Annotated in this window: 47 protein-coding genes (1 of these 47 running past the window's edge); 28 read left to right on the plus strand and 19 right to left on the minus strand. The window is 68.2% G+C overall.

What is annotated here, in order from left to right; translation table 11 throughout:
- Positions 1–627: the 5' portion of a phenylalanine 4-monooxygenase gene (gene phhA / locus ACSYHF_RS00235; RefSeq protein WP_262221926.1), read on the minus strand. Its footprint begins 267 nt before the window's first position; the window shows 627 of its 894 coding nt (coding positions 1–627); its start codon is at positions 625–627; its stop codon lies off the left edge, out of view.
- Between the two features lie 125 nt (positions 628–752).
- On the opposite strand from phhA, the gene ACSYHF_RS00240 reads away from it, so the two are divergent.
- Entirely contained in the window at positions 753–1238 is a 486-nt protein-coding gene (locus ACSYHF_RS00240; RefSeq protein ID WP_005411782.1) for an Lrp/AsnC family transcriptional regulator, read from the plus strand.
- Between the two features lie 39 nt (positions 1239–1277).
- Here ACSYHF_RS00240 and ACSYHF_RS00245 read toward each other — a convergent pair whose 3' ends face one another.
- Both ACSYHF_RS00245 and ACSYHF_RS00250 read right to left on the minus strand, forming a co-directional pair.
- The gene (locus tag ACSYHF_RS00245) at positions 1278–2270 is read right to left on the minus strand and encodes a patatin-like phospholipase family protein (RefSeq protein WP_032954732.1); all 993 of its coding nucleotides are present in this window, start codon (positions 2268–2270) and stop codon (positions 1278–1280) included.
- Between the two features lie 184 nt (positions 2271–2454).
- A complete protein-coding gene (locus ACSYHF_RS00250; protein ID WP_005421115.1) occupies positions 2455–3471 on the minus strand; it encodes a TIGR00266 family protein in 1017 nt (338 codons plus the stop codon).
- 160 nt (positions 3472–3631) lie between these two features.
- Between ACSYHF_RS00250 and ACSYHF_RS00255 the strand changes: the two genes are divergently transcribed.
- Entirely contained in the window at positions 3632–5902 is a 2271-nt protein-coding gene (locus tag ACSYHF_RS00255; RefSeq protein WP_134956138.1) for a TonB-dependent receptor, read from the plus strand.
- Between the two features lie 112 nt (positions 5903–6014).
- Here the strand turns inward: ACSYHF_RS00255 and ACSYHF_RS00260 are convergent, their stop codons facing one another.
- The gene (locus tag ACSYHF_RS00260) at positions 6015–6854 is read right to left on the minus strand and encodes an acid phosphatase (protein ID WP_005421113.1); all 840 of its coding nucleotides are present in this window, start codon (positions 6852–6854) and stop codon (positions 6015–6017) included.
- 261 nt (positions 6855–7115) lie between these two features.
- Here ACSYHF_RS00260 and ACSYHF_RS00265 point away from each other — a divergent pair, with 261 nt between their 5' ends.
- Together ACSYHF_RS00265 and ACSYHF_RS00270 are read left to right on the plus strand one after the other, a co-directional pair.
- Positions 7116–7994 (plus strand): hypothetical protein, encoded by an 879-nt coding sequence (locus ACSYHF_RS00265; RefSeq protein WP_134956137.1) that lies wholly within the window; start codon positions 7116–7118, stop codon positions 7992–7994.
- A gap of 11 nt (positions 7995–8005) precedes the next feature.
- Positions 8006–9208, plus strand: coding sequence for a DUF4785 domain-containing protein (locus ACSYHF_RS00270; RefSeq protein ID WP_032954734.1), 1203 nt, complete (start codon positions 8006–8008; stop codon positions 9206–9208).
- Between the two features lie 124 nt (positions 9209–9332).
- Here ACSYHF_RS00270 and ACSYHF_RS00275 read toward each other — a convergent pair whose 3' ends face one another.
- The gene (locus tag ACSYHF_RS00275) at positions 9333–10154 is read right to left on the minus strand and encodes an ABC transporter ATP-binding protein (RefSeq protein WP_053496707.1); all 822 of its coding nucleotides are present in this window, start codon (positions 10152–10154) and stop codon (positions 9333–9335) included.
- A gap of 151 nt (positions 10155–10305) precedes the next feature.
- Here ACSYHF_RS00275 and ACSYHF_RS00280 point away from each other — a divergent pair, with 151 nt between their 5' ends.
- The 4 genes from ACSYHF_RS00280 to ACSYHF_RS00295 all read left to right on the plus strand — a co-directional run bounded on the left by ACSYHF_RS00280 (position 10306) and on the right by ACSYHF_RS00295 (position 14378).
- Positions 10306–11508, plus strand: coding sequence for a DesA family fatty acid desaturase (locus tag ACSYHF_RS00280; protein WP_188248845.1), 1203 nt, complete (start codon positions 10306–10308; stop codon positions 11506–11508).
- Complete coding sequence (locus ACSYHF_RS00285) at positions 11505–11837, plus strand: hypothetical protein (protein ID WP_061480454.1); 333 nt, start codon at positions 11505–11507, stop codon at positions 11835–11837. The genes ACSYHF_RS00280 and ACSYHF_RS00285 overlap by 4 nt, the downstream gene beginning before the upstream one ends.
- 19 nt (positions 11838–11856) lie before the next feature.
- Complete coding sequence (gene mutM, locus ACSYHF_RS00290) at positions 11857–12669, plus strand: bifunctional DNA-formamidopyrimidine glycosylase/DNA-(apurinic or apyrimidinic site) lyase (protein WP_329916070.1); 813 nt, start codon at positions 11857–11859, stop codon at positions 12667–12669.
- 104 nt (positions 12670–12773) lie between these two features.
- Positions 12774–14378, plus strand: a complete 1605-nt coding sequence (locus tag ACSYHF_RS00295; protein WP_032954730.1) for a glucan biosynthesis protein — start codon at positions 12774–12776, stop codon at positions 14376–14378.
- Positions 14379–14891: 513 nt separating this feature from the next.
- Here ACSYHF_RS00295 and ACSYHF_RS00300 read toward each other — a convergent pair.
- Both ACSYHF_RS00300 and ACSYHF_RS00305 read right to left on the minus strand, forming a co-directional pair.
- Positions 14892–15512 carry a thymidine kinase gene (locus ACSYHF_RS00300; RefSeq protein WP_447575981.1) on the minus strand — a complete coding sequence of 207 codons (621 nt, stop codon included), beginning with the start codon at positions 15510–15512 and terminating at the stop codon, positions 14892–14894.
- Between the two features lie 124 nt (positions 15513–15636).
- Positions 15637–16308 carry a hypothetical protein gene (locus ACSYHF_RS00305; protein WP_447575982.1) on the minus strand — a complete coding sequence of 224 codons (672 nt, stop codon included), beginning with the start codon at positions 16306–16308 and terminating at the stop codon, positions 15637–15639.
- Positions 16309–16407: 99 nt separating this feature from the next.
- Here ACSYHF_RS00305 and ACSYHF_RS00310 point away from each other — a divergent pair, with 99 nt between their 5' ends.
- From ACSYHF_RS00310 to ACSYHF_RS00330, 5 genes are all read left to right on the plus strand, one after another.
- Positions 16408–18384: a UvrD-helicase domain-containing protein gene (locus ACSYHF_RS00310; protein ID WP_329845484.1), complete on the plus strand. Its 1977-nt coding sequence runs from the start codon at positions 16408–16410 to the stop codon at positions 18382–18384.
- A 107-nt stretch (positions 18385–18491) separates the two neighbouring features.
- Complete coding sequence (locus ACSYHF_RS00315; protein ID WP_005421096.1) at positions 18492–19232, plus strand: DUF3592 domain-containing protein; 741 nt, start codon at positions 18492–18494, stop codon at positions 19230–19232.
- Between the two features lie 20 nt (positions 19233–19252).
- Positions 19253–19738: a DUF3592 domain-containing protein gene (locus ACSYHF_RS00320; protein WP_095378490.1), complete on the plus strand. Its 486-nt coding sequence runs from the start codon at positions 19253–19255 to the stop codon at positions 19736–19738.
- A gap of 91 nt (positions 19739–19829) precedes the next feature.
- On the plus strand, positions 19830–20366 hold the full coding sequence (locus tag ACSYHF_RS00325) for a GNAT family N-acetyltransferase (protein WP_005421092.1): 537 nt from the start codon (positions 19830–19832) through the stop codon (positions 20364–20366).
- Positions 20367–20412: 46 nt separating this feature from the next.
- Positions 20413–21420 carry a DUF4272 domain-containing protein gene (locus tag ACSYHF_RS00330; protein ID WP_111127242.1) on the plus strand — a complete coding sequence of 336 codons (1008 nt, stop codon included), beginning with the start codon at positions 20413–20415 and terminating at the stop codon, positions 21418–21420.
- A 54-nt stretch (positions 21421–21474) separates the two neighbouring features.
- On the opposite strand, the gene ACSYHF_RS00335 is transcribed toward ACSYHF_RS00330, so the two are convergent.
- Positions 21475–22128, minus strand: coding sequence for a YceH family protein (locus ACSYHF_RS00335; protein ID WP_111127240.1), 654 nt, complete (start codon positions 22126–22128; stop codon positions 21475–21477).
- 101 nt (positions 22129–22229) lie between these two features.
- On the opposite strand from ACSYHF_RS00335, the gene ACSYHF_RS00340 reads away from it, so the two are divergent.
- The 5 genes from ACSYHF_RS00340 to plsB all read left to right on the plus strand — a co-directional run bounded on the left by ACSYHF_RS00340 (position 22230) and on the right by plsB (position 28824).
- Complete coding sequence (locus ACSYHF_RS00340; protein WP_111127238.1) at positions 22230–23153, plus strand: 5'-nucleotidase, lipoprotein e(P4) family; 924 nt, start codon at positions 22230–22232, stop codon at positions 23151–23153.
- Positions 23150–23875, plus strand: a complete 726-nt coding sequence (gene pyrF, locus ACSYHF_RS00345; RefSeq protein ID WP_005421084.1) for an orotidine-5'-phosphate decarboxylase — start codon at positions 23150–23152, stop codon at positions 23873–23875. The genes ACSYHF_RS00340 and pyrF overlap by 4 nt, the downstream gene beginning before the upstream one ends.
- 218 nt (positions 23876–24093) lie before the next feature.
- Positions 24094–24915 (plus strand): S1 family peptidase, encoded by an 822-nt coding sequence (locus ACSYHF_RS00350; RefSeq protein ID WP_111127236.1) that lies wholly within the window; start codon positions 24094–24096, stop codon positions 24913–24915.
- A gap of 319 nt (positions 24916–25234) precedes the next feature.
- The gene (locus tag ACSYHF_RS00355; protein ID WP_447575983.1) at positions 25235–26188 is read left to right on the plus strand and encodes a hypothetical protein; all 954 of its coding nucleotides are present in this window, start codon (positions 25235–25237) and stop codon (positions 26186–26188) included.
- Positions 26188–28824 carry a glycerol-3-phosphate 1-O-acyltransferase PlsB gene (gene plsB, locus ACSYHF_RS00360; RefSeq protein WP_061479924.1) on the plus strand — a complete coding sequence of 879 codons (2637 nt, stop codon included), beginning with the start codon at positions 26188–26190 and terminating at the stop codon, positions 28822–28824. The genes ACSYHF_RS00355 and plsB overlap by 1 nt, the downstream gene beginning before the upstream one ends.
- 122 nt (positions 28825–28946) lie before the next feature.
- Here plsB and ACSYHF_RS00365 read toward each other — a convergent pair whose 3' ends face one another.
- A complete protein-coding gene (locus ACSYHF_RS00365) occupies positions 28947–29150 on the minus strand; it encodes a YdcH family protein (protein WP_005421068.1) in 204 nt (67 codons plus the stop codon).
- 91 nt (positions 29151–29241) lie between these two features.
- Between ACSYHF_RS00365 and ttcA the strand changes: the two genes are divergently transcribed.
- Genes ttcA through ACSYHF_RS00380 form a run of 3 tightly spaced genes read left to right on the plus strand, consistent with a single transcriptional unit; the run spans position 29242 to position 31943 of the window.
- Positions 29242–30162 carry a tRNA 2-thiocytidine(32) synthetase TtcA gene (gene ttcA, locus ACSYHF_RS00370; RefSeq protein WP_447575984.1) on the plus strand — a complete coding sequence of 307 codons (921 nt, stop codon included), beginning with the start codon at positions 29242–29244 and terminating at the stop codon, positions 30160–30162.
- A 36-nt stretch (positions 30163–30198) separates the two neighbouring features.
- Positions 30199–31104, plus strand: a complete 906-nt coding sequence (locus ACSYHF_RS00375; RefSeq protein ID WP_005421064.1) for a recombination-associated protein RdgC — start codon at positions 30199–30201, stop codon at positions 31102–31104.
- 59 nt (positions 31105–31163) lie between these two features.
- Complete coding sequence (locus ACSYHF_RS00380; RefSeq protein ID WP_061479922.1) at positions 31164–31943, plus strand: M48 family metallopeptidase; 780 nt, start codon at positions 31164–31166, stop codon at positions 31941–31943.
- Positions 31944–32267: 324 nt separating this feature from the next.
- On the opposite strand, the gene ACSYHF_RS00385 is transcribed toward ACSYHF_RS00380, so the two are convergent.
- A complete protein-coding gene (locus tag ACSYHF_RS00385) occupies positions 32268–33134 on the minus strand; it encodes a methylglyoxal synthase (protein WP_447575985.1) in 867 nt (288 codons plus the stop codon).
- Positions 33135–33301: 167 nt separating this feature from the next.
- Here ACSYHF_RS00385 and ACSYHF_RS00390 point away from each other — a divergent pair, with 167 nt between their 5' ends.
- Positions 33302–35710, plus strand: coding sequence for an ATP-binding protein (locus ACSYHF_RS00390; protein ID WP_447576447.1), 2409 nt, complete (start codon positions 33302–33304; stop codon positions 35708–35710).
- Here the strand turns inward: ACSYHF_RS00390 and ACSYHF_RS00395 are convergent.
- The 3 genes from ACSYHF_RS00395 to ACSYHF_RS00405 form a co-directional block, all read right to left on the minus strand.
- Positions 35696–37141 carry an FAD-dependent oxidoreductase gene (locus ACSYHF_RS00395; protein WP_005421057.1) on the minus strand — a complete coding sequence of 482 codons (1446 nt, stop codon included), beginning with the start codon at positions 37139–37141 and terminating at the stop codon, positions 35696–35698. The two genes, ACSYHF_RS00390 and ACSYHF_RS00395, sit on opposite strands and share 15 nt — an antisense overlap.
- 85 nt (positions 37142–37226) lie before the next feature.
- Positions 37227–41681: a glutamate synthase large subunit gene (gene gltB / locus ACSYHF_RS00400; protein ID WP_447575986.1), complete on the minus strand. Its 4455-nt coding sequence runs from the start codon at positions 41679–41681 to the stop codon at positions 37227–37229.
- Between the two features lie 173 nt (positions 41682–41854).
- Positions 41855–42244, minus strand: coding sequence for an I78 family peptidase inhibitor (locus ACSYHF_RS00405; protein WP_032954733.1), 390 nt, complete (start codon positions 42242–42244; stop codon positions 41855–41857).
- Between the two features lie 111 nt (positions 42245–42355).
- On the opposite strand from ACSYHF_RS00405, the gene ACSYHF_RS00410 reads away from it, so the two are divergent.
- Complete coding sequence (locus ACSYHF_RS00410; RefSeq protein WP_053497997.1) at positions 42356–43414, plus strand: DNA topoisomerase IB; 1059 nt, start codon at positions 42356–42358, stop codon at positions 43412–43414.
- Here ACSYHF_RS00410 and ACSYHF_RS00415 read toward each other — a convergent pair.
- On the minus strand, positions 43402–43710 hold the full coding sequence (locus ACSYHF_RS00415; RefSeq protein ID WP_005421049.1) for a hypothetical protein: 309 nt from the start codon (positions 43708–43710) through the stop codon (positions 43402–43404). The genes ACSYHF_RS00410 and ACSYHF_RS00415 overlap by 13 nt on opposite strands.
- A gap of 196 nt (positions 43711–43906) precedes the next feature.
- Here ACSYHF_RS00415 and ACSYHF_RS00420 point away from each other — a divergent pair, with 196 nt between their 5' ends.
- From ACSYHF_RS00420 to ACSYHF_RS00430, 3 genes are all read left to right on the plus strand, one after another.
- Positions 43907–45013 (plus strand): SDR family oxidoreductase, encoded by a 1107-nt coding sequence (locus ACSYHF_RS00420; protein ID WP_262221935.1) that lies wholly within the window; start codon positions 43907–43909, stop codon positions 45011–45013.
- A gap of 111 nt (positions 45014–45124) precedes the next feature.
- Positions 45125–46540, plus strand: coding sequence for an XVIPCD domain-containing protein (locus tag ACSYHF_RS00425; protein ID WP_111127222.1), 1416 nt, complete (start codon positions 45125–45127; stop codon positions 46538–46540).
- 3 nt (positions 46541–46543) lie between these two features.
- Positions 46544–47356 (plus strand): hypothetical protein, encoded by an 813-nt coding sequence (locus ACSYHF_RS00430; protein WP_134956120.1) that lies wholly within the window; start codon positions 46544–46546, stop codon positions 47354–47356.
- Here the strand turns inward: ACSYHF_RS00430 and ACSYHF_RS00435 are convergent.
- Complete coding sequence (locus tag ACSYHF_RS00435) at positions 47315–48412, minus strand: serine hydrolase domain-containing protein (protein WP_447575987.1); 1098 nt, start codon at positions 48410–48412, stop codon at positions 47315–47317. The genes ACSYHF_RS00430 and ACSYHF_RS00435 overlap by 42 nt on opposite strands.
- A 188-nt stretch (positions 48413–48600) precedes the next feature.
- Here ACSYHF_RS00435 and ACSYHF_RS00440 point away from each other — a divergent pair, with 188 nt between their 5' ends.
- Both ACSYHF_RS00440 and ACSYHF_RS00445 read left to right on the plus strand, forming a co-directional pair.
- Positions 48601–48987, plus strand: a complete 387-nt coding sequence (locus tag ACSYHF_RS00440; RefSeq protein WP_005421039.1) for a BlaI/MecI/CopY family transcriptional regulator — start codon at positions 48601–48603, stop codon at positions 48985–48987.
- A gap of 3 nt (positions 48988–48990) precedes the next feature.
- Positions 48991–50982: a M56 family metallopeptidase gene (locus ACSYHF_RS00445; RefSeq protein ID WP_447575988.1), complete on the plus strand. Its 1992-nt coding sequence runs from the start codon at positions 48991–48993 to the stop codon at positions 50980–50982.
- A gap of 40 nt (positions 50983–51022) precedes the next feature.
- Here the strand turns inward: ACSYHF_RS00445 and ACSYHF_RS00450 are convergent, their stop codons facing one another.
- The 4 genes from ACSYHF_RS00450 to ACSYHF_RS00465 all read right to left on the minus strand — a co-directional run bounded on the left by ACSYHF_RS00450 (position 51023) and on the right by ACSYHF_RS00465 (position 56246).
- Positions 51023–51343 carry an I78 family peptidase inhibitor gene (locus ACSYHF_RS00450; protein WP_065185535.1) on the minus strand — a complete coding sequence of 107 codons (321 nt, stop codon included), beginning with the start codon at positions 51341–51343 and terminating at the stop codon, positions 51023–51025.
- Between the two features lie 80 nt (positions 51344–51423).
- A complete protein-coding gene (locus ACSYHF_RS00455) occupies positions 51424–52452 on the minus strand; it encodes a ribonuclease H-like domain-containing protein (RefSeq protein ID WP_447575989.1) in 1029 nt (342 codons plus the stop codon).
- Positions 52449–54938 carry a DEAD/DEAH box helicase gene (locus tag ACSYHF_RS00460; RefSeq protein WP_005421015.1) on the minus strand — a complete coding sequence of 830 codons (2490 nt, stop codon included), beginning with the start codon at positions 54936–54938 and terminating at the stop codon, positions 52449–52451. Before ACSYHF_RS00460 ends, ACSYHF_RS00455 begins: the two co-directional genes overlap by 4 nt.
- A 93-nt stretch (positions 54939–55031) precedes the next feature.
- Positions 55032–56246 carry a hypothetical protein gene (locus ACSYHF_RS00465; protein WP_238562434.1) on the minus strand — a complete coding sequence of 405 codons (1215 nt, stop codon included), beginning with the start codon at positions 56244–56246 and terminating at the stop codon, positions 55032–55034.
- Positions 56247–56341: the final 95 nt, after the last annotated feature.

The following is a 56341-nucleotide window of genomic DNA, read 5'->3' on the forward strand; positions in this document are numbered from 1 at the left end:
CAGCGACTCGCCCTTCGACGACACAATGCCGGCACCGTAGATGCGCAGGCCCTCGGGCGTATCGATCAGGCCGAACTCCACCGTGTACCAGTACAGGCGGGTCAGGTTCTGCAGCGCATCCGGGCCGATCGCGTGGGCTTTGACGCCGCCACGGCCGTATGCCTCCATGTAGTCGGCGAACACCGGGTTCATCAGCAGCGGTACGTGGCCGAACAGATCGTGGAACAGGTCCGGCTCGGCGATGTAGTCGATCTGGTCCGGGCGACGGATCCACCAGGTCACCGGGAAACGGCGGTTGGCCAGATGGTCGAAGAAATCCAGTTCCGGCAACAAGCCTTCAACGCCGACCAAGGTCCAGCCGGTGGCGGCGCCGAGCACTTCGTTGAGCTGGTCGAAGCGCGGAATCATGTGTGCGCTCATGCCCATCTCGTCCTGCGCATCCAGGAACTCCTGGCAGGCACGGCCGACCAGCAGCTCGCGCTGGCGCTGGTAAAGCGTGCTCCAGGTCGCGTGGTCGTCGGCGCTGTAAGTGTCCCATGGCTGCTCGACGAGCGCGGTGGTATACACCGGCACGTAGCCCTTGTCGGTCTGCTGGTGTTCGACGCGGCGGGGCTGGGCGAGGTCCATGCGGCACTCCTGGATGGGATACCCATGATGCTAGGGCAGGGGACGCGCAACAGGGTTGCAAAAGTTGCGCCGATTGGCCTTGTTGGCGCAATATCCTTGCGTACTCACCATGTTGCGGGGCAACAATGGCCGGAGAAGTCCAGTTCGATCGCACGGATATACGCCTGCTGGCCGAAATCCAGCGGGATGGGCGCGCCACCAACGCCGAACTGGCGGCGCGGGTGAATCTCTCTCCTTCGGCCTGCCTGCGGCGGTTGCAGCGGCTGGAAAGCGAGGGCGTGATCGTCGGCTATGGCGCGCGGCTGGAGCCACGGCAGCTGCGGCTGGGCCTGCAGGCCTTCGTGCGCGTACAGCTGGAAAAGCACGACCAGGCCGCCATCGGCCACTTCGTGGACAGCGTGCAGGCGTGGGACGAGGTGGTGGCCTGCCACGCGCTGACGGGTGACATGGACTACCTGCTGCACGTCTACGTGCGCGACCTGGAGCACTTCTCGCGCTTCCTGCTGGACCGGCTGCTCAATGCCGGTGGCGTGGCCGATGCCAATTCCAGCTTCGTGCTGCGCACGGTGAAGGGCTTCCAGGCGTTGCCGCTGTCGCAGCTGGAATCCTGAGCAACCACCGGGCGGGCCCGGTGGCCTGGCTTCAATGGATCAGCACTTGTCCTTGCGGCCCATCAGCTTGCCCAGGCGCGAGGCTTCCTCGCACTTCGGCGCGGCCACCGGTGCCGGTGCGGCTGCTGCGGCGCGCGCGCGCTGCAGCTGCTGGATCCTGGCGCGGATCTGCGGCATCGCTGCCATCGCAGCCTTTTCGCCTTCCAGGATCGCGGTGCCACGCTGGCTGAAATCGGCGGCACCGATGTCCAGTACCTTCGGGCGGATGACGATGTCGGCGCGCGCCAGTTCCTGCTCGCCCAGGCGCTGGCCCATGATCGAGATGGACTGGTTGACGATGCCCAGCATGTCGGTCGGCGCCTTGCCGCTGGCCTTGCTGGAGATGTCCACGGCGATCACGAAGTCGGCGCCGAGCTGGCGTGCGGCATCCACCGGCACCGGGCTGACCACGCCACCATCGATGTAGTTGCGGCCGCCGATCTTCACCGGCTCGAACACACCGGGAATGCTGCTCGACGCGCGCACTGCCTGGCCGACGTTGCCGCGCACGAAGATTGCGCGCTCGCCGGTTTCGAGCTGGGTGGCGACGGCGGCGAACGGCTTCTTCAGGCGCTCGGCGGGACGGTTGGCGACCTGCTCGTTGACGTAGTCCTGCAGCTTCTGGCCCTGCACCAGGCCACCGGAGAACAGGCGCACATCGCGGATGCTGGCTTCGTCCAGCGCGACGGCCTTGCTCTGCATCTGGAAGGCATCCATGCCGCTGGCATACAGGGCGCCGACCACGCTGCCGGCGCTGGTGCCGGCGACCACGGCTGGCTCGAAGCCGTTGGCCTCCAGCATCTTGATCACGCCGATATGGGCAAAGCCTTTGGCCGCGCCGCCGCCCAGGGCGATGCCGATCTTCACCGGCTTGGCCTGCGGGACCACGGTCGGCGCAGGCGGTGGCGTGGGGCGGACCGGATCGCCACCGCAGCCGGCCAGCAGGCCGATCAGGGCGACGGACAGCATCATGCGGGGGCGGAACAGGCTCATCGGCAGTGCGCGCGCGGCGCCGGATTCAGGAAAGGGCGCCAGCATACCGAAGCCGCGGCGGGGCGGGCAGGGTGGGAAATATCGCCCATTCATAAAGGTAGTGCCGGCCGCTGGCCGGCAACCATAGGGAAACTGGCAACGGTCCACGGGGCTGCCGGCCAGCGGCCGGCACGACCGGAAGCGGTCAGAAGCGGTTATCGCCATCCAGCATCCGGCCCAGGCCGCCCAGCACCGAGCCTTCGCCGCGGCTCTGGCCGCCGCCCTGCGGTGCGGCCATCCACATGCGGCCGGCCAGGCGTGAGAACGGCAGCGACTGCAGCCAGACCTTGCCGGGGCCGGTCAACGTGGCCAGGAACACCCCTTCGCCGCCGAACAGCATGCTCTTGATGCCGGCCACCCGACGCACGTCCATGTCCACCGTCGGGTGGTAGGCCACCACGCAGCCGGTATCCACGTCCAGGCGTTCGCCGGCGGCCAGCTCGCGCTCCACCACGCAGCCGCCGGCGTGGATGAACACCCAGCCGTCGCCCTCCAGTTTCTGCATGATGAAACCCTCGCCCCCGAACAGGCCGGTCATGATCTTGCGCTGGAACTGCACGCCGATCTGCACGCCGCGCGCGCCGGCCAGGAAACTGTCCTTCTGGCAGATCAGGCGGCCGCCGTGCTGGTCCAGTTTCATCGCCAGCACCGTGCCGGGGTAGGGCGCAGCGAAGGCGACCTTGCCCTTGCCATGGCCGCTCTGGGTGTAGACGGTGGCGAACAGGCTTTCGCCGGTCAGTACGCGCTTGCCGGCAGCCATCACCTTGCCCATGAAGCCGCCGCCCTGGTCGCCATTGGCGGCGCCGAACACGGTATCCATCTGCACTGTGGCGTCCTTGAACATCAGCGCGCCGGCCTCGGCAATGGCGCTCTCGCCGGGATCAAGCTCGATTTCCACGAACTGCATTTCATGGCCGACGATGCGGAATTCGATGTCGTCGGCGCGGCCGCTGGCGGCGGCGGGGACCGGGGGTGGGGTGTGGGGCATGCCCGGGGCCGCGGATTGCAGTTCGGGCACTTCGGCAATCGAGGTCCATCCGCTCATGCCCTGGCACCAGGCCAGCGCGCGCGGGTTGGCCTGCGCGTAACGGCGCGCGGCCGGGTCATCGAGCGGTCCGATTCGGTCGGCCTGGGCCGAGGCATGGAAGTACCACTGGGTCATTGCGGCGGCTCCGCGGCGCTGGAAAACCCCGAGTCTAGCGAGCGCCCCGGGGGGCAGGGCGACGGGGCCATGAACGGCCGGCATTTGCGGGGCAGGTGCTGTATTGCAACAATTATCTGGTAGCGCCGTTTTACCACCCCTCCAAACACAGCCTACCGCCATGTCCCCGACCCGCACTTCCCGTGGCCGCCTTCCGGTCGCGCGCCCTCTCGTTGCCGCTCTTTCCGCCCTGCTGCCGCTGGTAGCAGCCGCCCAGGAAACCCCTGCCGCCAAGGATCCGGTTGCCCTCGACACCCTGCAGGTAACCGCGCAGCGCCGTGTCGAGAACGCCAAGGACGTACCGGTCGCAGTCAGCGCGATCCAGGGCGAGAAGCTGGATGTGCTCGGTTCGGCCGGTGATGACATCCGCTTCCTGGCCGCACGCGTGCCCAGCCTCAACATCGAGTCGTCCTACGGTCGTGCCTTCCCGCGCTTCTACATCCGCGGCCTGGGCAACACCGATTTCGATCTCAATGCCTCGCAGCCGGTGTCGCTGGTATACGACGACGTCGTGCAGGAAAGCCCGCTGCTGAAGGGCTTCCCGCTGTTCGACCTGGCCAACGTGGAAGTGCTGCGTGGCCCGCAGGGCACCCTGTTCGGCCGCAACACGCCGGCCGGCGTGGTCAAGTTCGATTCGGCCCGCCCGTCGCAGGATGCCGACGGCTATATCCGCGTCGGCTACGGCAGCTACAACAGCTGGAACGTGCAGGGCGCGTACGGCGGCCCGCTGACCGACCGCTGGTCGGCGCGCGTCTCGGCGATCTACCAGCGTCGTGACGACTGGGTCGACAACACCCGTGTGGGCGCGCCCAACAGCGGCTTCGAAGGCTATGACGAAGCGGCAGGCCGCGTGCAGTTCCTGTACGAAGGCGATGACTTCGAAGCGCTGTTCAACCTCCACAAGCGCAAGCTCAACGGCACCGCCCGCCTGTTCCGCGCCAACATCATCCAGAAGGGTGGCAATTCGCTGGTCGAGAACTTCGACCGCGACAAGGTGGCCAACGACGGCGTCAACTTCTCCGACCTGGAGACCTGGGGGGGCAGCGCGCGCCTGCAGTGGAACCTCGGCTCGGTGACCCTGCACTCGATCACCGGCTACGAGACCGCTGAATCGCTCAACCGCGGTGACATCGACGGTGGCTACGGTGCGGCCTTCCTCGGTGCCGGCAACTACGGCCCGGGCCTGATTCCGTTCTCCTCGGAGTCGGCTGATGGCCTGCCGCACCATCGCCAGTGGACGCAGGAATTCCGCGTCGAGTCCAACGAGTGGGGCCGCTTCGACTGGCAGGCCGGCGTCTTCTACTTCGATGAAGACGTGACCATCAACAACTTCAACTACGACTCGCTGGCCGCGGGCAATCCGCAGACCGGCCACGTGGTGCAGAACCAGCGCAACAAGGCCTGGGCAGTGTTCGCCTCGGGTGACTTCGACGTCACCGACCGCTTCAAGCTGCGTGCCGGCGTGCGCTACACCCAGGACAAGAAGGACTTCAGCGCCAGCGTGCTGCAGGCGGTTCCGTTCGGCACCCCGGTCAGTGGTCCGTACCTGGCCAACACCGACGTCAACGACGTCAGCTGGGACCTGAGCGGCGTCTACAAGCTGACCGACGACATCAACGCCTACGCCCGCGTGGCCAAGGGTTTCCGCGCGCCGTCGATCCAAGGCCGCCTGGCCTTTGCGCCGGGTCTGTCGCAGGCCGATTCGGAGAAGGTCATCTCGTACGAGGCCGGCATCAAGGCCGACCTGTTCGAGCGCCGCGCGCGCCTGGGCCTGAGCGTGTTCCGCTACGACGTCGATGGCCAGCAGCTGATCGCCGTGGGCGGCTCCAACAACACCGCCACCCTGCTCAACGCCGACAAGACCATCGGCCAGGGCGTCGAGCTGGACCTGGAGGCCTACCTGGCCGACAACGTCCTGCTGACCTTTGGCAGCAGCTACAACGACACCGAGATCAAGGACAAGAACCTGGCGGTGGCAATCTGCGGTGGCGGCTGCACCATCACCGACCCGACCACGGTGATCAACGGCCAGACCTACGCGCTGGTGAACGGCAACCCGCTGCCGCAGGCGCCGAAGTGGATCCACAACGCGACCCTGCGCGTGGGCTTCCCGCTCAGCGATGGCAGCGAGCTGTACGCCTACACCGACTGGGCCTACCGCAGCGCGGTGAACTTCTTCATCTACGAGTCGCCGGAATTCCGCGGCCGTAGTTCGCTGGAAGGCGGCCTGCGCCTGGGCTACAACTGGGAGTATGGCCAGTACGACGTGGCGGTGTTCGGCCGCAACCTGACCAACCAGACCCGCGTGGTCGGTGCGATCGACTTCAACAACCTGACCGGCTTCCTCAACGAGCCGCGCACCTGGGGCGTGGAGTTCACCGCGAAGTTCTGATGCGGTCGCTGCGGTAGTGCAATGAAGAAGGGCCGGCGCACTGCCGGCCCTTCTGCTTCGCACCCACCGGTAGTGCCGGCCGCTGGCCGGCAATGACCGATCGCGCAGGCGCCTACAGCGCGCTCTGCGGGCGCACCTTCAGTACCGCGTTCTCGGTGGTGCAGTCGCGGCTGGAGTGCAGGCCGGCCTTGCGCGCGGCAGCGATCTCCTTGCGTGCGGCCAGCAGGTCCTTGTTGAACGCGGCGTTGTCGTGCAGGCGGGCCACGGCGGCGGCACCCATGAAGCGGCCTTCCAGGATGTCGCTCTGCCAGTGCACGTTGCACACCAGGCGGCTCTCGCCGTAGTTGCGGCCGCGGGCCTGGATGGCATCGGCGCGGTCCGGCACGATCTCCGACAGGATCAGTGCCCAGGCCCAGCCGATCGACGTGTGGCCGGATGGATAGGAACCATTCTTGCGCAGGCCATCCTCGTCCTTCGGCGAGCAGGTCGGCTCACCGTTGACCATGAACGGGCGCGGGCGCTGGTAGTGGTTCTTGGCTGCCTTGGTAGCGGCGCTGGCGTCGATCCGGCTGCGCTCCAGCAGTCGATACAGCGCCGGAGTCTTCACCGCATCGACGTCGATGTCGGCGGCGCAGGAGAAGTGGTTTGCACCTTCGGGGAAGCCGAGTTCCGCATCGATGCCGGCCTGGGCGAAGCGCGGGCTGCCTCGCAGCGCGCGGGCTTCACGGCTGACCTGTTCGTCCAGGGCGAGGGCGGCCGAACCGGCCACCGGCGGTGCCGGCACCAGATCGAGGCTGGCCGGAACAGCGCTCTTGTCCAGATAGCCCACGGCCTTGGTGGTGATGTTGGCTTCGACGGCGGTCGGCTTGGTGGCCGTGGCAGCACAGCCGGCCAGGGCCACGGCAACGGCGAGGCCGAGCAGCGGGCGGGCAGGGTGGGAAATCAGCGACATGGACGGGCTCCGGAGGAAAAACATCGCGTCATGATCGCAGCCCGTGCGCGGCACCGCAGTGGCCATCGGTCATACGGCCAGACCCGGCATGGTCATCACAGGAGATGAAGAACGTCATCGAAGGGTGCCAGTCTGCTGAATCCGGGCGCAGCGCACGGACTTTCACGCGGCCGCACCGTGAGCATCGGCACATCGGCAGGCACCAGGGGCCGTCCAGTTCCAGCCGGGTCGGGGGGATCCGAAGACAGAGGGAGAGAAGCGATGCGCAGCACCGCAACAGGAAGTACCGTCCTGGCCCTGCTTCTGGGGCTGGCAGCAGCACCGACGCAGGCCGCCGACGTGATCGGCGTGGCCTTCGTGCATGGCACCGGCGCGCAGACCAATGCCACCCAGGACTACTGGCAGCCGGCGATCATCGACACCGTGCGCCAGGGCCTGCCGAACAGCAGCAACTATGTGGTCATCAACTGTGACTTCACCCAGTACATGTGGAAACCGGAGGCCGCCGGCTGTCTGGCCAACCAGCTGACCGGCTTCATCGACAGCCGTGGCATCACCCAGCTGGTGGTGATCACCCATTCCAACGGCGGCAACGTGATGCGCTGGATCCTGTCCAATCCGACGTACGACAGCCGCTATCCGAAGATCATCCGCACGGTGCGCAAGGTCAACGCACTGGCACCGTCTTCGGCGGGCACGCCACTGGCCGATGCGGTGCTCAACGGCAATACCTTCGAAACGTCACTGGGCTGGCTGCTGGGCTACAAGAACGACGCGGTACGCCAGCAGCAGGTGGCCAGCATGGCCACCTACAACGCGCAGAACCTGTACGGCACGGCCGGTCGCCCGGCGCTGCCCAAGCCGTTCCGCGCGGTGGTCGGCAGTGACGTGGAATCGGCGGTGTGGGACAGCAACAGCTACTGCGGTGGCTATGCCGCCAACGTTGGCCTGGAGTTCACCCAGAACTGGTTGTCGTCCTGCTCCGATGGCTTCCTGGAGTGCAGCAGCCAGAAGGCGGCCGGCACCACCTGGTTCACCGACACAGCGCGCACCCAGGGCGCAGAACCGCTCAGCCACAACCAGAGCCGGCGCGAGTGCTTCGGCCTCGGCACCCTGCTGCGCAACGACCTGACCCAGTGAGAGAGATGACCATGACGACCCATTCCACCCTGCTGGCCAGTGCGGTGCTGGCAGTACTGTCCCTTTCCGCCGCGCAGGCCGCGCAGCCTCTGCAGGCGGCCCGCGCGGGCGATCAGGTGCCTGCCGCATTGGTGGCCGCGCCGCTGCCTGCCGATGAAAGCGAACACGCGCCGTTGTCGTTTGCCTGGGCGCTGGACCCGGCACAGCCGCTGCAGGCGGCCACGCCATATGCCTCGGTCAGCCGCAGTTACTGGCAGCAGGTCGATGGCACGCAGCTGCAGCGCGGCCTGGACCTGCCGCTGACGGCGCCCGATGCGGTGATCCAGCTGAGTCCGGCCGCAGGAGCCCGCGCGCTGCCGGCCAACACCCTGCAGGTGCGCGACCCGGCTGGCCGCAGCAGCGTGGCCCGCAGTGTCGATGCGCGCGCGCTGCAGGATGCCGGCATGCCGGTGAGTGATGGCAGCAGCATGCTGCGCACCGGCGCGACCAGTGCCGCCGGTGCGTACACCCTGCAGAGCACGCAGGCGCAGGGCCGCTATGTGGTGCAGGTGCTGGAGCCTAACAGCCCGCTGCGGTTGGAAGTGCAGGCCAACCAGGCGCAGGTGCTGGCCGGTGGCAACGTGCAGCTGCAGGCACGCCTGCTGGAAGACGGCGCCACCACCGCGCAGCTGGCATCGCGTCGTGGCGGCCTGGGGGGGGAAGCCCTGCTTGTCGCACCGGATGGCCGCAGCTGGCCGCAGCGCCTGCTGCGCACCACCGATGGCAGCCTGCGCGCGCAGGTGCGGATCCCGACCGACATCGGCACCGTGCAGGGGCTGTGGGAGCTGCAGGTGTTCGCCCAGGCCGATGGCGTGCTGCGCGATGGCAAGGTGGCCTTCGCGGTGGCACGGCCGACCGCGCGTTTCAGTGGCCAGGCAGCACCGGACCCGTCCAGCCGCCAGGTGGCGCTGCCGCTGCAGGTGGCTGCGGCAGGCCGCTACGAGGCACGTGGCACGCTGTATGCCACGGCCCGCGATGGCCGGATGAGGCCGGTCGCGCAGGCACATGCAGCCGCGTGGTTCGATGGCCCAGGCGCCGGCCAGCTGGTGCTGCCGTTCGACGAGGCCGCGTTGCCGGCCGGTTTTGGCGCACCGTACGAGCTGCGTGACCTGCAGCTGCAGGACCAGAGCCGGATGGCACCGATCGAGTCGCGCGCGCTGGCGTTGCGGTTCTGAGGTTGCGTGCAGCGGGCCGGGGGCCGGCCCGCTGCTCCTGTGTAGAGGCGAGCCCATGCTCGGCGGCCGTTTGCCGTGATCAGGAGCAGCCGAGCGTGGGCTCGGCTCTACAACGGCATGCCGATCACCCCGCGTATGCGGTCAGCCGGCCTTCCTGCTCGCAGACGGTGATCGCGCCGCCGAACACCGCCGACAGCGGTTCGTTGCGCAGCAGCTCGGCGCGGGTGCCGTCGGCCAGCACGCGGCCATCGCGCAGCAGTACCACGCGCTCGATCTCGGGAATGATCTCTTCGATGTGGTGGGTCACCAGCACCAGGGTGATGCCCTGCTGCGCCAGCACCCGCATGGTCGCCACCAGCTGCTCGCGGGCGACCAGGTCCAGCCCGGTGGAGGGTTCATCCAGCAGCAGTGCCTGCGGCCGGTTGACCAGCGCGCGGGCGATCAGCACGCGGCGGGTCTCGCCAGCGGACAACTCGGCGTAGGCGCGGTCGCGCAGGGACAGGGCGCCGGTCATCGCCAGTGTCTCGCCCACGCGTGCGCGCATATCGGCGGTCACTTCGCGGAAGGCCGGCACCACGTAGCTGGCGAAGAAGCCGGACAGCACTGCCTGTTCCACGGTCAGGCCCGGCATGTCGGCCAGGTTGCTGCTGAGATCGCCGGTGACGATGCCGAGCTGCGATCGCAGCCGGTCCACCTGCCAGCGGTTCTGCCCCAGCACCCTTACCGCCACGGAGCCGTCGACCTGCGCCAGCGGGTACAGCTCGCGGGTGATCAGCTTGATGAAGGTCGACTTGCCGCAGCCGTTGGGGCCGAGCAGGGCGGTGTGCTGGCCCTGCGCGATGCGCAGGCTGAGCCCGTGCAGCACCTTCACCTGGCCGCGCACCACGGTGGCGCGGTCCAGTTCGATCAAGGGGGGCAGCTCCGCAACGGGCGGGGCGGCAGTCATGGTGCTGGCGCGTGGATCAAGGCTCGACAACTCAGGTCCCCAACTGTGAACGGTGCCACGGATGGCGATGCGATACATCGCCGCAGGGATGCAGTTTGCAACGCAAGCGCCCATCATGTCTGCCATCCCCGCGTCGATCCGGAGAGCTGCCATGTCTGATGCCCTGATGTCCCTGTTGACCGGTGGTGTGCTCGGCCTCGGCTGGTGGGCCATGTTGGGCGTGCTGCTGGTCTTCACCCAGATCACCATCTTCTCGGTGACCCTGTACCTGCACCGCAGCCAGGCCCATCGCGGGGTCGATTTCCACCCGGCGCTGGCCCACGTGTTCCGTTTCTGGCTGTGGCTGACCACGTCGATGATCACCCGCGAGTGGGTGGCCATCCATCGCAAGCACCACGCCAAGGTGGAGACCGAGGACGATCCGCACAGCCCGGTCACCCGCGGCATCGGCAAGGTGTTCTGGCATGGCGTGGAGCTGTACCGCGAAGCGCGCGGCATGCGCGCGGACATCGAGCAGTACGGGCGCGGCACGCCGGACGATGCGATCGAGCGCCACCTGTATACCCCGCACGCCACGCTGGGGCCGGTAGTGCTGCTGGCGATCAACAGTGTGCTGTTCGGCCTGCCCGGCGTGGCGCTGTGGGCGATCCAGATGGCGTGGATCCCGTTCTGGGCGGCGGGCGTAGTCAATGGCTTGGGCCACTGGTGGGGGTACCGCAACTACGAGTCGGCCGATACCTCCACCAATCTCACGCCGTGGGGGTTCTGGATCGGTGGCGAGGAGCTGCACAACAACCACCATGCCTTCCCCAGTTCGGCGCGCTTCGCGATGAGGCGCTGGGAGTTCGACATCGGCTGGAGTGCGATCCGCCTGCTGCAGGCGCTGCGACTGGCCAGGGTGCTGCGGGTGGCACCGGCCATGGACGTGCGCCCGAACATCGCCGTGCCCGATGCCGAAACCCTGAAGGCGCTGCTGTCGCATCGCTTCCAGGCGATGACCGATTACCAGCGCAACGTGTTCATGCCGGCCCTGCGCGAGGAGGCCGCGCAGGCCGGGGCCAAGCTGCGCCGCCTGCTGCCACGCCGGTTGCGCCGTGGCCTGGTCAACGATGGCCGCTGGCTGAAGCCGGACAGCCGCGCCCAGCTCAGCGCATGGGTGGCGCAGCGGCCGCGCATCCGCACCCTGGTCGAGTACCGCGGGCGATTGGCTGCGCTGCTGGAAGCCCGTGGCCACGACGCCGCCGAGCGCCTGCATCAGCTGCAGGCGTGGTGCCGCGAGGCCGAGGAAAGCGGCATCGCGGCGTTGCAGGCCTACGCCGCACGGTTGAAGGGCTACAGCCTGGTGGGCGCGTGAGGGCAGGGTACGGGCTTCTGCTGGCGGCGCTGCTGCCGGGTGCGGCGCTGGCCCAGGTCACCGACACCGCCAGCTATCTGCAGCGGATGGACAGCGATGGCGACGGCAAGGTCAGCGAGGCCGAGTACGTGCAGTGGATGCTGTATGCCTTCGACCGCATGGACCGCAATGGTGATGGCGTGCTGAGCGCCGACGAGCTGCCCGGCGGCAAGGGCAGGGCAATCCGCCGCGAGCAGCAGCGGCAGGTGATCGTGCAGCGCTTCCACAAGCAGGATGCCAACGGTGATGGCTTCCTGGATGCCCGCGAGCTGTCCGCGCCGCCGCGTTGAGCGGGCGTAGAATCGCACCATGCCTGAACTGCCCGAAGTCGAAACCACCCGCCGCGGCCTGGCGCCGCACCTGCAGGGCCGGCGCGTGCATGGCGTGATCCTGCGCCGCGCCGACCTGCGCTGGCCGATTCCACCGGAAGTGGCCGAGCTGCTGCCGGGGCAGCGCATCGAGGACATCCGCCGGCGCGCCAAGTACCTCCTGCTGGATACCGCCATCGGCAGCGCCGTGCTGCACCTGGGCATGTCCGGCAGCCTGCGCGTGCTGCCCGGTGATACCCCGCTGCGGGCGCATGACCACGTCGACATCAGCCTGGACAATGGCCGCCTGCTGCGCTTCAACGACCCGCGTCGCTTCGGCAGCCTGCTCTGGCAGCCGGCTGGGGAGATCCACCCGCTGCTGCAGGGGCTGGGCCCGGAGCCACTGGACGACGCGTTCGACGGCGATTACCTGTTCGCCCGCAGCCGGGGCCGCAGCGCGCCGGTGAAGACCTTCCTGATGGACCAGGCGGTGGTGGTGGGCGTGGGCAACATCTACGCCGCCGAGAGCCTGTTCAAGGCCGGCATCAGTCCGTTGCGCGAGGCAGGAAAGATCTCGCGAGAACGCTACCAGCGGCTGGCCGACGCGGTGAAGGAGATCCTGGGCTACGCCATCACCCGCGGCGGCACCACCCTGCGCGATTTCATCAGCCCCGACGGTGCGCCGGGCTACTTCGAGCAGGAGCTGCTGGTGTACGGCCGCGACGGGCTGCCGTGCCCGAACTGCGGGCGCGCGCTGAAGTACGCCACCATCGGCCAGCGCGCCAGCGTCTGGTGCAGCCACTGCCAGCGCTGAGCCGGCGACCAGCGGCAGCTGAACGGGCAGGGCGCGTCTCCGCTGCCCGTTAACGTTTGTCTGCCTATGATGGCCGACCTTCCTCCCTGTGCCTGACGCGCTGCATGCAACGACGCGACTTCATCCGCAATGCCTCCCTCGCCCTGGCTGCATTCGGCCTGCCGTCCCTGCCCGCGTGCGCGGCCAGCAGGAGCGGCCAGATGGGCCTGCGCCGCCTCGGCCAACCGCAGCCGTTCGACTTCGCCACCCTGAAGGGCCAGGCGCGCGCGCTGGCACAGGCGCCCTACAAGAGCCACAAGCGGGTGTTGCCGGGCCGCCTGGAAGGCCTCGACTGGGACCAGTACCAGTCGATTGGCTACCGCCAGGACCATGCGCTGTGGGCCGACCAGCCCGGCAAGTTCCAGGCCAAGTTCTTCCACCTGGGCCTGTACTTCCATTCGCCGGTGCGCATGTTCGACGTGGTCGACGGCAAGGCGCAGGAACTGGCGTATGACGGCGCGGCGTTCAACTACGGCAAGAGCGGCATCAAGGATGGCGAGCTGCCGGCCGACCTCGGCTTCGCCGGCTTCCGCCTGAACACCCGCAAGGACACCGACCGCGACTTCGCCGCCTTCCTGGGCGCCAGCTACTTTCGCGCGGTCGGCAAGGAAGGCCAGTACGGCCAGTCCGCGCGTGGCCTGGCGATCGACACCGGCATGGGCAAGCCGGAGGAATTCCCGGACTTCATCGCTTACTACCTGGAGCAGCCGTCGGCCGATTCGGAGACGATCGTGGTCTATGGCCTGCTGGATTCGCCCAGCGTGGCCGGTGCCTATCGCTTCGCGATCACCAATGGCGACGTGCTGCTGATGGACATCGACAGCGCGCTGTACCCGCGCAAGGCGATCGAGCGGTTGGGCATCGCCCCGTGCACCAGCATGTACCAGGTGGGCGAGAACGACCGCCGGATGGGCTGGGACTGGCGCCCGGAGATCCACGATACCGATGGCCTGTCGCTGTGGACCGGTGCCGGCGAGTGGATCTGGCGGCCGCTGCTGAACCCGCGCAACCTGCGTTTCAACATGTTCGTGGACCGCAACCCGCGCGGCTTCGGCCTGCTGCAGCGCGACCGCAATTTCGACCATTACCAGGACGACGGCGTGTTCTACGAGAAGCGCCCGTGCCTGTGGGTGGAGCCGAAGGGCGAATGGGGCGAGGGCTCGGTGCAGCTGGTGGAGATTCCCACCGTGGACGAGACGTTCGACAACATCGTGGCGTTCTGGAACCCGAAGGAAAAGCCGCAGCCGGGCCAGGAGCTGCTGGTCGGCTACCGCTTGTACTGGGGCGCCGAACCGCCGGCGCGCCCGCCGCTGGCGCACTGCGTGGCCAGCCGCACCGGCCTGGGCGGTGTGGTCGGCAAGAAGCGTGAGTACTTCAGCTGGCGCTTCGCGGTGGACTTCGAAGGTGGCGAACTGGCCAGGCTGATCGACAAGGCCGAGGTCGAAGCGGTGGTGGAAGCCAGCCGTGGCCGGGTCGAGATCGTGTCGGCGCGCCCGCTGCGCGAGATCAACGGCTATCGCGCGATGTTCGACCTGGTGCCGCCGGAAGGCAGTACCGAGCAGATCGACATCCGCCTGTTCCTGCGCAGTGGTGGCAAGACCCTCACCGAGACCTGGCTGTACCAGTACACCCCGCCGCCGGCCGGTGCGCCGGAGCGCACGCTGTACTGAGTGGTTTGGGATTGCAGGGCTTGCAGCCCTGCACCTGCTTCAAGCCAAGGCAACGTCAAATGCGTGCATTCCGTCGGATGGCGGGGTGGGTCCGGTTGAGGGGGGCGGCGTAAATACGTCCATGTAGCCTCGGTCGCGCCATCCATGGCGCTCACGCCCCCTCAACCGGACCCACCCCGCCTTCGACAGATCTCCGCGATCTGTGGGAATTGCTCTTGGGGTCAGATCCGTTTCCCGAAGGAAAACGGATCTGACCCCGGAATTTCATTCGATACCTGACAGATTTCATCCACTCATGGCGTGGATCTACTGGCCGCCGGCCAATTGTCGAAGGCGGGGCACTGTGGGTTTGCGGGGTGTGAGCCGCATGGATGCGGCGACCAAGGCTACATGGACGTACTTGCGCCGTCCCCGCACACCCACAGTGCCCCGCCATCCCACGGAATGCCAGCTTTCGCTGTTGACGTTGCTGTTGCCTCTGCAGGTGCAGGGCGCAGCCCTGCCGAACACCCCTTACAGCGGCAGGGGCGCCTGCGCCGGGTCGATCCGGCCTTCGCCGCGGGTGATCTTCTTGAACTCGGCACGGCTGACCGACACGTAGCGCTCGTTGCCACCGATCTCCACCTGCGGGCCGTCCTGCACGGCGTGGCCATGCTCGTCCACGCGCACGGTCATCGTCGCCTTCTTGCCGCTGTGGCAGATGGTCTTGATTTCCTGCATCTCGTCGGCCCAGGCCAGCAGGTACTGGCTGCCTTCGAACAGCTCGCCGCGGAAGTCGGTACGCAGGCCGTAGCACAGCACCGGAATGCGCAGCTGGTCGACGACCTCGCTGAGCTGCCAGACCTGGGCGCGGGTCAGGAACTGCGCCTCGTCCACCAGCACGCAGCCCATCGGGCCGTTGGCTGCCAGATCCTGCTCCAACCAGCGCTGCAGGTCGGTATCGCGGTCGAAGGCCATGCCGTCAGCGCGCAGGCCGATCCGCGAGGCGACCACGCCGGCGCCGGCACGGTCGTCTAGGCGTGGGGTCAGGATCGCCACCCGCATGCCGCGCTCGCGGTAGTTGTGCGCGCTCTGCAGCAGGGTGGTGGTCTTGCCGGCGTTCATCGCCGAGTAGTAGAAGTAGAGCTTGGCCATCGGCCAATTCTAGTCGCCACCCGGCCCGCCGTCGCGGATCGGCCGTGGCCGGGCGATCACGTGCCGGCTGTCGCGTACCCCGGTGCCAGCAGCGCCGAGGCAACGATGGCCTGGCCGGCGTGGCTCATCGCCCCGATCTGGCCAGCTCCTCGTCCTGCCATTGCCGGTAGGCCACCGGGTCCCAGTAGCGCGCCAACTGGTGCTTTTCCGGTTGCAGCACACGGGCCCCCGCATCGCCACGGCCCTGGCTGCGCATGGCGCCGTTCCAGCCGGCGCGGCTGCCGGTCTGCCACATGCTGCCGGCCCGCAGTTCACGTTCCAGCCGCGGCGTCGCGGCCGGGTCGCCGAACTCGGCATACAGCGCGCGGCCCTCGCGTACCGCGCGCTCGCGCTCGTCGGCGGACAGCGCCTCCCAGAAGCGTTCGCGCTGTACCACCAGCCACTCGGTGCCGCGCTCGGCCGCCAGGTCCATCCATGCATAGCCCAGGGCGCGGTCGGCCGGACCGCCTTGCCCGTTCCAGAGCATGTCGGCCAGCGCTGCCTGTGAGAGCTTGTCGCCGTAGCGCGCGGCATTGCGGAAGTCGTTGCGGGCCTCTTCGTGGCGGCCCCGCTCGCGGGCCTGCATGCCGAGCCCGCGGAAGCGCAGGTCCGGATGGTAGACGAGGAACTCGTGCGACTGCAGCACGATGGTTTCATAGGCGTCGGCAGGCGGTGCCGGGCTGGACCCGGCCGCAGGCACGGCCAGCAGGCCCAGCAGGGTAGCCACCAGCGGGCGGGCGATGATGTTCAAGGACATGGACCACGCTCCTGTGTTCCGGAGTCGACTCAATACCTTAGGGCCAGGCGTCATGCAAGTCAGGTCGGCCCGCCGGCACCCCGCTACAATCCTGTCCCCATGCACGGTCTCAATCCCCCCCAAGCCGCCGCCGTCCTGCACATCGAAGGCCCCTTGCTGGTGCTCGCCGGCGCCGGCAGCGGCAAGACGCGGGTGATCGTGGAGAAGATCGCCCACCTGATCGGCAGTGGCCGCTATCCGGCGCGCCGCATCGCGGCGATCACCTTCACCAACAAATCGGCCAAGGAAATGCGCGAGCGCGTGGCCAAGCGCCTGCGCGAGCAGGATGCCGACGAGGTGACCATCTGCACCTTCCATGCGCTGGGCCTGAAGTTCCTGCAGATCGAACACGCCGCCGTGGGCCTGAAGCGTGGATTCTCGATCTTCGATGCCGACGATGCCGCTGCGCAGATCAAGGACCTGATGTACGGCGCCAAGCCCGATGACATCGAGGACATGAAGAACCTGGTGTCGCGCGCCAAGAACGCCGGCCTGTCGCCCGAACAGGCGATGGCCGCCGCGCGCAGCAACCGCGAGAAGGAAGCGGCCAGTGTCTACGAGCGTTACCAGCTGCGCCTGACGGCGTTCAACGCGGTCGACTTCGATGACCTGATCCGTTTGCCGGTGCAGATCCTGGAGGAAAATCCGGAGATCGCGCTGGCCTGGCGTGAGCGCATCGGCTACCTGCTGGTGGACGAATGCCAGGACACCAACGACGCGCAGTACCGGCTGCTCAAGCAGCTGGCTGGTGAGAAGGGCAATTTCACCTGCGTGGGAGACGATGACCAGTCGATCTACGCCTGGCGTGGCGCCAACCCGGAGAACCTGCAGCAGATGGGGCGTGACTACCCCACGCTGGAAATCATCAAGCTGGAGCAGAACTACCGCTGCTCCAACCGCGTGCTGCGTGCAGCCAATGCGCTGATCGCCAACAACCCGCACGAACACCTGAAGAAGCTGTGGAGCGACCAGGCCGACGGTGAGCGCATCCGCGTGTGGGAGTGCCGCAACAGTGAGCACGAAGCGGAAAAGGTGGCCGCCGAGATCGCCTTCGTGGCGCAGTCGCGCAACGTGCCGTGGAGTGACTTCTGCATCCTGTTCCGCGGCAACTTCCAGTCGCGGCCGCTGGAAAAGGCGATGCAGCTGCTGCGCATCCCCTACCACCTGACCGGCGGCACGATGTTCCTGGAACGCCAGGAAGTGAAGGACACGCTGGCCTGGCTGCGGCTGTTGGTGAACCCGGACGATGACACCGCGTTCATGCGCGCGGTGCAGTCGCCCAAGCGCGACGTGGGTGCCGGTACGCTGGCCAGGCTGGCCGAGCTGGCGCAGGAAAAGGACATCCCGATGGCGCATGCCGCCGAGTCGATCGGTGCGCTGCAGCAGCTGCCACCGCGCGCGGCCAACAGCCTGGCGCGGTTCACCGACATCCTGCGCGACCTGCGCGCGCAGATGCGCCAGGTCAGCTCCGGCGACATGATCCGCAAGGTGGCCAAGGAATCGGGCCTGCTCAGCGAACTGCGCCAGCAGGCCAAGGAAGAGGCCAGTTACCAGCGCCGCGCCAACAACATCGAGGAACTGGCGCAGTGGTTCGAGGGCGGCCCGCGCGGCGCCACCGCGGCCGACCTGGCCGGCCAGCTGGCGCTGCTGTCGCGCAGCGACAAGGACGAGGGCGGCAACCAGGTGCGCATGATGACCATGCACGCCTCCAAGGGCCTGGAATTCCCGTACGTGTTCATCGTTGGCTGCGAGGACGGCGTGCTGCCGCACCAGGTCAGCCTGGACGAGGGCAACCTGCAGGAAGAACGTCGCCTGCTGTACGTGGGCATCACCCGCGCCAAGATCCAGCTGTGGATGAGCTACAGCAAGCTGACGCGCAAGTTTGGCGAGCATGTGCGGCTGAAGCCGAGCCGGTTCTTCGAGGAGATTCCGGCCGAGGAGATCCAGCGCGATGGTGCCGATCCGGTGGCCGATGCAGCGCGGAAGAAGGAGCGCGCGACGGCGGGGTTGGCCGCGATCGAGGCGCTGTTCGATTGAGGATCGAAAAGCCACTAAAGTGGTATTCCAATCCGTCCGATTGACGCTTCTGGCCTTGAGCCTGCATCGGGTTAAGGCCTAGTGTGAGCGCACCCGAAGTGCGCGCCGTGTCCTTCATCGTGTCCAACGACATCCCTCCTGTTCTCACCCGTACCTTCCTCGGGCTGGGCGTGGTCCTGCTTGTTTCAGCACTTCTGGCCTACGTTGGTGCCAGGCGCTTCCTCGATGCGGCGGTCATTGCCGATGGCAGGATCACCCATGTGGGTGCCATCACCGTTGATCGCGGTGGTTCGCGCACTTCAGGGGTGAAGTTCCTGTACTGGGTGGAATTCACTACCAGCAGCGGGCAAGTGATGCGGTTCTTCGCAGGTCGTACCAGCCGTCGTGCCTACATGACGGGCGATCATGTAGATGTGCTGTACCTGCCGGACCGCCCGGACAAGGCTCTGGTGCGTTCGCTCTCATCACCCTGGGGCCTGAGCGTCATACTGGGATTGGGCGGCGGCCCATTCCTGCTGGCGGTGGGATTTATGCACCTGCCGCAGGCGGCGAGGGCATGGCGGCGCAGGCAGCTCCTTCGCCACGGGACACGGGTGCAAGCCAAGGTCCGGGCGATCAAGCGCGATCTCGGAGTATTTTCGGGGGGAAGGCATCCGTTCGTCATCGTCTGCGCCTGGCGCGATCCTGAAACCACTCGATGGCATGTCTTCCACAGTGCGTATCTATGGGCCGATCCCCGTGCACAGGTGAGTGGGCGTGAACTGGATGTCCATGTCATGCCGGGCAATCCGCGCTACTACCATGTCGATACCTCCTTCATTCGATCAGCGCCGGCACCTGCACGCTGATCGATCAACCCGGCAGCACCATGCCCACCCTCCTCAGATGTTTTTTGCTGTTTTTCTTTGCCGTGGGCCTGCTGACCCTTCTGGCCGCCGCCTGGCTGTTCGTGGACGTCCAGCGTTTCGCGCGCAAGGCCGTTTCCGTAACCGGAACGGTGGTGGCCGTCCAGGCAGAGGATGCCCGGTCGGAAATGGAGGGGATGCCCGCACGTGACATCACCCTGCATCGCCCGGTGGTGAGGTTCCAGACCGCACAGGGGCAGATGATTCAGTTCACCGCGTCCTTTGCTACCGGGGCACCACTGTACGTGGTCGGCGAACAGGTACAGGTGCTGTATCCCGGCGGCATGCCTTCCAAGGCTCGTATCCAGCACCCGGGATTGCGCTGGGGCGCACCGCTGCTGTTGGCGCTGATGGGCATGGGGTTCTGCCTGATCGCCGCATGCGTCCATCGCCTGTGCGTGCGCTACTGGCCGATCCTGTTCGGCCCGCGTGACGGGGCATGTGGCTAGGCTGGGCATCGTAGTGGCCCACTTGGCCTGAGCGTGCTGCACGGCGGGCGCTGGCGTTGCAAAATCGAGGTATTCCTTCCGGAGCCCACCCATGCATCCCATCGAAAGCGAACGCCTGCGGCTGCGCCGCCTGGAACCAGACCGGGATGCTGCGCCGATGCTGGCACTGCTCAACGATCCAGGCTTCCTGCGTTTCATCGGTGATCGCAACGTGCGCAGCGAGGAGCAGGCGCGGGAGTACATCGCGCTGCGCGTGCTGCGCAGCTATGCCTTGAACGGCTTCGGCATGTATGCGATCGAGCGCCTGGCCGATGGCGCGTGGCTGGGTAACGCCGGCCTGGTGCGGCGTGATGGCCTGCCGGGGCCGGATATCGGCTATGCGGTGCTGTCGGAGTTCACGGGGCAGGGCTATGCCGGCGAGGCGGCGCAGGCGGTCTTCGCGCATGCCCGTGCGGAGCTGGGCATCGAGGATCTGTACGGCATTACCGACCTGGACAATGTGGCTTCCGGACGCATCCTGCTGGGGCTGGGCATGCACGAACGCGGCGTGATCCAGCTGCCGGGCGTGGACAGCGCGAGCCGGTTGTACGCCACGCCGGGGGCGGCGGTGGTTCAACAGCCAGCATGAGCCGGTGGGGTATGGTGCAGGTCTGTTTTCCTGCACGGATGCTTCGATGCTGATCAACGCGTATTCCACCCTCGGCCCGGTGCTGGCACCGCCACCACAGGCCGGGAGTGCCTCCGTCCGTGGTCTTGATGACCCCGCACTGGCCCCGCACCTCGGCGGCTTCGTCAACTACGTGCTGGGTCATGGCGACGGGCAGATGACCGCCGCGCGCTATCACCTGATGCGGCACGTCCAGCGCGTGCGCCAGCACTATCTGTTCGAGCTGGCCGAGGCTGATCTGGAGGCGCTGCAGCCTTGGCTGCTCCAGGCCAACGCGGTGTGCTTCCTGGAAGATGGCAGCGTCCGCGATCCGGCCGGCAAGGTGCTGTTGGGTGACGCGCTCGATCCGCAGGCACAGGTGCCCTACCCCGCCGATGCCGGGCAGCGCCGTGCGCGCAGCCAACAGCAGCTGCAGGCCCACGAGCTGCGTGTCCCGCCGTCATTGCCACCTGTGCTGGGTGCGGCCGAGGCACAGCTGCGCGCGCCTGCCCAGGTCTGGGCCAGAGCGCAGGCGCTGCTGGCGTGTGCGCTGCGCGCCGAGGCGCTGCAGGCCGGTGACCCACCGTTGAGCCTGGCCGAGTTGGCCGAGCGCCTGCCGGCGCTGCCCGAGGCCTTGAGCCCGGCCGAGGCCGCTTTCATCGCGCACGGGGACGCCGAGGCGGCTCTGCCGTTCGGCTGGCGCTACGAGAGCCTGGCCGTGCTGCTGTGGGCGCTGGGCCTGTCCGAGGCGCTGCCGTGGCCGCAGGCGACCTGTGCCGTGCCGGATGTGGTGGGTGCCTTGTTGCAGAAGGCTGACAGTGGCAGCGAGCCTGCGACCCTGCGCGATACCGCCGAGCTGCTGGATGCGCTGGATCTGCACTACCGCCTGCACTGGGTTGCGCGTGAGGCCCAGCGCCAAGGTGCACCGATGCCCGGTGCGCTGGAGGGCGGCGTGATCTACGAGCGCCACTACGCGCTGAACTGGTTGTTCTGCTTTGAACAGGCCGACTGGGACGACGTCGATACGCCGACCTGAGTCTGCAGGGCGAGGGCGGTCAGGCCGCCCTCGCTGGCATGGGCACCCACCCTCTCAGCTGCGCAGTTCTGCCAGCTGCGCCTGCAGCTCGGCCACGGCCGCTTCCAGCTGGGCCACGCGCTCGGCCAGGCCCGGATCGGCCGCATCGCTGCTGCCCCCGCCACTGCTGGCGTACTTGGCCGCCAGCGCCGCGCCATCCACTTCACCGCACAGCAGGTGCATGTAGCGGTCTTCGCGTTGGCCGCTGGCGCGCGGCAGCACCACCAGCAGCGCGCGCTGCTGCAGGCGCTCGACGGCGTGGCGGGCTTCGTCGATATCCGCAAACCGGTACAGACGCTCGCTGCGCGACACCAGCTCGCCCAGGGTCTGTGGGCCGCGCAGCAGCAGCAGCGCCAGCAGCACGGTCTGTTGCCGGGTCAGGTCCAGCGCGGCCTGCAGGCGGTGCTCGTAGCGGTCGGCGCGCGAGGAGAAGTGCTGGCGGGCCAGGCCCAGTGTTTCCAGCTGGCGCAGCGCGTGCTGCACGCTGCCGGCGTCGACGTTCATCACCGGCTCGCGGGCGGTCTTCTGGTTGGCCGCCGATTGGGCGGCATTGACGGTCAACGGGTAGGTGTCCGGGGTGGTCGCCTCCTTCTCCACCAGACAGCCCAGCAGGCGGGCCTGCACCGCATCGAGCAGGGGAACGTCGGGGGTCTGGGTGGAATCGGTCATGGCGGCCTCCGGAAGAGCAGCGGGTCAACCACCAAGCATAGCCGTCCCCGGGTCGGCTTTGCCGGTAAAATGCGCCGGTATATCTGATTGCCGGTGAATCCATGCGTCGTCCTGTTTCCCTGTCCCTGACCCTGCTCGCCACCGCGGCGCTGGGCCTGTCTGCCTGCAAGCGCGTGGACGCGCCTGCCGCTGAAGCCGCGGCGCCGCAGGCCCCGGCGTCCGCCGCCAAGGCCGATGGCGCGCGTGATGCCACCGCCAACGACAACCTCAACGCCGTGCTGTGGATGCAGCGTGCGCAGGAGTACAGGGCGATCACCGAGCAGACCTACCGCGCCGCCGCCGACCACCTGGACGTGGCGCTGAAGGAAGCCCATTGGGATGCTCTGGTGCCGGAAGAACGCGGCAACGAGGCCAAGGGCCTGAAGCCGGCCGTGGTGCTGGACGTGGACGAGACCGTGCTGGACAACTCGCCCTACCAGGCGCGCCTGGTGCGCGACGGCAAGGAATACGACGAGCTGAGCTGGGACCAGTGGGTGGCCGAAAAGAAGGCCAAGGCGATCCCGGGCGTGGTCGATTTCGCCAAGGCGGCCAACGCCAAGGGCGTGACCCTGCTGTACATCTCCAACCGTGCCGTGCACCTGAAGGACGCGACCCTGGCCAACCTGCGCGAGCAGGGCCTGCCGGTGGCCGATGACAGCGTGTTCCTGGGCCTGGGCACCGTGGTCGAAGGCTGCGAGCAGGCTGGCAGCGAGAAGAACTGCCGCCGCCGCCTGGCCGGGCAGAAGTACCGCGTGCTGATGCAGTTCGGCGACCAGCTGGGTGACTTCGTGGAAGTGACCGCCAACACCAACGAAGGCCGTGGCGCCCTGCTGCAGCAGTACCACGACTGGTTCGGCGAGCGCTGGTGGATGCTGCCGAACCCGACCTACGGCGGCTTCGAGCCGGCGCAGTTCAACAACGATTACAGCCAGTCGCGCCAGGCCCGCCACGACGCCAAGCGCGCCGCGCTGGACTACGCACCATGAGCCGCGCACCGCTGCCGCTGCGCGATGACGAGCGCCTGATCTTCGCGCTGGACGTGCCTGACCGCGCGCAGGCGCTGGCGTGGGTCGACCGCCTGGGCGACAGCGTGGCGTTCTACAAGATCGGCATGGAACTGCTCGCCTCCGGCGAGTACTTCCAGGTGCTCGATGAGCTGGCCCGCCGCGACAAGCGCGTGTTCGTCGACCTGAAGTTCTTCGACATCCCGGCCACGGCTGCGGCGGTGATCAAGCGCCTGTCGCAGTGGCCGGTCAGCTACGCCACCATCCATGGCTGGCACCCGGCCATGATGGAGGCGTGCGCCGCCGCCAACAGCGGCGACATGCGCCTGCTGGCAGTGACCGTGCTGACCTCGATGGGGCGCCCCGACCTCGCACAGATGGGCATCGACCGCGAACCGGTGGACGTGGTGGTCGAGCGCGCGCTGGCTGCCCAGGCCGCCGGCATCGATGGCGTGATCGCTTCGGGCCAGGAGGCCGGCCCGATCCGCGCTGCCACCGGCAGCGGATTCTCGATCGTCTGCCCGGGCATCCGCCCCGGTGGCCCGGTCGGCGATGACCAGAAGCGTACCGTTGGCGTAGCGCAGGCCTTTGCCGATGGCGCCGATGCCATCGTGGTCGGTCGCCCGATCCGCCTGGCCGCCGATCCGCAGGCCGCAGCGCGGGCGATCCAGCAGGAAATCGCGTCGGCTCTGGCTGCACGCTGAGCCCACAGCCGACGCCGGTCACGCCGGCACCACGAACGCCATCCCGATCCATGCGGGATGGCGTTCGCATTTGTGGGTCTGCAGTTGTCGCAGGCGGCGCCAGCCACGAGAACTGTGCGCAGGTTCGCGCTGTGGGCCTCTCCACTGCTCCCCAATCGATGCACCGGTACGGACCGCGGCCGCGCCGGTTCCAACCATCGACAGAGGAGTACAGGGAAATGTATCGCAGCACCTCTTTGTTCATCGGCCTGCTGTTGGCCGCGTCTGCCATACCCGCCATCGCTGCGCCGCAGCTGCGCGATGCGCCGCGCATCATCGGCGGCGAAGCGGCGCCGGCCGACGAGTACCCGTTCATGGTCAGCATCCAGGGCATCTTCGACGGCGATTCGGACCACGACCGCCACTTCTGCGGGGGCACCCTCATCTCGCCCTCGTGGGTGCTGACGGCCGCGCACTGCATGCAGGGCGAAGCGCCTGGTGGCATCGCCGTTGTCGGCAAGGTCACGGCCCTGTCCACTGACGCCGGACCACGACCCTCCAACGTCAAGGCGATCCACGTCCATCCGGCATTCAACAGCGGCAATTCGCTGGAGCACGACGTCGCCCTGATCCAGCTCAGCGCACCGCTGGTCGGCGCACAGCCGGTAGCACTGCGGCTGCGGCCCGACGCCAGCTATCTCAAGCCGGGCCGTGAATTCACGGTGATCGGTTGGGGAGACACCGACATCGGCGATGGCCGGGTCTATCCGACTCAGCTGCAGACCGCACAGGTGCCGTTCGTGTCATTCGATGAATGCCAGCAGGCGTACGGCGGTGAACTATCACGTGGCAAGGTGATCTGCGCCGGCCGCGAGGGCATCGACAGCTGCCAAGGGGATTCCGGAGGTCCGCTGCTGCTGCGCCTGCGTGAAGGCTGGACCCAGTTCGGTGTCGTCAGTTGGGGCGAGGGCTGTGCGCTGGCCGGCTATCCGGGGATTTATGCCCGAATCGCCGAAAAACACGCCGTAGATTTCATTGAAGCGGTTTGGCAACGCGATTGACACAATAAAATCAAATACATACATGGCATTACGTGAAGTGTTGCCTTAACTTGAACGGCAGCGTAGGATCGCCGCCATCCGGTCCTCGGGCCGGACATGTGCCACAACACTGTCCTCCGGCCCCGCGCCGGCTTGAAGAGCCTGTGATCCCCGTGATCCGGGCTCTTTTTTTATCCCGGTGGCGGCGCTGGGGTCAGATCCCTTCTGCCCGCAGCAGAGGAGATCTGACCCCCCCCTTGGCTGGAAACCGTGACGTCCCGGCTTGCCGCTGTCACGTCGCAGGCCGCAAGATGCGGGCCGGTCCGGGGAGTCCGAGTGCATGAGCGTGGCGGTGCGAGGAAAGTCTGCGCGTGGATGGGGGCTGGCGGCCATGCTGCTGCTGGCCGTGGCGGGGTGCCGCGAGTCTGCCAACGATCCGGCCAGGCCGGCGGCCGAGCCGGTGGCTGCAGTACAGGCGATGGCGTTGCGCCTGGCCGAAGATGATCTGGTCGGCTACGCAAAGCTGTCGGTGCCGCCGGGCCAGTACCAGCGCCTGCAGCAGGCGTGGGTGGAAGGCCACAGCCAGTGGCCGCTGACCGAGCTGCCACTGGGCGACCAGCTGCTGCCGATGCTGGCCGCACTGCGCAAGCCCGGTGCCAGCGCCGAACTGCAGCGCAGCTTCGATCGCCAGCTGGCTGGCCAGGCCGGCGCCGTGCGCCAGGCCGCACAGTCGATGGGCAACTTCGGCGTGCAGTACCTGCGCCACCAGAAGGGCTCCACGCCCAGCCAGCAGGCCCACTACATCGCCCTGGTCGAGACCCTGGCGGGGTGGGCGCAGGCTGCCCCGATCAGCGACCGCGCACGTGCCCGCAGCACCATCGCCGCGCTGGTCGGCGCCGCCAGCAAGGTCGGCTTCGAGGATGAAGCCGGCCTGCAGGCGGCCGGCATGGAAGGCAGCCTGCAGCAGCTGGCGCCGTTCATCCACACCCTCAAGGCGGTGCTCGGCAGTTACGGACTCGGCGTGGACGACGCGCTGCGCAGCGTGCGCGGCGAACTGCTGTCGGTGGAAGGTGACAATGCGCTGGTGCGCCTGCACTACGACCTGGCCGGTCGCGAGATGACCCTGCAGCTGCCACTGAGCCGGCGCGAGGGCCACTGGTACCTGACCCGCACCCTGGCCGACACCGACGCGCTGCTGCGCAAGGCCGATGCGGCCCGCGCGGCTGCGTCGCCAGCACCGGCCGAAGCCCCCGCCGAGGGTGGGGAAGCGGCAACACCGCCGGCTAAGCCATAATGGCGCCGATGTCGAAACAGAACCCGCTGCCGTTCCCCGGCGAAGAATCCCAGTCGACGCCCGCCGATACGGTGCCGGCGTCCCCCTCGACCGGTACCGGCCCGAACCCGGTACCGCCGCCCGCGCACGCGCGTCCGGCCGGACGCCGTCCACTGTGGGCCCGCCTGCTCGGTCGCCTGGTCGAGCCGTGGCTGTCGCTGAAGATCGAACCGGAAGACCCGGGCCAGTACAACGATGGCCGCCCGGTCATGTACGTGCTGGAAGACTACGGCCTGTCCAACGCGCTGATCCTGGACAAGGCCTGCCGCCAGGCCGGCCTGCCGTCGCCGCTGGTGCCGCTGGCCGGTGATCCGACCGGCCGCAAGCGCGCCTATCTGGCGCTGTCGCGGCGCAGCTCCAGCAACTCGCTGATTCCCGAGCAGCGCGGCGCCAAGACCCACTCCGATTCGCTGGCCAAGGTCCTGCAGGCGCACCGCGTGCGCGATGACCTGGATGTGCACCTGGTGCCGGTGTCGATCTTCGTCGGCCGCGCGCCGGACAAGCAGAGCGGCTGGTTCGCAGTGCTGTTCTCGGAAAACTGGGCGCTGGTGGGCCGCTTCCGCCGCCTGCTGGGGCTGCTGCTGAACGGGCGCAATACCATCGTGCGCTTCGCCCCGCCGATCTCGCTGCGCAGCACCGTCGATGAAGGCCTGGAGCCGGAGCGCACGGTGCGCAAGCTGCAGCGCGTGCTGCGCACCCATTTCCGCCGCATCCGTGAATCGGTGATCGGCCCGGACCTGTCGACCCGGCGCCTGCTGGTGGACCAGGTGCTGGCCGCCGAGCCGGTCCGCGAAGCGATCGCCGCACAGGCCAAGCGCGACAACTCGAAGCCGGCCGATGCCTGGAAGAAGGCGCACGCCTACGCCTGGGAAATCGCTGCGGACTATTCCAGCCCGGTGGTGCGCTCGGCCAGCTTCATGCTCAGCCACGTGTGGAACCGCATCTATGCGGGCGTGCTGGTGCACCACCTGGACAAGTTCAAGGCCGCCGCGCCGGGCCACGAAGTGGTCTACGTGCCCAGCCACCGCAGCCACATGGACTACCTGCTGCTGTCCTACCTGCTGTACGACCGTGGCATCGTGCCGCCGCACATCGTGGCCGGCATCAACCTGAACCTGCCGGTGGTCGGCACCCTGCTGCGCAAGGGCGGTGCGTTCTTCATCCGCCGTTCGATCCGTGGCAATGCGCTGTATTCTGCAGTGCTCAGTGAGTACGTCGCGCAGCTGGTGGCCGGTGGCTATTCGCTGGAGTACTTCGTCGAAGGCGGCCGCTCGCGTACCGGGCGCCTGCTGCAGCCCAAGGGCGGCATGATCTCGATGACGCTGCGTGCATTCCTGCGCCAGCCGCGCAAGCCGGTCCTGTTCCAGCCCATCTACATCGGCTACGAGAAGCTGATGGAGGGCGGCAGCTACCTGGACGAACTGTCCGGCCGGCCGAAGGAAAAGGAGTCGATCTGGTCGCTGCTGTGGGGCATCCCCAAGGTGCTCAAGCAGAACTACGGCCAGGTGGTGGTGAACTTCGGCGAGCCGATCGCGCTGAACGACGTGCTGGCCGAGAAGGCCCCGGAGTGGAAGGGCGAGGCGGTGTCCGAGGACGAGAAGCCAGCCTGGCTGTCGACCACGGTGGATACGCTGGCTGAACGCATCCAGGTGCGCATCAACGGCGCTGCCGACGTCAACCCCATCAATCTGCTGGCGCTGGCCCTGCTGTCCACGCCGAAGCACGCGATGGGCGAGGCCGACCTGATCGCGCAGATCGAGCTGTGCAAGACGCTGCTGGTCGAGATGCCGTACTCGGACCGGGTGACGGTGACCCCGCACTCGCCGGAGCGGATCATCGCCCATGCCGAGGAAATCAACGTCCTCACCCGCATCAAGCACCCGCTCGGCGATGTGCTCAGCGTCAGCGGCGACACCGCGGTGCTGCTCAGCTACTTCCGCAACAACGTGGTGCACCTGTTCACCGCCTCGTCGTGGGTGGCCTGCTGCTTCCAGAACAACCGCCGCATGAGCCGTACCGGCCTGGTCCAGCTGGGCCGCACGGTGTACCCGTTCCTGCAGGCCGAGCTGTTCCTGCCGTGGAGCGAGGATGAGTTCGCGCAGCGCATTGACCGCACCATCGACGTGTTCGTGCGCGAAGGCCTGCTGCAGAACGTCAACGATGACGACGGCGGCATCCTGGCACGCAACACCGGGCAGACCGACGAGGTGTTCCGCCTGCGGGCGATCGGCCATTCGCTGCAGCAGGCGTTCGAGCGCTACTACATCGCCATCTCGGTGCTGGTGAAGAACGGCCCGGGCGTGCTCGGTGCGGCCGAGCTGGAAAGCCTGTGCCAGCAGGCCGCGCAGCGCCTGAGCCTGCTCTATGCGCCGGCCGCTCCCGAGTTCTTCGACAAGGCCCTGTTCCGCGGCTTCATCCAGAAGCTGCGCGAACTGCGCCTGGTGTGGCCGGACGAGAACAGCAAGCTGCTGTTCGATGAACGCCTGGATGCCTGGGCCAAGGACGCCAAGTTCATCCTGGGGCGCGAGCTGCGCCACACCATCGAGCGGGTCAGCCCGGAAGCTGCGCGCCCGGACGAGCCTGCGCCGCAGGATTGAAGGTCGCGCCGGACAAGGCGGTGGGTGCGGACCTTGGTCCGCACACTTCCACCCGTGCCAACCAAGGTTGGCACCTACCGGAGAGGGAGGCCAACCAAGGTTGGCACCTACCCGGACCCGGCTCAGGCCGGCTCGTCGGGAATCTGCAGGCTTTCCAGCCTGGCGATGCAGTCCTTCAGCTGCAGCTTGCGCCGCTTCAGGCGCTTGGCTTCCAGTTCGTCCTCGCCGTTGGCCGCCATGCGGGTGATCTGTTCATCCAGCAGGCGGTGCTCGGCGCGCAGGGCGGCGAGGTGCTCGACGATCTCGGCGGGGCTGTAGGTATCCACAGCCTCCGAGCATACACAGCGTTGATGACTGCCGGGAGAGGGGAAACCCGACCCCCGGCCGGGGCGGCTCCGAGCCGTTAGAATGGAACCCATGAGTGCCGTGATTTCCCTTCCCGATCCCCAGCCGCGCGCCGCCCGCGATCCACGCGTGGCCGAGCGCGAGCAGCACAAGCTGGCCAAGCGCCTGCGCCGCCAGGTCGGCGAGGCGATTGCCGACTTCGGCATGATCGAGGCCGGCGACAAGGTCATGGTCTGCCTGTCCGGCGGCAAGGACAGCTACACCCTGCTGGACGTACTGCTGCAGCTGCAGAAGAAGGCGCCGGTGCCGTTCGAGCTGGTGGCGGTGAACCTGGACCAGAAGCAGCCGAGCTTCCCCGAGCACATCCTGCCGGAGTACCTGGCCGGGCTGGGCGTGCCGTACCACATCATCGAGCAGGACACCTATTCGGTGGTCAGCCGGGTCATCCCGGAGGGCAAGACGATGTGTTCGCTTTGCTCGCGCCTGCGTCGTGGCGCGCTGTACAACTACGCCGAGACCCACGGTTTCACCAAGATCGCGCTGGGCCACCACCGCGACGACATGGTGGCCACGTTCTTCATGAACCTGTTCCACCACGCCAAGCTGGCGGGCATGCCGCCGAAGCTGCGCAGCGACGACGGCAGGCACGTGGTGATCCGGCCGCTGGCCTACGTGCGCGAGAGCGACATCGTCGACTACGCGCAGGCACGCCAGTTCCCGATCATTCCCTGCAACCTGTGCGGCAGCCAGGAGAACCTGCAGCGCCGCCAGGTCGGCCTGATGCTCAAGCAGTGGGAAAAGGACCATCCGGGCCGCATCGAGCAGATCGCGCGCGCCATGGGTGAAGTCCGGCCCTCGCAGCTGGCCGACACCACCCTGTTCGACTTCATGGCGCTGGGCCGTCGCGACGACACGCCGCTGCCCGACGCCCATGCCTGGCTGGCCGGCTCCCCGGCCGACGCCGACGCAGATCCCGAGACGCCCACCGTTTAAGGTCGGTCGCCCTTCCTCTTCGCCATCCGGAATTCCATGTTCTTTCGCAACCTGACGTTCTTCCGTTTCCCGACCACCACCGATTTTTCCGAAGTCGATACCCTGCTGCCGCACGCCGTGCTCAAGCCTGTTGGCGCGCTGGAAATGAATTCGCGCGGCTTCATTTCGCCGTTCGGCCGCGAGGAGAAGGAACTGCTGTCCCACCGCATCGCCGAACACCTGTGGCTGACCGTGGGCGGCGAGGACAAGATCCTGCCGGCGGCGGTGGTCAACGACCTGCTCGAGCGCAAGCTGGAAGAGATCGAGGAGAAGGAAGGGCGGCGCCCGGGTGGCCGCGAGCGCAAGCGCATGAAGGACGACCTGCTGCATGAACTGCTGCCGCGCGCCTTCGTGAAGTCCTCGCGCAACGACGCCTTCATCGACCTGCAGCACGGCTACGTGGCGGTGGATACCTCCAGCCGCAAGACCGGCGAATACTTCATGTCCGACATCCGCGGGTTGCTCGGCAGCTTCCCGGCGATGCCGCTGAACGCCGAAGTCGCGCCGCGCTCGATCCTGACCGGCTGGATCGCCGGAGAGCCGCTGCCGACCGGGCTGAGCCTGGGCGAAGAGTGCGAGATGAAGGATCCGGTCGAAGGCGGCGCGGTGGTCAAGTGCCAGCACCAGGAACTGCGCTGCGACGAGATCGACAAGCACCTGGACGCCGGCAAGCAGGTGACCAAGCTGGCGCTGATCTTCGAGGACAACCTGTCCTTCGTGATCGGCGACGACCTGATCGTGCGCAAGCTGAAGTTCCTCGACGGCGCCCTGGACCAGCTGGAGCATGCCGACGAAGACGGCCGCCGTGCCGAGTTCGATGCCCGCTTCGCCCTGCAGAGCGCCGAGATCCGCCGCCTGTTCCTGTTGCTGGAAGAAGCGTTCAAGCTCAGCAAGGCTGACTGAACAGGCAGCTCGACGGTCGCCGGTCATCCGGCGGCCCGAAGCAGCGCTATGCTGGGCGCATGAGCCGTCTGCTGCGCCGCCTGATCACGCCGACCCCGCCCGCCACCGTACAGCGCGACACCGTTCGCCTGCGCCTGGAGGATGCCGAGATCGAGGTGCTGCGCGTGCGCGATCCGCGCGCGCGCCGCATCAAGCTGAGCGTGGACGAGCGTGGCGCGCGGTTGACGTTGCCACCGCGCGCAAGCCTGGTAATGGGCGAGCGCTTCCTGGAACAGCACCGCGACTGGCTGGCGCTGCAGCTGCGGCAGTACCAGGGGCAGGGCCTGCCGGCACCGCTGCAGCCCGGCGAAGACGGCGTGCTGCCATTGCGCGGTGAACTGTTGCCGCTGCGCTGGCAGGAAGGCCGCTACGCGCGGCTGGAGATCGACGCGCACGGTGCCTGCGTGCAGTGGCCGACCCGTGGTGGTGACGCCACCCTGCGCCGCCTGCTGCGCGAGTTCTATGAAGCGCAGACCCGCGCCGACGTCGGCCGCTGGCTGCCGAAGTACCTGCCCACCCTGCCGCGCGCTCCCAGCCGCCTGCGCCTGAAGGTGATGTCCTCGCAGTGGGGCTCGCTGGCCCCCGATGGCAGCATGGCCCTGGACCTGGCCCTGGTGCTGGGTCGTCCGGAAGCGTTCGAGTACGTGCTGGTGCACGAACTCTGCCACCTGATCCAGCCGAATCATTCGCCCGCGTTCTGGCATGAAGTCGAACAACGTTTCCCTGCCTGGCGCGAACAGCGCGACTACTTCCAGCTGGAAGGTCGGCGACTGAAGGCGATGCTTCGCCAGCTGTTGTAGAGCCGAGCCGATGCTCGGCTGACGCGCGTGGCGCAGATGTCCAGCCCTCGCGATCGACAGCAGCCGAGCATCCGCTCGGCTCTACAAAGGCGCGCGCAGCGCGCGACCCGCTCCTGCTCTTCCTTCTTTCTTCCGTGATGGGCACACAGGAAACTGTCGAAGGACGGGATGGGTGGGATTGCGGGGGTGTCCGCGGCATGGATGCCGCGGCCAAGCCCCCAGGGACGGGTTCACGGCGTCCCCCGCAATTCCACCCATCCCGGCCAACCTCATGATCGTGCAGCCCCCACCCACCACGAGGGGCGCAGCCGTTGGCCGAAACCCTCACCCCGCCCGCAATGCCGCCGCGGCCGCCCAGCGTGCCGCCACCCGCGGCGCGGTGATGCACACCGCCTGGTCGGTCACCGTCGTCACCGCGCGCTCCAGCAGCTGGATATCGGGCTCGTGCTGGCGTGCCACATGCGGGTCCTCGAAGAAGATCGCGCGCTGGCAGCGCCCCTCCAGCACACGGTCGGCAATCTGCGCATCGCCGCCCATCGGGCCACTCTGGTAGCGCGTCACCCACGGCGTATCGCTGGGCCAGCCGCGGCTCCAGGCCAGTTCGTTCAAGCGCTGGCCGGTGGTGCCGGTCGCCACGCGCTCGCCGAACCGTGCCAGCACATCGAAGTGCTCGTCGGCGAAGGCCAGCATCGCCGGCTTCATCGCGTCGTGCGCGATCAGCGCCAGCGTCTGGTGCTGGAAGGCATGCAGATCGTCGGCACCGGTATCGGCAGCCAGCCCGGCGTGGATGCGTTCCACCTCGATCCAGTCGCGCGCAGTGGCCACCGTTGAAATGAACGGCTTGCCGTGGATCACGCACTGCCGCTTGAGCGCGGTTGCCTCCGGAAACACCGAGGAAGGATCGACCGGGTCGATCAGGTAGATCGCACCGTCCAGGGTGCGCTCCGGCCCCATGCCAACCACTTCGGCCACCAGTTTCATCAGGCCACCCTCGCACCCGTAGGGGTAGCGGTGCAGGCCGCCGTAGCCGGCCAGGAAGCCCTGCCGTTCGATCGCATCGTGGGTGCGCCCGACCGCGTGCAGCGATACCCCCAGTTCACGCAGCCCGGCCTCGCTGGCACGCAGCCAGCGGAACAGCGCGGCGCGCGCATCGTGGTGATGGAGACGGTTGGCGGCCAGGCCGATACGCATCGAGCGCTCCGTAGGGACGGGTAGAAGCGGCAGTGTATGTCGGCATTCGCCGATAGGGATGTTTTTCGAATTTTTCTCATTGTCGCGGAAGCGCGCCTCGCTAGCGTGGCTGGCAGCGGTACCGCTGCGCGGCCGTGGTTCCTGCCCGCGAAATGAGGATGTCTACCGTGAATGTCGCCGGCCGCCGCGCCGTCGCCGCTGTCATGGCATCGCTGTTGCTGCCCGGCATCGCTGCTGCGTCCGGTTGTTCGAGTCCACTGCAGGTGGCATGGCGTTCCGATCGGCCGCCGCTGTCATACAACGCGCAGGGCGACCTTGCGAGGGTGGCTGCGGATTACCTGCCGCTGCTGGGCCCGCAGGCAGTGCAGCATGCGCAGCCATTGCCCGCAGCGGTGCTCACCGATGACCCGCTGCCGGCTGGCACCCAGGTGCTGCTGGGCTGGCCGCGCGCACAGCTGCCGACCGGCTGGGTGGCCAGCAGCCCCTACCTGGAAGTGCCACAGGTGATCGTGCGGCGCGAGGGTGCAGCGCCAGTGCTGGGGTTGGAGGGACTGCGTGGCCGCAGCGTGGCCAGCCCGGACCGGCTGCCGCTGGACGCATTGCTGGCCGAACAGGCCCCGGGTGCGCAGCTGCTGGCACCGGCGCCGCTGGACCACGCGCTGTCACTGCTGCGCGCCGGGCTGGTCGATGCCGTGGTGGCCAATCTCGCTGAAGTCGAAGCCGCGCTTCGCGCCGTGCCGGGTGACCCTCTGGTGATCGCAGCACCTGCGGGCTTCGGCGATGCACTGGTGCTGGCCGCCGTACCGGCCTGTGCTGCGGTGGTCGCTGCCTTCGACCGGGAGCTGCAGCGGGAGGGCGATGCGCGTCGGGCGTCGGTTCGCAGTGCCTGGCTGCCGGAACTGCCACGTGCGCGGCCCGCCGGTTCGGCACTGCGCTGGCTGGTGCCGTTGTCGCTGATCCTGCTCGCGCTGATACTCCTGCATGCCTTCGGCTACTGGCGCGTGCATCGCGAGAGCGTGCGTCGCCGGGTGCTGGAGCAGCGCTTGCATGAAGTCACCGCGAACCTGCCGGCGGTGGTCTACCAGGCGCGCCGTTCGGCAACCGGCCACTACAGCCTGGCGCAGATCGCCGGCGACGTGCAGGCGCTGTTCGGCGTAGCCGTGGAGACTGAGCGGATCGACCATCTGCAGCTGCTGGCGGCCGTGCATGCCGGTGACCGCAGCCGGGTGATGGCGAGCATCGAAGCGGCCGCGCTCGTGCGCGGTCCGATCGACGTTACCTTCCGCACCCGGTCGGCACAGGGCTGGCGCTGGGTCCGATCACAGGGACGACCGTTGCCGTGCGATGACAGCAGCGTGGAGTGGAGCGGCTACTGGATGGACGTCAGCGAAGCCCAGGCGCGTGCAACGGCGCTGGCCGAGGCGCGCCGCGCGGCCGAGCAGGCGGCACTGGCCAAGGGCCATTTCCTGGCGACCATGAGCCACGAGATCCGCACGCCGATGAGCACCCTGCTGGGCATGCTGGAGCGGCTGGCTGGCACGGACCTGGATGCGGGCCAGCGGCAGGTGCTGACCACCGTCGGTGACGCTGCGCAGATGCTGCGGCAGATCCTCGACGATGTGCTGCACAGCCAGCGCCTGCAACCGGCGCCCCTGCAGCTGCGTCCGACCGATCTGGCGGCGCTGGTGGGCGCGGTGCAGCAGCTGTTGATGCCCGTCGCGGCCAGCCGCGGGCTGCACCTGTGCAGCGAGATCGACCCGACGTTGCAGCCCTGGTCGCTGGCTGACGGGCTGCGCCTGCGGCAGGTCCTGTTCAACCTGGCCGGCAACGCGCTCAAGTTCACCCTGCAGGGAAGCGTGGTGTTGCAGGTCCACGTGCTGCAGCAGCGCGACGGCGGCCAGCGTCTGCGCCTGCAGGTGACCGATACGGGCGTGGGCATCAGCGTGGAGCGGCAACAGGCGGTGTTTGCCGCCTACGAGCAGGCCGAGGCGTCGACCACGCGCCGTTTCGGCGGCAGTGGCCTGGGGCTGTCGATCTGCCGCGAGCTGGCGACGTCGATGGGCGGGCGTCTGCACCTGCGCAGCGTGCCCGGCAAGGGCACCACTGTGTGGCTGGAGCTGGACCTGGCGGCCTGTGCGGCCCCCGCTGCGGGACCGGCGATGGCACGGCCCGCGCAACGACCGTTGCCGCCGGCGCGGGTGCTGGTGGCCGAGGATCATCCGACCAACCTGCAGTTGCTGGCACAACGCCTGTGCGAGCTGGGACTGCAGGTGCACGCCTACAGCGACGGCCTGCAGGCATGGGAGGCCTGGCAGGCGCAACCGTTCGACCTGGTCATCACCGACTGCCATATGCCGCACATGGATGGCTTCGCGCTGGCCCGGGCGATCCGTAGCGATACCCGCGCTGCCCATGCTCCGGTGCCGATCATTGCGTTGACCGCCAGCGTGCTGGAACGCACGCGCGAGGCCTGCCGTGAGGCGGGCATCGACCATTTCCTGGCCAAGCCGCTGGAGGCGCACGAACTGCGCGCGCTGCTGCAACTGCTGCTGTTGCCGGACTCAGTGCGCCAGTAGGCGGACGATGCTGGCAGCGGCGTCGCGGCCTTCGGCCACCGCGGTTACCACGAGATCGGCACCACGCACCGCGTCGCCACCGGCGAACAGGCGTGGATGCGCGGTCTGGAACGGCAGGCGGTCCTTGCCACCGGCGAGGATGCGGCCATTGGGCTGGGCTTCCACCCCCAGTTCCGCCAGCCACGCCGGCACGCTCGGCGAGAAGCCGAAGGCGATGATCACCACGTCTGCCTCCAACAGCGACTCACTGCCTTCGATCGGCACCGCGTTCTGGCGGCCATTGGCATCGGGCTCGCCCAGCCGGGTCTCGACCACGGTCACGCCGATCACCTCGTCGTCGGCGCCGGCTTCGATCGACAGCGGCTGCCGGTTGAACAGGAAGCGCACCCCTTCCTCGCGTGCATTGGCGACTTCGCGCGCGCTGCCGGGCATGTTGGCTTCGTCGCGGCGATAGGCGCAGGTGACCTTGGCCGCGCCCAGCCGCACCGCACTGCGCACGCAGTCCATGCCGGTATCGCCACCGCCCAGAACCACCACGCGCTTGCCGTTGAGGTCGGGCAGGGCGATGGTGTCTTCCCAGCCGGCGATCGGCCGGCCCTTCGGATCATCGCCGCCGACGATGCGGCTGTTCTGCACCAGGAACGGCAGCGCCGGCAGCACGCCCTTCAGGTCCTGGCCGACCAGGCCACCATCGGTATAGCGGTAGGCGCCGGTGCCGATGAACACCGCATCGTGGCTGTCCAGCAACTGCTGCACGCTGACATCACGGCCGATCTCCACGCCGAGGCGGAACTGCACGCCCATGCCTTCCAGTACGTCACGGCGGCGATGGATCACGTCCTTGTCCAGCTTGAAGCTGGGAATGCCGAACTGCAGCAGGCCACCGATCTGCTCGTAGCGGTCGTAGACCACGGCGGCAATGCCGGCGCGTGCCAGGCGGTCGGCACAGGCCAGCCCGGCCGGGCCGGCACCAATCACCGCCACACTGTGGCCGGTCGGCTGCACCGCGCCCAGGTCCGGGCGCCACCCACTGGCCAGTGCGGTATCGACGATGTACTTCTCCACCGCACCGATGGTGACCGCGCCGAATTCCTCCAGCGTGCAGCTGCCTTCGCACAGTCGATCCTGCGGGCAGACCCGGCCGCACACTTCCGGCAGCGGGTTGGTGCTGTGGCACAGCGTGGCGGCCTCGTGGATGCGGTTTTCCTGCACCAGCTGCAGCCACTGCGGAATGGCGTTGTGCACCGGGCACTTCCAGCTGCAGTACGGGTTGCCGCAGTCCAGGCAGCGGCCCGCCTGGTACTGGGCGTCTTCCTTGCCGAACTTGCCGTACAGCTCGCCCCAGTCGCCGGACGTGCGCAGTTCCACCGGGATGCGCTGCGGCATGGTGCGGGGCAGGTCGAGGAACTGGAAGGCGTGCTTGCGGCTCATGGCGGACTCTGTGGTGTTTTCCGGATGCCGGCCAGCGGCCGGCACTACGTGATCCTGGGTTGCCGGCCAGCGGCCGGCACTACCGTTATGCGGCGCGTCGCAGGGTTTCGGTCAGCGACTCGATGCTGGCGGCCTTCGGTTTGACCAGCCAGAACTTGCCGATGTAATCGCGGAACTCGTCCAGGATCTGCTGTGCCCAGATGCTGCCGGTCAGCTCGCGGTGGCGGCCGATCAGGCGGTGCAGGTGCTGGCGGTAGTTCTCGAAGCCTTCGGCGGAGACGCGATGGATGTCGATCAGCTCGTGGTTGTAGCGGTCGACGAAATCGCGGTCCACGTCCAGCACGTAAGCCAGGCCACCGGTGAAGCCGGCGCCGAAGTTCAGCCCGACCTTGCCCAGCACCAGCACCACGCCATCGGTCATGTACTCGCAGCAGTGGTCACCGGCACCTTCCACCACTGCCAGCGCGCCCGAATTGCGCACCGCGAAACGCTCGCCGGCGCGGCCCGCGGCGAACAGCTCGCCACCGGTAGCGCCATACAGGCAGGTATTGCCGATGATGGCGGTGCTGCGTGCCTCGAAGCGGGCGCCACGCGGCGGACGCACCACCAGCCGGCCGCCGGCCATGCCCTTGCCGACGTAGTCGTTGGCCTCGCCTTCCACTTCCAGGTGCAGGCCGCCGACGTTGAAGGCGCCGAAGCTCTGCCCGGCACTGCCGCGGAAGCGCAGTTCCAGCGGTGCTTCGGCCATGCCCTGGTTGCCGTGCGCGCGCGCCACCGCGCCGGCCAGGCGGGTGCCGATGCTGCGGTCCGTGTTGTGGATCAGGAAGCGATGCTCGCCACCGCGCTTGTGCTCGATGGCCGGGGCCAGCAGGCCATCCATCTGCGTGGCCAGGCTGTCCGGCGATTCGTACAGGCGCTGCGCGGCGCAGTGGCTGCCTTCGTAGCGGCTGTCGGCCAGCAGCCGCGACAGGTCCACGCGCACGCCATCGCGGGGCGCGGCCTCGATCTGCCGCAGCAGATCGGTGCGGCCGACGATCTCTTCCAGCGAACGCGCGCCCAGGTACGACAGCCAGCCGCGCACTTCCTCGGCCAGCAGCCGGAAGAAGTTCTCCACGCGTTCGGGCTGGCCGGTGAAGTGGTTCTCGCGCAGGCGCTCGTCCTGGGTGGCCACGCCGGTGGCGCAGTTGTTGAGGTGGCAGATGCGCAGGTACTTGCAGCCCAGCACGATCATCGGCGCGGTGCCGAAGCCGAAGCTGTCCGCCCCCAGCAGCGCGGCCTTGACCACGTCCAGGCCGGTCTTCAGGCCGCCATCGGTCTGCAGCAGGGTGCGCCCGCGCAGGTCGTTGGCCAGCAGCGCCTGGTGCGCTTCGGCCACGCCCAGTTCCCACGGCACGCCGGCGTAGCGGATCGAGCTGACCGGCGAGGCACCGGTGCCGCCGTCATGGCCGGAGATGGTGATCAGGTCCGCACCGGCCTTGACCACGCCTGCGGCAATCGTGCCGACGCCGGCATGGCTGACCAGCTTTACCGACACCAGCGCGGTCGGGTTGACCTGCTTGAGGTCGTAGATCAGCTGCGCGAGGTCTTCGATCGAATAGATGTCGTGGTGCGGTGGCGGCGAGATCAGGCCGATGCCCGGACGCGCATAGCGCAGGCGTGCGATCAGCTCGTTGACCTTGTGCCCCGGAAGCTGGCCGCCCTCGCCGGGCTTGGCGCCCTGGGCGACCTTGATCTGCAGCACTTCGGCATTGACCAGGTATTCGGCGGTGACGCCGAAGCGGCCCGAGGCCACCTGCTTGATCTTGCTGCGCTTCGCGGTGCCATAGCGTGCGGGGTCCTCGCCGCCTTCGCCGGAATTGCTGCGGCCACCCAGGCGGTTCATCGCAATCGCCAGCGCCTCGTGCGCCTCAGGTGACAGCGCACCCAGGCTGATCGCTGCGGTATCGAAGCGCGGGAACAGGGCGCTGGCCGGGGCGACCTCGTCCAGCGGCACCGGTATTGCGGCCGGCACCAGTTCCAGCAGGTCGCGCAGCGCCGACGGCGGACGCGCATGCACCGCATCGCAGTACTGCTGCCACGCACGCGGATCACCGCTGCGCGCCGCGCGCTGCAGGGTGGTGACCACGTCCGGGTTGTACATGTGGTACTCGCCGCCGTGCACGTACTTCAGCAGGCCGCCGACATCCACGTCCTGCTGCGCGTCCCACGCCTGCGCGCACAGCTCGCGCGCGTCGGCATCCAGGCGCGCGAAACCCGCGCCGCCGATGCGCGAGGCGGTGTCCGGGAAGCACATGTCCACAACCTCGGGTTCCAGGCCGATGATCTCGAACAGCTGCGCGCCGCGATAGCTTGCCACCGTACAGATGCCCATCTTCGAGATGATCTTCGACAGGCCCTTGTAGATGCCCTTGCGGTAGCGGCGGCCGATCTGCGACTGCTCGCCGCCCTTGCTGAGCTTGAGGATGCCGCGTCGGCCCAGGTCGAACAGGGTCTGGTAGGCCAGGTACGGATACACCGCGGTGGCACCGAAGCCGAGCAGGCAGGCCATGTGGTGCGGGTCGCGCGCGGTGCCGGTTTCGACGATCAGATTGACGTCGCAGCGCAGCCCCAGCCGCGAGAGGTGGTGGTGGATGGCGCTGGTGGCGAGCAGGGCATGCACCATCGGCCGACCGGCCACCGGATAGCGGTCGGACAGCAGCAGCATCACCATGCCCTGGCGCGCGGCCTGCTCGGCCTCGCTACAGATGCGCTCGATGCCGGCACGCAGGCCCTCGTCTTCGCTGTAGGACAGATCAAGCAGGCGGTTGGCCTGCACGTACTGGTCCATCTTCAGCAGCTGGCGCAGCTTGCGCTGGCTCAGCACCGGCGAGTTGAGGATGACGTGGTTCACCGTCTCCGGGCCGGCATGGAAGATGTTGGTCTCCTTGCCGAGTTGGGTGGACAGGGACATCGCGCAGTCTTCGCGCAGCGGATCGATCGGCGGGTTGGTGACCTGCGCAAAGGCCTGGCGGAAATAGTCGTACAGCGGACGGCTGCGCTGGCTCAGCACCGCCATCGGTGTGTCGTCGCCCATCGAGCCGGTGGCTTCCTGCTCGGTCTCGGCCAGTGGCCGCAGCACCTGTTCCACTTCCTCGCTGCTGAGCTGGTAGAGCTTGTGATAGCTGCGCAGGGTGGCTTCGTCGAACGGCTCTTCCACCAGCGACGGGTCGATCAGTTCGGTCTGCAGGTAGGTCACGCCCTGCTGCAGCCACTGCTTGTACGGCGCGCGACCGCGGTTGATGCGGTCCACCGCGTCCGAATCGAGCAGGTCGCCGCGCTTGAGGTCGATGGCCACCATTTCGCCGGGGCCGAGCTTGCCCTTGCGCACCACGCGCTCGGTCGGCACTTCCCACACGCCGGCTTCGGAGGCGACCAGGAAGTGGCGGTCGGCGGTGAGCATCCAGCGCGCCGGGCGCAGGCCGTTGCGGTCCAATGTACAAACCGCATAGCGGCTGTCGCAGGCGACGATGCCGGCCGGGCCGTCCCACGGCTCGCTGTTGAGGCCGTGGAATTCGTAGAAGGCGGCCAGGTCGGGGTCCTTGAACTCCAGCGACTGGGTGGCCGGCGGCACCAGAATGCGCAGCGCCTGGATCAGCTCCATGCCACCGGCAACCATCAGCTCCAGCATGTTGTCCAGGCTCTGCGAATCCGAACCGTGCATGGAGATCACCGGATCGAATTCGGCGATGTCGAAGCGCGGCGTCTTCCACACCTTGCTGCGCGCCTGCGCCCAGCGACGGTTGCCTTCGATGGTGTTGATCTCGCCGTTGTGGGCGAGCATCCGGAACGGGTGCGCCAGCGGCCAGCGCGGCAGCGTGTTGGTGGAGAAGCGCTGGTGGAACACGATCGCGCTGGAGGCCAGTTCGCGGCGTTGCAGGTCGGGGAAGAAGCGGCTGAGCTTGTCCGGCAGCACCATGCCCTTGTAGCTGATCGCATCCGGGGTGAGGGTGGTGACGTAGAAGTCGGCATGGTCGCGCAGCTGCTGTTCGCTGCGGCGACGGGCCAGGAACAGCGCCAGCGCGAAGCCGGCATCATCCTGGCCGACGCCGGCATCGACGAACACCTGCTCGATGCGTGGCAGGGTGTCGCGCGCCAGCTGGCCGCAGACGCTGTCGTCGGTGGGTACCTCGCGCCAGCCGGCGACCTTGCAGCCGACCGCTTCGACCTGCGCCTGCAGCTGCGTGCGGCAGGCGTGTGCAGCCTCGGCATCGTGCGGCAGGAACACCAGGCCGGCAGCGAAGCGTGCGGCGACGGCGATACCGGCTTCACTGGCCAGCAGTTTCAGGAACGCATCGGGGCGGCGCAGCAGCAGGCCGCAGCCATCGCCGGTCAGGCCATCAGCGGCGACGCCGCCACGGTGGGTCATGCGCGAAAGCGCGGCGATGGCGGTATCAACCAACAGGCGCGAAGGTTGATCGTCGAGCTGGGCGACCATGCCAAATCCACAGGCATCGCGCTCGGAGCGCGGGTCGTAAAGCCCTTGGCGGTTGCGGGGGGCCATCTCTACCTCGATGCGTATAGGGTTGGCGGCGACACTCGTCCCCGCTCATTCCCTGGAGCGCATCGTGAGGCCACCGGATGCCTCGACTAGATCACAGGTTGCTGCAGCGCCGCAATACACGGTTGCAGGTGCAACAGAACGCGCCGGCATCCCGTGCCGGCGCGCGGTCGGGCTCAGCCGCAGCGCACGCCGCTGACCAGGCCCTTGTCGTCCACTTCGATGTTCAGGCGGTCGCCGAGGAACTCCATGGTGGCGACGTCATTGGGCTTCATGACGCGCAGCTGGTGGGCACCGGCATCTTCCTGCGCCTGCTTGCCCAGCGCGTCGGCGTAGGCCTGGCCGACCAGGCTCTGTACCTGGCTGGCATCGCAGGTGCCGACCGGCGGTGCCTCGGTGGCCTTGCCGGTTTCGTCGGCCGGCGCCTTGGCGGCTTCGGCCGCCTGCTGGGCATGGGCAGTGGCCGAATCCTGTTCATCCAGCGCCGGAGCCTGGCAGGCGGTCAGGGCCAGCACGGCAGGCAGCAGCAGGGCGGAGAGCGAACGGGCGCGAATCGGGAACGACATCATGACTCCGGAAGGGATTGTGAAAGCCCGAGCATAGCGGCGAACCGACCCTCACGTGTTTGTCTTCTGTTATCGACAGGTTCGCGGCATCGCGACAGCGACACTGCGGTCATGCCAACCTCCTCTACCCCCGAACGACAGGCCGCGCGCGCGGCCGGCCTGCGCTATGTCGATGACACCCAGCCAGGCATCAGCCGGCGTCGCGCCGGCAAGGGCTTCAGTTACCGCGATGCCGATGGCCACGCGGTTCGCGATGCCGCCACCCTGCAGCGCATCCGTGCGCTGGCGATTCCACCTGCGTATACCGCCGTGTGGATCTGCGCCCACGCCAATGGCCACCTGCAGGCCACCGGCCGCGATGCGCGTGGACGCAAGCAGTATCGCTACCATGCCGATTGGGCGAAGGAGCGCGATGCCGGAAAGTTCGACCGCATCATCGCCTTTGGCGAGGCGTTGCCCACGCTGCGGCGGCGGCTGTCGCGCGATCTGAAGCAGCCCGGCTTCCCGCGCGACAAGGTGCTTGCGGTGGTGGTGGCCCTGCTGGCCGACACCCTGGTGCGGGTGGGCAACGAAAGCTATGCACAGGAAAACAAATCCTACGGGCTGACAACGCTGCGCAACCGCCACCTGGACCTGCTGCGCGGTGGCCGCGTGCGCATGCGCTTCCGGGGCAAATCCGGGCAGTTGCACGAGGTGGTGGTGGGCGATCGGCGGCTGGGCACGCTGGTACGCGGCATCCAGCAGCTGCCCGGGCAGGCGCTGTTCCAGTACCGCGACGACGAAGGCGCGCTGCAGCCGGTGGATTCCGGCGCGGTGAACGACTACCTGCGCGAGGTGATGGGCGAAGACTTCACCGCCAAGGACTTCCGCACCTGGGGCGGCACGCTGGCGGCGGTACAGGCATTGGCCGCCACCGAACTGCCGGAACCGGCCAGCCAGCGCGCGCTGGCCAAGGCGCAGCGTGAAGTGGTCTGCCAAGTGGCGGCACGGCTGGGCAACACGCCGGCCGTGTGCCGCAAGGCCTACATCGACCCGTGCGTGTTTGCCGGCTGGGAGCGCGGTGAGCTGGCCTCGCTGGCCGGCCTGCGAGGCCCGCGGCAGTGGGAGCAGGCCACGCTGAAAGTGCTGCGCCGGGCGCGGCGGCTCAGTCGCAGTCGTCAGCCGCAGTAGATCGCAACGATGTTGTTGGTCCGGCCCTTCTCGATGGTCAGGCGGTCGCCGCCTTCGCTGGCCGGCGGCACCCTCGGGCCGTCGTGGCGCAGGACCCGCACGTGCAGGCTGTCGCTGTCCACGCGTGCGCGGGCCACAGTGGCGTCCGAGGCGGCCAGGCCCACCGCGCCGCGCACCCTGTCGCTATGGCACTGGCCGGAAATCACACCGTCGATCGGCTGCACCTGGGCCATCGGTGTGCTGCTGCAGGCGGCAAGGGCAAAGCAGGCGGCGGCGGTGGCGATGGCATGTTTCATGGAGGCACTCCTGGTGTGATTGCGTGCAGGGTGCGACGTCAGACGTGGTGGCGGAATGAATGCCGTGCACATCGTGGACACGGCGCGCTCACCGCCGCCAACAGCGTGGGTGGAGACACTGCAGGAGCGGCATGGGCCGCCCCCCGGTAGTGCCGGCCGCTGGCCGGCAGCCCCTTTCCCTCCCGAGGAGACCTGCATGGCCACCACCAGCAAGACCCCCGCCCGCCGTAAGGCATCGCCGAAAGTGCGCAAAGGCAGCACCCCGACCAAGACGGTCGCCGACCCTGATCGCCCGCGCGTGGTGAAGACCGCAACCCGCAAGGCAGCCGCCAGTGATCCACGGGCGGCACGCGTCGCTGCACGGCAGCGGCGCCTGCAGGACCAGGAGAAGGCCAAGGACGCCCGCGCGGCCAAGAAGGCAACGAAGAAGACCGCCACCCAGGCCGGCGCACGCCGGCAGCCGGAGGCGATGCCGGCACAGCAGCTGGCCAAGCCCGGGCACGAGCACGAACTGGAGCTGGCGCCCCGTTTCCTTGCGCCCGACTACACGGGCAGCGGCAAGCTGCAGGGCATGCGTGCGATCGTCACCGGTGGCGACTCCGGCATTGGCCGTGCGGTGGCAGTGTTGTTCGCGCGCGAAGGTGCGGATGTGGCGGTACTGCACCTGGACGAGGCCGAAGACGCGGACATCACCCGCCAGCACGTGGAACGCGAAGGCGGCCGCTGCGTGGTGATCGCCGGCGATGTGCGCGATCCGCGTTTCTGCAACAAGGCCGTCAAGCAGGTGGCCAAGGCGTTCGGCGGCATCGACATCCTGGTCAACAACGCCGCGTTCCAACTGCACTGCGAGCGCCTGGAAGATCTGGAGGATGCGCACCTGCAGGAAACCCTGCAGACCAACATCGGCGGTTACATCCAGATGGCGCGTGCGGTACTGCCGCATCTGGGCGAAGGCGCCAGCATCATCAACACCGGCTCGGAAACGGGGATCTTCGGCAGCAAGGCGCTGATCGACTACTCGGCCACCAAGGGCGCGATCCATGCGTTCACCAAGGCGCTGGCCAGCCAGCTGCTGCCGCGCGGCATCCGGGTCAACTGCGTGGCGCCGGGGCCGGTGTGGACGCCGCTGAACCCCGCCGACAAGCAGGCCGAAGACGTGGCGGAGTTCGGCAAGGACAGCGACATGGGCCGGCCCGCACAGCCCGAGGAACTGTCGCCGGCGTATGTGTTCCTGGCCTCTCCGGCCTGTGCCAGTTACATCAGTGGGGTGATCCTGCCGGTGATGGGCGGGCCACGGGGCTGAGTGTGATCTGCCTGAATGCGGCGTGGCGGCGAAGGTGTGCGGTGCGTCAAAAAGCCCCAGCCGGCGGCTGGGGTAGGCTGACTCCGTACTGATCACGTCCAAGGAACGACCATGCCCGAGATGGATATCGATGCGGCGGCCAACGAAGTCGTCGCCCTGCTGAGGCAGAACGACCCGCGCGCTGCAGCCGCCCGCCTGAACGCCCTGCACGACGGGCAGAGCGCCGTGGTGCAGGAAGCGCTGGATCGCTACGTGTCGGTGCGCGCCGCCACCGAGCTTGAGACATTGCGGCGCAGCGGAGGTGTTGCCGCAGCTGATGCGACGACGGTGAACCCGATGCTGGACCGTCTGAGCAACGCGGAGCGTCCACCACGGATGCCCGACGCGGCTGAGACCGCAGGCCTGAGCCAGGCCCAGCAGTACGACGTTTATGGCAGCATCGTGGCCCAGCGCGGCAACACCGCGGCGAATGACGCGATGGCGACGCAGGACCGCGTGGTGCTGGGGCTGCGCGACGAGAACCGCACCACCGAGGCACGTGGGCGTGGGGTCTACGACGACCGCATCGTGGTGCTGTGGAAGGATGCGCAGGGCCAAGGCCATGTGCGCGAGTTCAACCAGGCCACGACCGAGCCGACCGCCCAGTACGACGGTCATGCCAAGACCACGCCGCGCAGCCCGGGCTTCGGCAATGTGGCGCCACGCACCAAGACCGAGGGTGAGGATGTCAACGGCGACCGGGTCAAGGACCTCGGACGCCTGGGCGAAGGCACTACGGAGATGCGCGCGACTACTCATCCACGCAATGGCCATCCCGATGAGTTCGCGCTGCGTCCTTCGCAGGATGCAATCACGGCGGGCACCGGACGGGTGGAGCGCGACAGCAATGGCGACGGCTGGTTCGATGCGCGCGATACCCAGGGCGTGCAGGACCTCAACGACACCTTCAAGATCCATCGCGGCAGCCGGTCCAACACCGATTCGGCCGGCTGCCAGACCATCGGCGGCGGCGAGTACGACGACTTCGTGTCGACGGTGCGCGGCACGCCTGGGCAGAACCGCTGGCAGTACGTGCTGACCTCGGTTGCACCCGGCCAGGCGCGCGAGCTGGGGCAGGATGTGCCGCTCGCGGCCAACGACGATCCCCGTCAGCCGCAGCATCGCGACCATGCCCTGCAGCAGCAGATCAGCACCCGCCTGCACGCCCTGGGTGGACGCTACGCCGAGCATGCCGACGACTACAGTCTGGTGATGCTGCGCGAAGCGAAGGCCGCGGGCATCACCCGGGTCGACCAGATCGTGGCCAGCAATCCCAGTGCTGGACGTGCGGCGGGCGAAACACTGTTCCTGGTGCAGGGCAGTCCGGGCGATCCTGCGGCGCTGCGCGCAGGGGTCAATGCAGCCGAGGTGCGCGACACCGCGGTGGAATCCAGCCTGCGCCAGCTGCAGCAGCAATCGCGCGAACAGGCGGCACCCGTGGCCGCGCCTGCACAAACGCAGGAAGCGCCGGCGATGGGAGGGCGTTGAGCGATGATCCGATCACACCTGAGTCTGACCGTTTCGTTGATGCTGCTGCTGGCCTGCAGCGCCTGCGCGCCCGCTGGAGAGCGCGTCGCACCGGTAGCGCCTGCCGCCAGCTCACCGGCGAAACCGGAGGCCTTGCCTTTGCAGACCCTGCCCGCTGATCGCGGATTGCCCGCACTGCCGGAAGCCTCTGGCAGCGCCCACCCCGGCGGCCGCTACGAAGCACTGCCGGAACCGGCCAGGCAGGTGCTGGCGCAGTTGAAGTGCAAGGTGGAGGGCGCCAGCAAGGTGCAGGTGCTTTCCATTCCAGCGCAGGGTGGCCAGCAGGACTTCATGGTTACCGACAGCAGCGGGCCGCGTTTCCGCTACTGGATGCGGTCGTTCTCCGGCAGTGGCGGTATCACCGGCTATCTGGTGCAGCTGCAGGGCTGCCCGGCAACCACCACGGGCATGCGCGCCTACATCGCAGAGGGAGCCGCACCGCTGCAGGATGTCACCGCATCCATCCTGGCGCAGGCCGGGTTGCCCGATGCGGCGACCATGACGGCCTACGAGGACAAGGGCGCGGGCGATCTGTTCGCCTTCATCGGCGTGCTGGACAAAGTGCCCGTGCTGCGTTGGGTGGCCGAAGCCGACCCCGAACAGCCACTGACCGCCGATGCACGCAGCTTCGACCATGGCAATGCCATGCACGGCGGTTTCCTGCGCTGGAACCAGGATCACTTTGAAGTGTCCAGGACCGTGCCGGCCGGGTTATGGCCCTGCGATGACAGCCCGCTATTGCCGTGCCAGGGCGACCCGTTCGTGACCGGGCGTTGAGGCATCGCGCGCATAGAAATCGGCAATGCGTGGAATGAACTGCTGTGGATTGGCACCGACAAGGTTGGTCAGTACCACCACCGCCACGCCGCGCTCGGGATAGACCACGAAGGCCGAGCGCGCACCGCCGATACCGGCCACCTGAAGGTCGGGCGATGCGTGCAACACCGGCCAGCCACCCGCCCACGGGCCGGCACGGCCATCCGCCAGGCGCTCTACGCTCCACATCCGCCGCAGGGCCGTCTCCGGCAGCAGGCGGCCTTCGGTCAGCGCGACCAGCCAGCGCGCGGTGTCGTCGGCGGTGGTGAGGATGCCGCCACCCGCCCACAGTGAAGGCGGTATGTCGTAGAACCAATGCGACAGGCGGGACGGCGCATCTACATCGTCGGTGGCACGCGGGGCCAGGCTGTACATCGTCGCAGCATCCGGAATCAGGTCGTAGCTGTCGCCGAAGGTGGTGCGGGCCATGCGCGCGCTGCTGAACTGGCCGGTGGCGAGGAAACGTTCGTAGGGCATGCCGGATTGCTGCGCGATGATCCGTGCCAGCAATACGTAGTTGGTCTGGTTGTAGGCGAAGTGCTGCCCAGGCGCCGCTTCCAGCGGTCGAGCTGTCACCGCCGCCCATGCCTGTGCTTCGGAACCTCCGCCCAGCAGCCCGTTCGCATCAAGGATGTCCGGAAGGCCGGAGGTATGCGCCAGCAGCTGGTGTACGCGTACGTCTCTCCACGCTGGCGGAAGATCACCCAGATATCGCGAGGCCGGCGCGTCCAGATCCAGCTGCCCTTGCTGAGCCAGCTGCGCGGCAGCCACGCCGGTAAACGCCTTGGTGGCCGAATTGAGCGGGAAGCGGGTGTCCCGCGAGGCAAGCGCGCCGTTCTCGACGTTGGCCAGGCCGTAGGCTTCGGAGAGCACGATCTGCCCGTCCTTGACCACCGCGACCTGCAGCCCGGGGATGCGCTGCTCCAGCATGATCTGGCGGATCAGGCGGCGGGTCTGGTCGTTGGCCTGGTCCTGGCTGGCAGAGACGGCGGCGAAGGGCAGGGCACTGATGAGCATGAGCACGACTCGGAGCGTTGGGCGGAACATGCGGAATTCCAGCGGGCGTTGCGAATCGGATGCAGACAGCGCGTCGAAGGTTTAAGCGCTCGGTGCCCTACCGTTCGTCGGCCCGTGACTTCCGGGGGGTTGACTACAGCTGTCGTCAAGCTGACAGTGGCGACACGTGTAGTCAAGGGAGTGGTGTCATGCGCGGCAAGACCATCGGGGACCAGGAACTGGCCCTGCTGCAGTACATCGATGAACATGCGCCGGCCAGTGTCGGCGAGGTCGCCAGTGGCTACGGCGAGGCCCGCGGGCTGGCCCGCTCCACTGTGCTGACGATGATGGAGCGCCTGCGGGCGAAGGGGTATCTTCAGCGCCGGCAACAGGACGGTATCTACCGCTACCAGGCCACCCGCGGCCCGCAGAGCGTGCTGCAGGGCGCGGTGGCGCAGTTTGTCGACAACACCCTGCAGGGCTCGGTGTCGCCGTTCGTGGCCTATCTGTCGCAGCGGCAGAAGGTCAGCGACAACGAACTGGCCGAACTGGAAGCGCTGGTCGCCCAACTCCAATCGCGTCGCCACGAGGGCTGAGCCATGGACACCACGATGCTGATCCCGATGCTGGAACGGCTGGGCTGGACCAGCCTGCAGACCGTGCTGCTGGTAGCCCTGGTATATGGCGTGTGCCGCGCGCTGCCGTCACTGTCGGCGGCGACCCGCTGCCGCCTGTGGTGGCTGGTCTCGCTGCAGGCCGTGCTTGGCCTGTTCTGGAGCCAGCCGCTGCAGCTGGCCTGGCTGCCCGCACCGCAGGCGGTGGCGATGACCGCAACCGATGCGGCTGCCGACGTGGTCTATCCGCTGGCCCCGGAGGCCTCGGCACAGTTGCTGGCCGCGATGCCGATGCCTGCAGCGGATGCACCGGCAGTGGCGTGGTGGGCCGTCGCACTGGCCGCGCTGTGGGCATCCGGCGTGCTGCTGATGGCGCTGCGTACCTTCGGTGAGTGGCGTCGCTGCCGCGCGCTGCTGGCAGCGGCCTATCCCTGCGAGGACCAGGCGTTGGTGCAGGCCCTGCAGCTGGCTTCCGATGCACATGGCGTGCGGCCTGCGCCGCGGTTGTGGATGAGCACGCAGGTGGACGCACCGCAGCTGGTCGGTCCGTTCCGCCCGGTGCTGCTGTTGCCGGCTGGCGACAACGCCCTGCAGGGCGACGCGCTGGACCTGGCCCTGACCCACGAACTGCAGCACCTGCAGCGGCGGGACCTGCAGTGGGGCCTGCTGCCTGCGCTGGCCCAGCACCTGTTCTTCTTCCATCCGCTGCTGCGCCTGTCGGTGCGTGAATATGCACAAGCGCGCGAAGAAGCGGTGGACGCAGCGGTGGTGGGCCAGCACGCTGCCAGCCGCCAGGCCTATGGCCGTCTGTTGCTGCAGCTGGGGGTGGCACCGCAGCCGCACCTGGGCGTGGCCAGTGCCGCACCGGATGCCACCAGCCTCAAGCGTCGCCTGCTCTCGTTGCAGCCACGCCGTGCCTGCCCCCGCATCCTGGCGATGGCGTTGACGGCGGCCGTGGTACTGGTGGGTGTGGCGCCGATGCGGCTGGTCGCTGCGCCGGTACCGCCGGCACCGCCCGCGCCACCGGCGGCACCCAAGGTCGTGGCGCCACCACCGCCGAAGGCTCCCAAGGCTCCGGCCGCACCGCCATCCGCCGCGGGCGTGCCGGCGGCCCCGGCCGCGCCTGCAGCACCGGCCGCGCCGGCCGAACCCGCTGACGCGACCGGGCCCGACGATGCCGATGTGGCCGATGTCGGCGACGCCACGGGCATGGCCGAAGACGATGAAGGCACGACGTCGGCCGCCACCTCCATCACCACCTACGGTCGCCTGGACCTGGGCAGGTCGCCCCGGGAGGCCTTCGTTCTGGTTGATGGTGATTCGACCTTCGCCAACGGCGGCATGGACGACGTGACGGTGGCCCGCAGGCAGCTCGGCAAGGGCCCGGCGTTGTGGTTCCGCCAGGGTGACAAGCGCTACGTGGTGCGTGACCCGATGCTGATCCAGAGTCTGCAGCGTGCCTACAGCGGTGCCGTAGAGCTGGGCCGCCAGCAGAGCGAACTGGGCCGCCAGCAAAGCGTGCTGGGTCGCCAGCAGGGCGAACTCGGCAGGCAGCTGGGTGAAATGGGCCGCCTGCAGGGCGAGCAATCGCGCCGCATCGCACTGATCGCCGCCGAGGCCGCGCGCAGTGCGATGGCCGCGCATGACATCAACCGCGAGGCGGCGGCGGAAGCGGCAAAGGCGGCGCGGGGCGCGACCTACGATGTGGCCGTTGCCCGTGAGGCGGCACGTGAGGCCGCCGCCGAGGCACGCCGTGCGATGCAGGAAGCCCGCAGCGAGGCCGCGCAGTCCGGCCGCACTCGTGACATGCAGCGCCTGGCCAGCCAGCAGTCTGAACTGGCCAGCCGCCAGGCAGCGCTGGGCAGCCAGCAGGCCGCGTTGGGCGAGCGCCAGGCACGCGTGCATGCCCAGGCGTCGCAGCAGGCGCAGCAGGTGATCGCGCGCGCCCTGGCCAGTGGTAAGGCCGAGCGACTCTGATCGGTAGTGCCGGCCAGCGGCCGGCACTACCCTGGGGCGATCAACCGCAGCTGGCGCGCTCGATCCGGTTCTGCGCATCCACCTGCACCGTCACGCGGTCCTGGCGGAAGTCCATGGTCACCGCCATGCCCGGCTTGACCACCCGTGCACCGCGCGCGCCGCTGGCGGCCACCAGCTTCTTGATGGTGGCTTCGTCAGCCGTCTTGCCGGTGAAGGCCTCGAGCGCCTCCGGCTTGCATTCGTGCGCGGCGTCGGCCACGGGTGCTGGCGCTGGCGCGGCATCGAGGGCGGTGCTGCCGCCGGCGTGGCTGCAGGCGGCCAGTGGCAGGATGGCAAGCAGGGCAAGCGGATTGAGGCGCATCGTCGGGCTCCAGGCGTGGATGGTGGTGGCAGTGTCACCGCTGCCACCGTCAGGGCATGTCAACGCGGCCCCGTGTGTCATTACCGGCCGACCAGCGCCAGTGTCTCGCGCTCGCGCTGTTCCTCGCGCACCAGCCGCTGCAGCAGCAGGGCCAGGGTCACCACGTCCTGGTGGTTGTGGTCGGCCACCCGGCGCAGGTTCACCGCATCGCCGCCGCGCAGGAAGCGCAGCCATGCACCGGGTGCTTCCGAGCCGGGCAGGTCGTCCTCGCGCACCACGCGCAGCAGCTGGCGTTCGATGGTGGACAGCTTGCAGTTCTCCCACGTGCCGCGATAGCGGCGGCGCGTGGGGTAGAGCAGGTCGACATGGTCCAGTGCGGTGATCGGGTCCGGCTGCCGGGCCAGCCGGTAACGCGCTTTCAGCAGCGGTGCGTCATAGCTGCGGCCGTTGTAGCTGCAGAACACGGTGGACGGTTGCAGCCAGCGGGCAAAGGTGGCCAGCATCGCGTCCTCGGCGGCCATGGTGGCCATCAGCAACTGGCGGATGCGCAGGCCCTCGCCACGCTGCGGGCACACATGCCAATCGGCCGCGCCGATCATGAAGGCACGGGTGCCGGTGCCGCCGGCCAGGCCGGTGGTCTCGGTGTCGAAGAACAGCAGATCGCGTGCAGCCACGTGCTGGTCTTCGCGCTTGGCGAAGGCCAGCGACAGCGGGGCAGTTGGGATCGGCTGAGGTTGCAGCGATTCGATCAGGAACAGACCCGGCGCGATTTCCTCGCCCGGCAGCTGGCGATCCTGTGCGCTGGCACGTGCCGGCGTGGCGCCGCTCCGCGAGCGCATGCCGAGCAGGCGATGCAGGCTGCCCACTTCCGGCCGCCGCAGTTGGGCCGGTGTGTGCGCCGATGTGGCCGCCGCAGCGCCTGTGGGCTTGTGGCGGATCTCCTGCTCGACCCAGGCGAACACCGAACGCTCGGCCGGTGGTTGCTGCGCATCGTTGGCGGCCGGTGGTGCCGGTGGCGCAGGGGCAACGTCCGACGCCGCCGGCGTGGCCGCTTTAGGGTCGCCGGCCTGCTTCCGCAGCAGGCGCAGCTTGTCCAGGCTCAGGCTCACGGTGCCAGCAGCTCCATCGGGTCGCGCGCGGACGCCACCACGTCGGGCACGTGCCGGCAGGCCTCGGCGTCGAACAGGTCGAGCACGCGCAATGCCAGCGCACGTGGCGAGGTTTCATCCTCTTCCTGTGCAGCCAGCACCGGGCCGACGCAGGCCGGGCAGCCGGCCTTGCAGTCGCAGCGTTGCACCAGTTCACGCGCGCGCTGCACCAGCTCCGCCTGACGCTGCCACAACGGCTCGCTGAGGCCAACGCCACCGGGGAAGTTGTCATACAGATACACAGTGGGCACGAATTCCTGCAGCAGTTCGACCACGCCAGGATCACCCTCGCTGCCGCGCAACTGGCCACGGCCGCTCTGGTCGGCGATCGCAAACCAGGAACCATCGCCGTTGCCGACCGACTTCTGCAGGTCGCGCGCATCGGCCATCACCGCCACCGTGGCGACGATGTGCAGCGCATACGCCGCACCGAGGAAGCCATCGAGCGCATCCTGCCTGCTGGCGAAGGCGCGCAGCAGCAGTGCCTGCGGCAGCTGCCACCACACTGCGGTGGTGTGCAGTTCCTGGTCGGGCAGGTTCACCGGCCCGTAGCCGATGTTTTCGTGGGTGTAGTAGCGGATCTTCTTGTAGCCGGCCACGCGCCGCACCACGTGCACTTCGCCATGGTGCGAATCACCGCGCCCGGCCACGCCACCATCGAAGCGGTCCAGCACCTTGAGCTTGGTGAAGTCGATGCTGTCGGTGTAGTAATCCACATGCGTGCGGGTGACGTAGGCCTTGCGGCCCTCCCAGTCGAGCGTCTCCACCTGGTAGGGCGTGGACTGCACCATGTGGATGGCGCCTTCATACAGCGTGAGCGCAGCGGCGGAGTAATCGACCTCGGCGATGATCTGCTGGCGGCCGTCGCTGCGGTCGACCACCACGAAGTTGCCATCGGCCACCGCGCGCAGGCTGACCGCGTTGGCCGGATAACTGTCGGCGATCCATTCCCAGCGCTCGCCTTCGCGGTGGATGACTTCGGTTTCGGCCAGCGCTTCCAGGAACACTTCCGGGTCGATCGGGCCGAAGCCATCGCCGACCCGGAACGGCAGTTCAAAGGCCGCGCAGCGAATGTGGTCGAACAGGATCAGCGGCTGGTCTGGCGCAATGCGCGCATGTTCGGGCGAGGCTTCGGCGAAGAAGTCCGGGTGCCGCACCACGTACTGGTCCAGCGGCTGCGAACTGGCCACCATCACACCGAGTGCGGGTTGCTGGCGGCGACCGGCACGGCCGAAACGCTGCCAGGTGGCGGCCACGCTGCCGGGGTAGCCATTGAGGATGACCACGTCCAGGCTGCCGATGTCCACGCCCAGTTCCAGCGCCGAGGTGCTGACGATGCCGTCGATGTTGCCGGCTCGCATCGCACGCTCGGTCTCGCGGCGTTCGGTCGGCAGATAACCGCCGCGGTAGGCGCGGATTCGGGGCGGCTTGCGCGGGTCGTGGTCGAAGATGTCCTTCAGGTACTTGGTCAGCACCTCGACCATCAAGCGGGTCTGCGCGAACACCAGGGTCTTCAGCCCGGACTTGATCGCGATGCGGGCGATGCGGTTGCTCTGCGAGCGCGCCGAGGCACGCAGGCCCAGGTCGGGGTTGATCACCGGCGGGTTCCACAGCAGCACCTGCTTCGGCCCGGTGGGCGCACCGGATTCAGTGATGGCAGTCACCGGGGCCTCGATCAGCGCTTCCGCATGCGCCTGCGGGTTGCCGATGGTGGCCGAGCACAGGATGAACTGCGGTTGCACGCCGTAGAACGCGCAGATGCGCTTGAGCCGGCGCAGCACGTTGGTGACGTGGCTGCCGAACACGCCGCGATAGGTGTGCACCTCGTCGATGACGATGTAGCGCAGGTTCTCGAAGAACTGTGCCCACTTGGTGTGATGCGGCAGGATGGCCTGGTGCAGCATGTCCGGGTTGGACACCACGATGTCGCCATGCAGGCGGATCGCCTGCCGCGCATCGCCGGGGGTGTCGCCGTCGAAGGTGAAGGCCTTGACGCCGAGATCGCCGGCACGATTGAGTTCCAGCAGCTCGGCCACCTGGTCCTGGGCCAGTGCCTTGGTCGGGAACAGGTACAGCGCCTTGGCCTTGTCCTGCATGGCCGCGCTGACCACCGGCAGGGTGTAGCACAGCGACTTGCCGCTGGCGGTGGGGGTGACGATGGCCACGTGCTCGCCGCGCTGGCTGGCCTCCCAGGCTTCGGCCTGGTGGCTGTAGAGCTGCTCGATGCCGCGTGCCTTCAGTGCAGCGGCCAGCGCCGGTGATACCGAGTCGGGAACGGGCGCGTAGCGGCCTTCACGGCCGGGAATGGCGAAGCTGCCGGTGATGCGGTCCTGGTAGCGGCGCTGCAGGCGCGCGCTGAGCAGGGCGCCGTCGCGGGCGGGCAGGCCATCGCGGGTGGCGAGCTTCTGCTCGGCATCGGCGGTGCGCTTGGCGAGTTCGTAGGCCATGGAAGAGGAAGCGGGGACGGATTGCGAGGGGTCACATGGCACCACATCCGTGTCTCAGGATGTGAGACACCAGCATGGGAACGAGTGAACCGTTCAGTGCCACGGGGCGGGACGCTGCGCGATGTCCGCGTCAAGCGCGCGGCGCCGGAGCAGGAACTGCACGGTGCAGACCACGATCTGCACCGCGTGCCAGCCCGATGCCAGCACTGCGAGCACCCCCCAGCCATAGGCAGCCGCCCATGCAGGATCCGGGCGGAGCGGTGGCATTCCGCCAGTGCCGAACACCAGCACGCACAGGAGCAGGCCCAGCCATGCCAGATGCCACGACCCTCCTGTGGGCGGATAGCGCCGTCGGTCGCTGGCCAGGCACCATGCCGTCCCTGCGCCCAACACCCATCCATCACAGGCGCGCACCTCCAGCACCATCGAGCGCCCGCGGGAGAATGCCGCAGCGTGCTCCCATTCCGCTGGAAGCTGCACACGCCGGTCATTGCCGAGCAACCACACCCGGGATGTCTGGGCAGTGCGTTGGTAGGCGCGCAGGCGTCCGCGAACCTGCAGCACGCGCTGAGCTGTCGCGGGGCTGTTGCGGCGAGGGAGTGCCAGCCAGGCCGCCAGCCCGGCGATGGCGAGCAACGGCATGGCCAGCAGCCCTGGGGCGCCAGCGGCGGCCCATGACGCCAGTGCGGCAATCACCAGCGGGGAAGGGCGCAGGCCGGGTCCCCGTCGCATCGAAACTTCTTCGGGTGTCTCCAGGCGCTCGCCACAGACGCGGCTGGTGGCTGCAGCCGGCCGTGCAGCAGCGATAGTGAAGCCGTTGAGACATACCACCACGGCCGCGCGTTTGCCCAACACCACTTCGGCTTCATTGTCTTCCGCGAGGTAGGGCCACGCCTGCTTTGGCACCAGTGCGGGAACGCCACCCAGCAGGCCGTCACCGACCGGGAAGCTGTTCCGGCACGCACCGCCGGTGAATGCTCCACGCAGCCGCTTTATCTGGTCGTCATGGTCGCAGCCGGCCAATGCGCGCAACGGTGCCAGTGCCCTGTGTTCGTCCGCGCCCAGCGTACGCAGCGTGCTGCTCCGGCGCAGCGAAGCCATGCCTGCGTGGACACGTGATGTCCATTCGGCAACGGCCGCGATGACCATCAGGGGCACGATTGCCAAACCAACCAGTACTGCTGCGCGCGACATCAGCAGGCGACCGGCTGCCGTGGCGGGATTGTGGAGGGAGCTGTCATGAGGGAGCGCCGTACCGGGAGAACGGCAGGATGCCGTCCCCGTCCCCCGGGGGGGAATGAAGTTCATTGCAAACTTCGGTGTCCCGGCCGCGCAGCGATGATGCGCGACACAGCCTGAATGCCCCCGCCGTTGCCAACGAAATCTGAAGCCGGCATCCGTAT

The sequence above is a fragment of the Stenotrophomonas maltophilia group sp. P373 genome, from assembly GCF_053295075.1.

What these genes read in the sequence shown, in the direction of transcription:
- ACSYHF_RS00325 (WP_005421092.1), top strand. Translation starts at nt 19,830, where the DNA reads ATGCATCCCATCGAAAGCGAACGCCTGCGGCTGCGCCGCCTGGAACCA.
- ttcA (WP_447575984.1), top strand. Translation starts at nt 29,242, where the DNA reads ATGAGTGCCGTGATTTCCCTTCCCGATCCCCAGCCGCGCGCCGCCCGC.
- ACSYHF_RS00250 (WP_005421115.1), bottom strand. Translation starts at nt 3,471, where the DNA reads ATGACCCAGTGGTACTTCCATGCCTCGGCCCAGGCCGACCGAATCGGA.
- ACSYHF_RS00265 (WP_134956137.1), top strand. Translation starts at nt 7,116, where the DNA reads ATGCGCAGCACCGCAACAGGAAGTACCGTCCTGGCCCTGCTTCTGGGG.
- ACSYHF_RS00440 (WP_005421039.1), top strand. Translation starts at nt 48,601, where the DNA reads ATGCGCGGCAAGACCATCGGGGACCAGGAACTGGCCCTGCTGCAGTAC.
- ACSYHF_RS00330 (WP_111127242.1), top strand. Translation starts at nt 20,413, where the DNA reads ATGCTGATCAACGCGTATTCCACCCTCGGCCCGGTGCTGGCACCGCCA.
- ACSYHF_RS00430 (WP_134956120.1), top strand. Translation starts at nt 46,544, where the DNA reads ATGATCCGATCACACCTGAGTCTGACCGTTTCGTTGATGCTGCTGCTG.
- ACSYHF_RS00425 (WP_111127222.1), top strand. Translation starts at nt 45,125, where the DNA reads ATGCCCGAGATGGATATCGATGCGGCGGCCAACGAAGTCGTCGCCCTG.
- ACSYHF_RS00460 (WP_005421015.1), bottom strand. Translation starts at nt 54,938, where the DNA reads ATGGCCTACGAACTCGCCAAGCGCACCGCCGATGCCGAGCAGAAGCTC.
- ACSYHF_RS00295 (WP_032954730.1), top strand. Translation starts at nt 12,774, where the DNA reads ATGCAACGACGCGACTTCATCCGCAATGCCTCCCTCGCCCTGGCTGCA.
- ACSYHF_RS00280 (WP_188248845.1), top strand. Translation starts at nt 10,306, where the DNA reads ATGTCTGATGCCCTGATGTCCCTGTTGACCGGTGGTGTGCTCGGCCTC.
- ACSYHF_RS00415 (WP_005421049.1), bottom strand. Translation starts at nt 43,710, where the DNA reads ATGAAACATGCCATCGCCACCGCCGCCGCCTGCTTTGCCCTTGCCGCC.
- ACSYHF_RS00375 (WP_005421064.1), top strand. Translation starts at nt 30,199, where the DNA reads ATGTTCTTTCGCAACCTGACGTTCTTCCGTTTCCCGACCACCACCGAT.
- gltB (WP_447575986.1), bottom strand. Translation starts at nt 41,681, where the DNA reads ATGGCCCCCCGCAACCGCCAAGGGCTTTACGACCCGCGCTCCGAGCGC.
- ACSYHF_RS00270 (WP_032954734.1), top strand. Translation starts at nt 8,006, where the DNA reads ATGACGACCCATTCCACCCTGCTGGCCAGTGCGGTGCTGGCAGTACTG.
- ACSYHF_RS00355 (WP_447575983.1), top strand. Translation starts at nt 25,235, where the DNA reads ATGAGCGTGGCGGTGCGAGGAAAGTCTGCGCGTGGATGGGGGCTGGCG.
- ACSYHF_RS00445 (WP_447575988.1), top strand. Translation starts at nt 48,991, where the DNA reads ATGGACACCACGATGCTGATCCCGATGCTGGAACGGCTGGGCTGGACC.
- ACSYHF_RS00255 (WP_134956138.1), top strand. Translation starts at nt 3,632, where the DNA reads ATGTCCCCGACCCGCACTTCCCGTGGCCGCCTTCCGGTCGCGCGCCCT.
- ACSYHF_RS00300 (WP_447575981.1), bottom strand. Translation starts at nt 15,512, where the DNA reads ATGGCCAAGCTCTACTTCTACTACTCGGCGATGAACGCCGGCAAGACC.
- ACSYHF_RS00395 (WP_005421057.1), bottom strand. Translation starts at nt 37,141, where the DNA reads ATGAGCCGCAAGCACGCCTTCCAGTTCCTCGACCTGCCCCGCACCATG.
- ACSYHF_RS00465 (WP_238562434.1), bottom strand. Translation starts at nt 56,246, where the DNA reads ATGAACTTCATTCCCCCCCGGGGGACGGGGACGGCATCCTGCCGTTCT.
- ACSYHF_RS00350 (WP_111127236.1), top strand. Translation starts at nt 24,094, where the DNA reads ATGTATCGCAGCACCTCTTTGTTCATCGGCCTGCTGTTGGCCGCGTCT.
- ACSYHF_RS00410 (WP_053497997.1), top strand. Translation starts at nt 42,356, where the DNA reads ATGCCAACCTCCTCTACCCCCGAACGACAGGCCGCGCGCGCGGCCGGC.
- ACSYHF_RS00305 (WP_447575982.1), bottom strand. Translation starts at nt 16,308, where the DNA reads ATGTCCTTGAACATCATCGCCCGCCCGCTGGTGGCTACCCTGCTGGGC.
- ACSYHF_RS00340 (WP_111127238.1), top strand. Translation starts at nt 22,230, where the DNA reads ATGCGTCGTCCTGTTTCCCTGTCCCTGACCCTGCTCGCCACCGCGGCG.
- ACSYHF_RS00385 (WP_447575985.1), bottom strand. Translation starts at nt 33,134, where the DNA reads ATGCGTATCGGCCTGGCCGCCAACCGTCTCCATCACCACGATGCGCGC.
- pyrF (WP_005421084.1), top strand. Translation starts at nt 23,150, where the DNA reads ATGAGCCGCGCACCGCTGCCGCTGCGCGATGACGAGCGCCTGATCTTC.
- ACSYHF_RS00320 (WP_095378490.1), top strand. Translation starts at nt 19,253, where the DNA reads ATGCCCACCCTCCTCAGATGTTTTTTGCTGTTTTTCTTTGCCGTGGGC.
- ACSYHF_RS00335 (WP_111127240.1), bottom strand. Translation starts at nt 22,128, where the DNA reads ATGACCGATTCCACCCAGACCCCCGACGTTCCCCTGCTCGATGCGGTG.
- ACSYHF_RS00450 (WP_065185535.1), bottom strand. Translation starts at nt 51,343, where the DNA reads ATGCGCCTCAATCCGCTTGCCCTGCTTGCCATCCTGCCACTGGCCGCC.
- ACSYHF_RS00240 (WP_005411782.1), top strand. Translation starts at nt 753, where the DNA reads ATGGCCGGAGAAGTCCAGTTCGATCGCACGGATATACGCCTGCTGGCC.
- ACSYHF_RS00380 (WP_061479922.1), top strand. Translation starts at nt 31,164, where the DNA reads ATGAGCCGTCTGCTGCGCCGCCTGATCACGCCGACCCCGCCCGCCACC.
- plsB (WP_061479924.1), top strand. Translation starts at nt 26,188, where the DNA reads ATGGCGCCGATGTCGAAACAGAACCCGCTGCCGTTCCCCGGCGAAGAA.
- ACSYHF_RS00260 (WP_005421113.1), bottom strand. Translation starts at nt 6,854, where the DNA reads ATGTCGCTGATTTCCCACCCTGCCCGCCCGCTGCTCGGCCTCGCCGTT.
- ACSYHF_RS00405 (WP_032954733.1), bottom strand. Translation starts at nt 42,244, where the DNA reads ATGTCGTTCCCGATTCGCGCCCGTTCGCTCTCCGCCCTGCTGCTGCCT.
- ACSYHF_RS00275 (WP_053496707.1), bottom strand. Translation starts at nt 10,154, where the DNA reads ATGACTGCCGCCCCGCCCGTTGCGGAGCTGCCCCCCTTGATCGAACTG.
- ACSYHF_RS00245 (WP_032954732.1), bottom strand. Translation starts at nt 2,270, where the DNA reads ATGAGCCTGTTCCGCCCCCGCATGATGCTGTCCGTCGCCCTGATCGGC.
- ACSYHF_RS00310 (WP_329845484.1), top strand. Translation starts at nt 16,408, where the DNA reads ATGCACGGTCTCAATCCCCCCCAAGCCGCCGCCGTCCTGCACATCGAA.
- mutM (WP_329916070.1), top strand. Translation starts at nt 11,857, where the DNA reads ATGCCTGAACTGCCCGAAGTCGAAACCACCCGCCGCGGCCTGGCGCCG.
- ACSYHF_RS00435 (WP_447575987.1), bottom strand. Translation starts at nt 48,412, where the DNA reads ATGCTCATCAGTGCCCTGCCCTTCGCCGCCGTCTCTGCCAGCCAGGAC.
- ACSYHF_RS00420 (WP_262221935.1), top strand. Translation starts at nt 43,907, where the DNA reads ATGGCCACCACCAGCAAGACCCCCGCCCGCCGTAAGGCATCGCCGAAA.